Origin of the sequence: Buttiauxella gaviniae ATCC 51604 (assembly GCF_001654835.1) — a bacterium.
GTDB classification, from domain to species: domain Bacteria; phylum Pseudomonadota; class Gammaproteobacteria; order Enterobacterales; family Enterobacteriaceae; genus Buttiauxella; species Buttiauxella gaviniae.
Map to the genome: position 1 here is coordinate 115343 of NZ_LXEP01000044.1, position 57671 is coordinate 173013.

The 57671-nt window shown below is 44.8% G+C and carries 60 protein-coding genes and 2 pseudogenes (2 of these 62 running past the window's edge); 41 read left to right on the forward strand and 21 right to left on the reverse strand.

Features of this window, described 5'->3' with window-relative positions:
• From urtC to M977_RS21520, 4 genes are all read left to right on the forward strand, one after another.
• Positions 1–162, forward strand: partial view of an urea ABC transporter permease subunit UrtC gene (gene urtC, locus M977_RS21505; protein ID WP_064518786.1) — the final stretch only. Its footprint begins 912 nt before the window's first position; only the last 162 of its 1074 coding nucleotides appear in the window; its start codon lies beyond the left edge, outside the window; the stop codon is at positions 160–162.
• Entirely contained in the window at positions 162–959 is a 798-nt protein-coding gene (gene urtD, locus M977_RS21510) for an urea ABC transporter ATP-binding protein UrtD (protein WP_064518787.1), read from the forward strand. Before urtC ends, urtD begins: the two co-directional genes overlap by 1 nt.
• A gap of 1 nt (position 960) precedes the next feature.
• Complete coding sequence (urtE, locus tag M977_RS21515; RefSeq protein ID WP_064518788.1) at positions 961–1659, forward strand: urea ABC transporter ATP-binding subunit UrtE; 699 nt, start codon at positions 961–963, stop codon at positions 1657–1659.
• A 103-nt stretch (positions 1660–1762) separates the two neighbouring features.
• The gene (locus tag M977_RS21520) at positions 1763–2932 is read left to right on the forward strand and encodes a GNAT family N-acetyltransferase (RefSeq protein WP_245163526.1); all 1170 of its coding nucleotides are present in this window, start codon (positions 1763–1765) and stop codon (positions 2930–2932) included.
• A gap of 40 nt (positions 2933–2972) precedes the next feature.
• Here M977_RS21520 and ydeE read toward each other — a convergent pair whose 3' ends face one another.
• Entirely contained in the window at positions 2973–4175 is a 1203-nt protein-coding gene (gene ydeE / locus M977_RS21525; RefSeq protein WP_064518894.1) for an efflux MFS transporter YdeE, read from the reverse strand.
• Between the two features lie 188 nt (positions 4176–4363).
• Here ydeE and eamA point away from each other — a divergent pair, with 188 nt between their 5' ends.
• Positions 4364–5257, forward strand: coding sequence for an O-acetylserine/cysteine exporter (gene eamA / locus M977_RS21530; RefSeq protein WP_064518790.1), 894 nt, complete (start codon positions 4364–4366; stop codon positions 5255–5257).
• Between the two features lie 45 nt (positions 5258–5302).
• Here the strand turns inward: eamA and marB are convergent, their stop codons facing one another.
• Genes marB through marR form a run of 3 tightly spaced genes read right to left on the reverse strand, consistent with a single transcriptional unit; the run spans position 5303 to position 6401 of the window.
• Positions 5303–5518, reverse strand: a complete 216-nt coding sequence (gene marB / locus M977_RS21535; protein ID WP_064518791.1) for a multiple antibiotic resistance regulatory protein MarB — start codon at positions 5516–5518, stop codon at positions 5303–5305.
• A gap of 52 nt (positions 5519–5570) precedes the next feature.
• Positions 5571–5945 (reverse strand): MDR efflux pump AcrAB transcriptional activator MarA, encoded by a 375-nt coding sequence (marA, locus tag M977_RS21540; RefSeq protein WP_064518792.1) that lies wholly within the window; start codon positions 5943–5945, stop codon positions 5571–5573.
• A gap of 21 nt (positions 5946–5966) precedes the next feature.
• On the reverse strand, positions 5967–6401 hold the full coding sequence (marR, locus tag M977_RS21545) for a multiple antibiotic resistance transcriptional regulator MarR (protein WP_064518793.1): 435 nt from the start codon (positions 6399–6401) through the stop codon (positions 5967–5969).
• Positions 6402–6601: 200 nt separating this feature from the next.
• Between marR and M977_RS24670 the strand changes: the two are divergent.
• Positions 6602–6694: pseudogene (locus M977_RS24670) on the forward strand (stress protection protein MarC); the annotation flags it as partial.
• A gap of 204 nt (positions 6695–6898) precedes the next feature.
• Positions 6899–7201 (forward strand): hypothetical protein, encoded by a 303-nt coding sequence (locus M977_RS21550; RefSeq protein WP_064518794.1) that lies wholly within the window; start codon positions 6899–6901, stop codon positions 7199–7201.
• On the opposite strand, the gene M977_RS21555 is transcribed toward M977_RS21550, so the two are convergent.
• A complete protein-coding gene (locus tag M977_RS21555; protein ID WP_064518795.1) occupies positions 7171–8094 on the reverse strand; it encodes a DUF2971 domain-containing protein in 924 nt (307 codons plus the stop codon). The two genes, M977_RS21550 and M977_RS21555, sit on opposite strands and share 31 nt — an antisense overlap.
• Before the next feature lie 371 nt (positions 8095–8465).
• Between M977_RS21555 and M977_RS21560 the strand changes: the two genes are divergently transcribed.
• Positions 8466–9104 (forward strand): hypothetical protein, encoded by a 639-nt coding sequence (locus M977_RS21560; RefSeq protein ID WP_064518796.1) that lies wholly within the window; start codon positions 8466–8468, stop codon positions 9102–9104.
• Positions 9105–9159: 55 nt separating this feature from the next.
• Here M977_RS21560 and M977_RS21565 read toward each other — a convergent pair whose 3' ends face one another.
• The 5 genes from M977_RS21565 to M977_RS25345 form a co-directional block, all read right to left on the reverse strand.
• Positions 9160–9366 (reverse strand): hypothetical protein, encoded by a 207-nt coding sequence (locus M977_RS21565; RefSeq protein WP_064518797.1) that lies wholly within the window; start codon positions 9364–9366, stop codon positions 9160–9162.
• 65 nt (positions 9367–9431) lie between these two features.
• Complete coding sequence (locus tag M977_RS21570) at positions 9432–10037, reverse strand: hypothetical protein (RefSeq protein WP_064518798.1); 606 nt, start codon at positions 10035–10037, stop codon at positions 9432–9434.
• Entirely contained in the window at positions 10034–10771 is a 738-nt protein-coding gene (locus tag M977_RS21575) for a hypothetical protein (RefSeq protein ID WP_157092106.1), read from the reverse strand. Before M977_RS21575 ends, M977_RS21570 begins: the two co-directional genes overlap by 4 nt.
• 352 nt (positions 10772–11123) lie before the next feature.
• Positions 11124–12032, reverse strand: coding sequence for a phage antirepressor KilAC domain-containing protein (locus M977_RS21580; RefSeq protein WP_064518800.1), 909 nt, complete (start codon positions 12030–12032; stop codon positions 11124–11126).
• Between the two features lie 12 nt (positions 12033–12044).
• Positions 12045–12215, reverse strand: coding sequence for a hypothetical protein (locus tag M977_RS25345; protein WP_157092107.1), 171 nt, complete (start codon positions 12213–12215; stop codon positions 12045–12047).
• A 1350-nt stretch (positions 12216–13565) separates the two neighbouring features.
• Between M977_RS25345 and M977_RS21585 the strand changes: the two genes are divergently transcribed.
• The 23 genes from M977_RS21585 to M977_RS21690 all read left to right on the forward strand — a co-directional run bounded on the left by M977_RS21585 (position 13566) and on the right by M977_RS21690 (position 36566).
• Entirely contained in the window at positions 13566–14024 is a 459-nt protein-coding gene (locus tag M977_RS21585; RefSeq protein WP_064518801.1) for an endonuclease domain-containing protein, read from the forward strand.
• Positions 14025–14399: 375 nt separating this feature from the next.
• Positions 14400–16175 (forward strand): terminase gpA endonuclease subunit, encoded by a 1776-nt coding sequence (locus M977_RS21590; protein ID WP_245163527.1) that lies wholly within the window; start codon positions 14400–14402, stop codon positions 16173–16175.
• Positions 16176–16219: 44 nt separating this feature from the next.
• Complete coding sequence (locus tag M977_RS21595; protein WP_064518803.1) at positions 16220–16726, forward strand: hypothetical protein; 507 nt, start codon at positions 16220–16222, stop codon at positions 16724–16726.
• Between the two features lies 1 nt (position 16727).
• Complete coding sequence (locus M977_RS21600) at positions 16728–18221, forward strand: phage portal protein (RefSeq protein WP_064518804.1); 1494 nt, start codon at positions 16728–16730, stop codon at positions 18219–18221.
• 10 nt (positions 18222–18231) lie between these two features.
• The gene (locus M977_RS21605) at positions 18232–20118 is read left to right on the forward strand and encodes a phage major capsid family protein (RefSeq protein WP_064518805.1); all 1887 of its coding nucleotides are present in this window, start codon (positions 18232–18234) and stop codon (positions 20116–20118) included.
• A gap of 84 nt (positions 20119–20202) precedes the next feature.
• Positions 20203–20496, forward strand: a complete 294-nt coding sequence (locus M977_RS21610; RefSeq protein WP_064518806.1) for a hypothetical protein — start codon at positions 20203–20205, stop codon at positions 20494–20496.
• The gene (locus tag M977_RS21615; RefSeq protein ID WP_064518807.1) at positions 20480–20899 is read left to right on the forward strand and encodes a hypothetical protein; all 420 of its coding nucleotides are present in this window, start codon (positions 20480–20482) and stop codon (positions 20897–20899) included. The genes M977_RS21610 and M977_RS21615 overlap by 17 nt, the downstream gene beginning before the upstream one ends.
• 2 nt (positions 20900–20901) lie before the next feature.
• Positions 20902–22308 (forward strand): hypothetical protein, encoded by a 1407-nt coding sequence (locus M977_RS21620; RefSeq protein ID WP_064518808.1) that lies wholly within the window; start codon positions 20902–20904, stop codon positions 22306–22308.
• A gap of 40 nt (positions 22309–22348) precedes the next feature.
• Entirely contained in the window at positions 22349–25237 is a 2889-nt protein-coding gene (locus M977_RS21625; protein ID WP_064518809.1) for a phage tail fiber protein, read from the forward strand.
• A gap of 2 nt (positions 25238–25239) precedes the next feature.
• Entirely contained in the window at positions 25240–25656 is a 417-nt protein-coding gene (locus M977_RS21630) for a hypothetical protein (RefSeq protein WP_064518810.1), read from the forward strand.
• A gap of 86 nt (positions 25657–25742) precedes the next feature.
• Positions 25743–26228 (forward strand): phage tail protein, encoded by a 486-nt coding sequence (locus M977_RS21635; protein ID WP_064518811.1) that lies wholly within the window; start codon positions 25743–25745, stop codon positions 26226–26228.
• Positions 26229–26424: 196 nt separating this feature from the next.
• Positions 26425–26727 carry a hypothetical protein gene (locus M977_RS21640; RefSeq protein ID WP_064518812.1) on the forward strand — a complete coding sequence of 101 codons (303 nt, stop codon included), beginning with the start codon at positions 26425–26427 and terminating at the stop codon, positions 26725–26727.
• A 38-nt stretch (positions 26728–26765) separates the two neighbouring features.
• Positions 26766–27134: a phage tail assembly protein T gene (locus M977_RS21645; protein WP_064518813.1), complete on the forward strand. Its 369-nt coding sequence runs from the start codon at positions 26766–26768 to the stop codon at positions 27132–27134.
• Positions 27118–29310, forward strand: coding sequence for an SHOCT domain-containing protein (locus M977_RS21650; protein ID WP_064518814.1), 2193 nt, complete (start codon positions 27118–27120; stop codon positions 29308–29310). Before M977_RS21645 ends, M977_RS21650 begins: the two co-directional genes overlap by 17 nt.
• A gap of 38 nt (positions 29311–29348) precedes the next feature.
• On the forward strand, positions 29349–29915 hold the full coding sequence (locus M977_RS21655) for a hypothetical protein (RefSeq protein WP_064518815.1): 567 nt from the start codon (positions 29349–29351) through the stop codon (positions 29913–29915).
• Positions 29915–30568, forward strand: a complete 654-nt coding sequence (locus tag M977_RS21660) for a hypothetical protein (protein WP_245163528.1) — start codon at positions 29915–29917, stop codon at positions 30566–30568. Before M977_RS21655 ends, M977_RS21660 begins: the two co-directional genes overlap by 1 nt.
• Before the next feature lie 38 nt (positions 30569–30606).
• The gene (locus tag M977_RS21665; RefSeq protein ID WP_064518816.1) at positions 30607–31029 is read left to right on the forward strand and encodes a DUF6950 family protein; all 423 of its coding nucleotides are present in this window, start codon (positions 30607–30609) and stop codon (positions 31027–31029) included.
• Positions 31020–34763 carry a phage tail tip fiber protein gene (locus tag M977_RS21670; protein WP_064518817.1) on the forward strand — a complete coding sequence of 1248 codons (3744 nt, stop codon included), beginning with the start codon at positions 31020–31022 and terminating at the stop codon, positions 34761–34763. The genes M977_RS21665 and M977_RS21670 overlap by 10 nt, the downstream gene beginning before the upstream one ends.
• A gap of 55 nt (positions 34764–34818) precedes the next feature.
• On the forward strand, positions 34819–35124 hold the full coding sequence (locus tag M977_RS21675; RefSeq protein WP_064518818.1) for a hypothetical protein: 306 nt from the start codon (positions 34819–34821) through the stop codon (positions 35122–35124).
• Positions 35096–35269 carry a hypothetical protein gene (locus M977_RS25350; protein WP_157092108.1) on the forward strand — a complete coding sequence of 58 codons (174 nt, stop codon included), beginning with the start codon at positions 35096–35098 and terminating at the stop codon, positions 35267–35269. Before M977_RS21675 ends, M977_RS25350 begins: the two co-directional genes overlap by 29 nt.
• Complete coding sequence (locus M977_RS21680) at positions 35269–35817, forward strand: hypothetical protein (protein WP_064518819.1); 549 nt, start codon at positions 35269–35271, stop codon at positions 35815–35817. The genes M977_RS25350 and M977_RS21680 overlap by 1 nt, the downstream gene beginning before the upstream one ends.
• Entirely contained in the window at positions 35817–36140 is a 324-nt protein-coding gene (locus M977_RS21685; protein WP_064518820.1) for a hypothetical protein, read from the forward strand. The genes M977_RS21680 and M977_RS21685 overlap by 1 nt, the downstream gene beginning before the upstream one ends.
• Before the next feature lie 42 nt (positions 36141–36182).
• A complete protein-coding gene (locus M977_RS21690) occupies positions 36183–36566 on the forward strand; it encodes a M15 family metallopeptidase (protein ID WP_064518821.1) in 384 nt (127 codons plus the stop codon).
• Positions 36567–36674: 108 nt separating this feature from the next.
• Here M977_RS21690 and M977_RS21695 read toward each other — a convergent pair whose 3' ends face one another.
• From M977_RS21695 to M977_RS25890, 7 genes are all read right to left on the reverse strand, one after another.
• Positions 36675–37292, reverse strand: a complete 618-nt coding sequence (locus M977_RS21695) for a hypothetical protein (protein WP_064518822.1) — start codon at positions 37290–37292, stop codon at positions 36675–36677.
• 77 nt (positions 37293–37369) lie between these two features.
• On the reverse strand, positions 37370–39322 hold the full coding sequence (locus M977_RS21700; protein WP_064518823.1) for a recombinase family protein: 1953 nt from the start codon (positions 39320–39322) through the stop codon (positions 37370–37372).
• Between the two features lie 12 nt (positions 39323–39334).
• A complete protein-coding gene (locus M977_RS21705; protein WP_064518824.1) occupies positions 39335–39676 on the reverse strand; it encodes a hypothetical protein in 342 nt (113 codons plus the stop codon).
• Between the two features lie 61 nt (positions 39677–39737).
• Positions 39738–40229 carry a hypothetical protein gene (locus tag M977_RS21710; RefSeq protein ID WP_064518825.1) on the reverse strand — a complete coding sequence of 164 codons (492 nt, stop codon included), beginning with the start codon at positions 40227–40229 and terminating at the stop codon, positions 39738–39740.
• A 63-nt stretch (positions 40230–40292) separates the two neighbouring features.
• Complete coding sequence (locus M977_RS21715; RefSeq protein WP_064518826.1) at positions 40293–42242, reverse strand: YadA-like family protein; 1950 nt, start codon at positions 42240–42242, stop codon at positions 40293–40295.
• A gap of 198 nt (positions 42243–42440) precedes the next feature.
• On the reverse strand, positions 42441–43217 hold the full coding sequence (locus M977_RS21720) for a TM2 domain-containing protein (RefSeq protein ID WP_064518827.1): 777 nt from the start codon (positions 43215–43217) through the stop codon (positions 42441–42443).
• Positions 43218–43507: 290 nt separating this feature from the next.
• Positions 43508–44590 carry an LPD25 domain-containing protein gene (locus M977_RS25890; protein WP_064518828.1) on the reverse strand — a complete coding sequence of 361 codons (1083 nt, stop codon included), beginning with the start codon at positions 44588–44590 and terminating at the stop codon, positions 43508–43510.
• Positions 44591–44601: 11 nt separating this feature from the next.
• On the opposite strand from M977_RS25890, the gene M977_RS21730 reads away from it, so the two are divergent.
• Complete coding sequence (locus tag M977_RS21730) at positions 44602–45240, forward strand: MarC family NAAT transporter (protein WP_064518829.1); 639 nt, start codon at positions 44602–44604, stop codon at positions 45238–45240.
• Positions 45241–45283: 43 nt separating this feature from the next.
• On the opposite strand, the gene M977_RS21735 is transcribed toward M977_RS21730, so the two are convergent.
• Positions 45284–46477: a sugar transporter gene (locus M977_RS21735; RefSeq protein ID WP_064518830.1), complete on the reverse strand. Its 1194-nt coding sequence runs from the start codon at positions 46475–46477 to the stop codon at positions 45284–45286.
• A gap of 166 nt (positions 46478–46643) precedes the next feature.
• Between M977_RS21735 and M977_RS21740 the strand changes: the two genes are divergently transcribed.
• The 6 genes and pseudogenes from M977_RS21740 to M977_RS21765 all read left to right on the forward strand — a co-directional run bounded on the left by M977_RS21740 (position 46644) and on the right by M977_RS21765 (position 53591).
• The gene (locus M977_RS21740; protein WP_064518831.1) at positions 46644–47459 is read left to right on the forward strand and encodes a PhzF family phenazine biosynthesis protein; all 816 of its coding nucleotides are present in this window, start codon (positions 46644–46646) and stop codon (positions 47457–47459) included.
• A 76-nt stretch (positions 47460–47535) separates the two neighbouring features.
• Positions 47536–48329, forward strand: a pseudogene (locus tag M977_RS21745) (PhzF family phenazine biosynthesis protein).
• A gap of 118 nt (positions 48330–48447) precedes the next feature.
• Positions 48448–49374, forward strand: coding sequence for a glutaminase B (glsB, locus tag M977_RS21750; RefSeq protein WP_064518832.1), 927 nt, complete (start codon positions 48448–48450; stop codon positions 49372–49374).
• A 171-nt stretch (positions 49375–49545) separates the two neighbouring features.
• A complete protein-coding gene (locus M977_RS21755; RefSeq protein WP_064518833.1) occupies positions 49546–50985 on the forward strand; it encodes a GGDEF domain-containing protein in 1440 nt (479 codons plus the stop codon).
• 155 nt (positions 50986–51140) lie between these two features.
• Entirely contained in the window at positions 51141–52592 is a 1452-nt protein-coding gene (locus tag M977_RS21760; protein ID WP_064518834.1) for a tagaturonate reductase, read from the forward strand.
• A 63-nt stretch (positions 52593–52655) separates the two neighbouring features.
• Entirely contained in the window at positions 52656–53591 is a 936-nt protein-coding gene (locus M977_RS21765; RefSeq protein WP_064518835.1) for a zinc-dependent alcohol dehydrogenase family protein, read from the forward strand.
• Positions 53592–53615: 24 nt separating this feature from the next.
• On the opposite strand, the gene dsbG is transcribed toward M977_RS21765, so the two are convergent.
• On the reverse strand, positions 53616–54380 hold the full coding sequence (gene dsbG / locus M977_RS21770) for a thiol:disulfide interchange protein DsbG (RefSeq protein ID WP_064518836.1): 765 nt from the start codon (positions 54378–54380) through the stop codon (positions 53616–53618).
• Between the two features lie 145 nt (positions 54381–54525).
• Between dsbG and M977_RS21775 the strand changes: the two genes are divergently transcribed.
• On the forward strand, positions 54526–54816 hold the full coding sequence (locus tag M977_RS21775) for a VF530 family protein (protein ID WP_064518837.1): 291 nt from the start codon (positions 54526–54528) through the stop codon (positions 54814–54816).
• Between the two features lie 22 nt (positions 54817–54838).
• Complete coding sequence (locus M977_RS21780) at positions 54839–55627, forward strand: phosphotransferase family protein (protein ID WP_083962982.1); 789 nt, start codon at positions 54839–54841, stop codon at positions 55625–55627.
• On the opposite strand, the gene M977_RS21785 is transcribed toward M977_RS21780, so the two are convergent.
• Positions 55624–56823 carry an NAD(P)/FAD-dependent oxidoreductase gene (locus M977_RS21785; protein WP_064518839.1) on the reverse strand — a complete coding sequence of 400 codons (1200 nt, stop codon included), beginning with the start codon at positions 56821–56823 and terminating at the stop codon, positions 55624–55626. The genes M977_RS21780 and M977_RS21785 overlap by 4 nt on opposite strands.
• A 224-nt stretch (positions 56824–57047) precedes the next feature.
• On the opposite strand from M977_RS21785, the gene M977_RS21790 reads away from it, so the two are divergent.
• Complete coding sequence (locus tag M977_RS21790) at positions 57048–57557, forward strand: RrF2 family transcriptional regulator (RefSeq protein ID WP_034455602.1); 510 nt, start codon at positions 57048–57050, stop codon at positions 57555–57557.
• A gap of 3 nt (positions 57558–57560) precedes the next feature.
• Here M977_RS21790 and M977_RS21795 read toward each other — a convergent pair whose 3' ends face one another.
• Positions 57561–57671 carry the end of a FecCD family ABC transporter permease gene (locus M977_RS21795; RefSeq protein WP_064518840.1) on the reverse strand. Its footprint extends 894 nt past the window's final position, so only the last 111 of its 1005 coding nucleotides appear in the window; its start codon lies off the right edge, out of view; its stop codon occupies positions 57561–57563.

A 57671-nucleotide genomic window follows, 5' to 3' on the forward strand; every position in this document is an offset into this window, starting at 1 on the left:
ATTGGCCCAATCCTTGGCGCAGGGCTGGTTAACGGGGCGAAAAGCTATTTCACCATGGCGGTGCCGGAATACTGGCAACTGTTCCTTGGGCTGATTTTTATCGTCGTAACCCTGTTTTTACCGCGTGGCGTGATCGGCTTGCTGCGTAAGGGAGAAAAATAATGCTACCAGGAGAACCGCTATTTACTCGGCAGTACGAGGCAGACCGATTCCGCGATCAAACCGATCCGGTGCTGATGCTGGAAAACATTAATGTCAGTTTTGACGGTTTTAAGGCACTGACCGATCTTTCACTCAATATTGGCGTTGGCGAATTGCGCTGCGTGATTGGCCCTAATGGTGCCGGGAAAACGACATTGATGGATGTGATTACCGGGAAAACCAAACCGCAAAGCGGGCGAGCTTTTTACGATCAATCGACCGATTTACTGCGTTTAGAACCGGCGGATATCGCGCAACGTGGTATCGGACGTAAATTCCAGAAGCCGACGGTTTTCGAGGCCCTGACGGTGTTTGAAAACCTGGAGATTGCGCAGAAAACAGATAAATCGGTGTGGGCGAGCCTGCGGGCGAAACTCAACTCTGAACAACGGGATCGCATTGACGAAATGCTGGTGACGCTGCGACTTGGCGCGGAACGCCATCGTAAAGCCGGGCTGCTTTCCCACGGGCAAAAACAGTTTCTCGAAATCGGCATGCTACTCGTGCAGGAGCCGCATTTGCTGCTGCTTGATGAACCCGCAGCAGGCATGACGGATGCCGAAACCGAGTATACCGCCGAGCTTTTTCGCGGGCTGGCAGGTAAGCATTCGCTGATGGTGGTGGAACATGATATGGGCTTTGTGGAAACCATTGCCGATCACGTTACGGTACTGCATCAGGGCCAGGTGCTGGCAGAAGGATCGCTTCGTGAAGTGCAGGCCAACGAGCAAGTGATTGAAGTGTATCTGGGGAGATGAAATGTTACAGGTCAACGATCTAAACCAATACTACGGTGGCAGTCATATTTTGCGCGGCGTCTCGTTTGAAGCAAAAATTGGTGAAGTCACCTGCCTGCTGGGGCGCAATGGGGTGGGGAAAAGTACGCTGTTGAAATGCCTGATGGGGCTGATCCCGGCAAAATCCGGCAGCGTGAACTGGCAGCAGAACAACATCACCAGCCGTAAACCGCACCAGCGTGTGCAGGCGGGAATTGCCTATGTGCCGCAAGGGCGCGAAATATTTCCGCGTCTGACGGTGGAGGAAAACCTGCTGATGGGGCTTTCACGCTTTGCAGGGCGAGATGCAAAGCAGGTACCGGAAGAAATTTACCAGCTTTTCCCTGTGCTTAAAGAGATGAAACAACGGCGCGGTGGCGATCTCTCTGGTGGCCAACAGCAGCAGCTGGCAATAGGTCGTGCGCTGGCATGTAAACCACAGTTATTGATTCTGGACGAACCAACAGAGGGGATACAGCCATCGGTAATTAAGGAGATCGGTCAGGTTATTGGTAGCCTTGCCGCCAAAGGTGATATGGCTATTTTGCTGGTGGAACAGTTTTATGATTTTGCCGCGCAGCTTGCCGATAACTATTTGGTGATGTCGCGTGGCTCGATTATCCAGCGTGGTAAGGGTACCGATATGGAAACCGATGGGGTCCGGGGGTTGGTGGCGATTTAGACATTATGGTCTGGTTTATCACAAAAATTATGGCTCTGTTTGTTATGCCATCACTTGTTTATATTCAGGTAACTTATCGTTATTGCGCCCGTGGAGGCCTGAATTGACTATAAATGAACATCAACAACCGGTTGGCCATGCACTTCCGGATTGGCAGCCTTGCCCGCGCCCACAGCGTGTGGTACTGGAAGGGCGTTATTGCCGGCTCGAGCCGCTGGCACCTACTCATACCGCTTCACTTTGGGCGGCGTGGAATACGGCAAAAGACAACAGCGGCTGGACGTATTTGAGTGTTGGCCCCTTTGCGGGCCTTCAGCAATTTGCCGATTTCATAGCGACTGCGGCGCAAAGCCATGATCCCATGCATTACGCAGTAGTTGATACCCAAAGCGGCGACGCGCTGGGCACTCTGTCTCTAATGCGCATCGACCCGGCAAATGGTGTGATAGAAGTCGGTTTCGTTATGTACTCTCCATTATTACAGCGTACCGTTCAGGCAACCGAAGCTCATTACCTGTTAATGAAGTACGCCTTTGAGCTGGGTTACCGTCGTTATGAGTGGAAGTGTGACAGCCTGAATGGCCCATCGCGCCATGCGGCTATTCGCCTGGGCTTCCGTTATGAAGGTCTATTCCGCCAGGCCGTAGTGTATAAACAGCGCACTCGAGATACTGCGTGGTTTTCAATTCTCGATAGCGAATGGCCGCAAATTCAGCAGGCGTTTGAAGTGTGGCTAAGTGTTGAAAATATGGCTGGCGGTGTGCAGAAGCAGGGGCTGGCAAGGATTCGTGCAAATCTGATGAGCAATCGCCCAATCCATGCCACGCATGCGGTGCAGGTGCGCGCTCTGGTTCAAAGCGATTACACACACTGGGCTGCGTTATGGCAGGGATATCTCACGTTTTACAACTCACAAATTAGTGACGTTGTCACGAAATTAACATGGCAGCGAATGCTTGATGCCGCCGAGCCTATGTATGCGCTCGGCGCGTTCGATGAGCAGGGTAAAATGGTTGGTATTGTGCATATGGTTTATCACCGTGGCACCTGGTCGGCTGAGGATCATTGCTATCTTGAAGATCTGTTTACCGCGCCAGATTCGCGTGGCAAAGGGGTTGGCCGGGCACTGATAGAAGGTGTTTATCAGCATGCGCAATCGAAAGGTTGCGGGCGAGTGTATTGGCATACCCATGAAACCAATGCGGCAGGCCAGGCGTTATACGACAAGTTGGCGGATAAGCCTGGGTTTATTCAGTATCGCAAAAATTTATAGCCAGTTATTTCGGGTGGATTAGCGAAGCGACATCCACCATTTAATTGAGAGCCAACTGCGGTTTCACCGCCATTCCTTTCACAATCATCAGATAGGCCAGTGCAATTGCCACCATCAGCGCTACGAATAACATTGATGGCGGGAACCAGGTCAGCATCAAGCCGGTGAACAGTGGAGTACATGCACCGCCTAACCAACCTAACTGCTGCGCCGAAAAGTAGCTCGCTTTAAGCCCTTCAGGTGCAATGTTATCAACCAACATATATTCACCTGGCGCAAATATTAGCTCACCGAGTGTAAACACTGCCGCAGAAACTCCCCATAACAGCAGGTTATCGCCTGAAATCATAAAACCTGCCAGACCGACTATGAAAAACAGCGTACCGTAGCCCATCAGTTTTTTGATGTTGTCCGGGCGAATGCGTTTGCCGACCATATACTGGAAAACTACCACCACAAAAGCATTCACCGGCAGTACCACTCCCACCACTTTTTGCGCCAAATCTGAATCAGAGATCGCAATCGCGTATTGCGATAAACAGGCAGCAAAAGAGCCAAACACCAGCGAACCAAGAAATGCGGACAAGGTGAAATACATCAATGCCTTGTCTTTAAGCATCTGACGCGGGGAAAGTACTACCCCATCGGTAGAACGTGAAGGGGCAACCGGTACACTGTGCACATAGCGGCTAATCACGATAAACGGGATTATTGCAGTTAGGGCTGAAAGCCAAAATGGCAGGTTGGTGCTGTAGAGCACCGCCAGCGTGCCGATTGGTGGGCCGACCGTCCAGCCGATATTGGCGAAGGTGTAATTAAGCGAGAATATTTTCGGCTTTTGATGAATTTCTAACGTGTCAGAAAAATACCCTTTCAGCACCGTGGCAAATACCGAATACGCGCAGTTTATGAGCGAATAGAACACCACCACCAGAACGGCACTATTTACCAACGGAATAGCGATAAAGCCGCCGAGGAAAATCACTATCGAAAACAGCATGTATATTTTCTTGTCGAATTTATCCGCGAGAATGCCAAACCACAGGCTAAATACCACACCCGCCGTTAGCGCGATAGTCAGCGCCATACCAATTTCGCTTAACGGCATACCGTACTGCCGGGAAAGATAAATGGTCATAAATGGCAGTGTCAGACCGCGCCCTACGGTCAGTAGTAGCGAAGAGAGCAGTAAAACGCTGATGGAGAGTTGCTTACCAGAAAAACGCGCCGCTAAAGAAACCATTTTGTTGTGTGTTTTTAGTATGTTCACGAAGATGTGTTTCAGATTTAGCATGAAGAATCGGCAAAGTATAGATGGCGTTTATCATGGAATGCTTTCTGTGCTTATGCTTAAAAGTGCGATCTGTATCTGTTTTCAGATTGGATATAGCCTTAAATTTTAACAAAATTGCAATAAAACGAGGGCAGGGTATGACGCGTAAAGATGGGCTACTGGCGATGCTGGTGGTTGTCGTGTGGGGGCTTAATTTTGTAGTCATTAAGATGGGATTACACAATATGCCGCCGCTGTTACTGGCTGGTTTGCGCTTTCTGCTGGTTGCCTTTCCCGCGTTGCTGTTTGTCGCGCGTCCTAAAATTCCCTTTCGCCTGCTTGCCGCTTACGGGCTGACTATCAGTTTTGGGCAGTTTGCGTTCCTGTTTAGCGCTATCAAGTTTGGTATGCCCGCTGGACTTGCTTCACTGGTGCTGCAGGCGCAGGCATTTTTCACCATTATCCTTGGTGCGTTTGTGTTTCAGGAGCGCCTACAAGGTAAACAGTTGGCGGGAATAACGCTCGCGGTGATCGGGGTGCTGGTGTTGATTGAGGGCAGTCTCGGTGGGCAGCATGTTGCTTTGCTCGGTTTTATGTTGACGTTAGCGGCGGCACTTAGCTGGGCATGTGGGAATATCTTCAATAAGAAAATCATGCAGCTTGAACCTCGTCCACCCATTATGTCTTTGGTGGTGTGGAGCGCATTAATACCAGTACTGCCGTTCTTTGCCGCCAGTTACTTGCTTGATGGCCCAAACGTGATGTGGCAAAGCCTGATTGCCATTGATATGACGACGATTTTGTCGCTGGTATATCTGGCCTTTGTGGCGACGATAGTCGGTTATGGCATTTGGGGAAGTTTATTGGGGCGCTATGAAACCTGGCGAGTTGCGCCATTGTCATTGCTGGTGCCCGTTGTGGGGATGGCGAGTGCCGCGTGGTTACTGGATGAAACACTGTCGTTCACGCAGTTGGCAGGGGCGTTACTGATTATGGGCGGCTTGTATATTAACGTCTTTGGCTTGCGGATTAGACGAGCGATAGTGAGTTAATTTCATCTGGCGGGCTAGCGTAAGTGCGCCCGCCAGATGCGGAAATTAGCGCGTGCTTTCGTGGTAGTAAGGCGTACCCAATAACTCTGATTTATCACCAATCGTTTCGTGGGAACTGCAATTGGTATGGCTGTCAGAAGGAGGGAGAATCATCCCGCCGTGATTGCTTTGGGTGGCGTTAAAACTGCCGGGCTGCTCCGCCAGAGCGTTAGCGGAAGCCAGAATCAGTACCAGGCTTACAGCGCCGATAAAACGTTTCATAAATCCTCGGTGTCTGTTTTAACCAGACGGTTGCATAGCGTTTGTTAATTTTTTAATGATTTAGCGGGTGAATAAACTTTCCTTCGCCACCTGAACACGCAACGCGGTATCTGTGAGGTGGCACAGAGAAGTAATTCTTGAACGTGCGGGTGAGTGTCTGTTGTGACTCAAACCCATAACGCTCTGCTAAATAGAGAATCGGCTCGTTGCTTTCTTTAAGCATGAGGGCGATCTCGGTCAATTTGCGATTACGGATGTATTGGCCTAATGAATGACCAGTCTCTTTTTTAAACATCCTTTGCAGGTGCCACTTCGAGTAACCAGAACGCTGTGAAACCTTCTCAAGTGACAGAGGGTTTTCCAGATTCTCTTCTATCCAGTCCAAAATGCTTTGAATTGTTATGGCATCATTGTTCCGTCTGGACATCGTTTCACCTCTTTTCAGGTTTTACGGTAATACTTTTGTCAGCAGTTGATAAAGTGTGTTCACTTCGTCATCTGTCAGGTTTTTAGTTAGCTCTTGATGCAGGTTTTGCCCCACAAGCTGGTGGCATTTTTCGCACAACGTTTTCCCTTCTGGAGTCAGTCGTACCAGCACACCGCGTTTGTCGTTTGGGTTGGGCAAGCGTTCGATCCATCCTTTGGACAGTAGGCGATCTAACATGCGCGTGAGCGCACCGAGGTCTACCGACAACGCTTTCTTCAATTCCACCGGTTGCAAACACCCTTCGCAATAAATGCTGCAAAGCACCTTAAATTGCGTAGCGGTGATATCGAGAGGGGAAAGGTGATCGTTTAGCAGGCGATCCTTATGCTGGTTAACCATATGGATAAGGCGCCCCAAAGGAATGACTTCGTTAAACAGATCGTTGGTGCTTTTCACTATGATTGCCCAGGCAAGTATATTTAATCACGGCAGATATTATTGCTCAGGCAACCATAAGTCAACGTGATGGTTCTGCGATGACACGAATAGCTAAAACCGTTCAGTTTTTAACATTGATACAAATCCGATAACGTAAACGCAGAAGGTTGGCTGCTATACTCAGCAGCGCATAAAGCAACCGAATGAAAGGGTAAAAGATGATGGAATTGGTTAAGGCCATAGGGTTTGGATTAGTGGTGCTACTGCCGCTGGCTAACCCATTGACCACTGTGGCATTGTTCCTCGGCCTTCCCAACATGCAAGTATAAACACTGTGATTATTTGATCTAAATCACACAATACACCCGCTTTCTTTCTTATCTGCTCACATCATAAACAATCGGTTAGGTTTTTACGGTGTACTGTATAAATGCACAGTATAGGATAGGCACATCTATATAAAGGGATAAATAGAAGGAGAAGGGCAGAACGCCCACAACAACAGAGATAACACCATGAACCTAGTATTCGAATTGATGAAAGCAGAAGAACACATACATCAGCAAGATGAACGCATAGCCTACCTGGAAGCACTCACCCGCCAGCAACGCGCATCTATCCAGGGTATTAACGCTAGATTGTTTAAGCTGGAACAACGCCCCGTAACGGTACACAACACGGTGAACACTGTTGTTAACCTCCCACGCAGTGTACGAAAAGAAGCGCTAACCTTTGCTGAATCAATGGAACAGTTTATTGATGGTAAGGCAGAACGCGAACGCCGATATCAAGCCCGTTTAGAGTCCAACCATTCTTGATAGTCCATGATCTCAATGGTGCTTAGTCCGGGGTAGGCTTGATTAAATTTAGTGTTTGGTGGCATATGCTCGATGATGTAATTTTTAATTTCAACTGGCATTCTCCAACCTAATATAATCGATTCAATACAATCAGGATCATAGCTAAGTTGGCAGTATTTTTTATTTCCTTGAAATGGGTATGCAATATCATTACTAGGTTGATAACGATATTCATCTTCATATTGCCATTCAATAAGTTTTGTTCGTAATGCTTTCCAGATTAGATCGCCTAGATAGTGACCTAGATATGCACCTGTATTTTCGTCACCGTCAAGGCCAAAATATAACCGACACCAATCTATCAAATTCATTTTCGGTATAAATTCTTTATATTCAACCTTATCGGCTTGTACTCCATCAGCCTTGAACTCTATACAGAAACCTTTGTGTGAATCAGCATAATGCGACCACATTAAGTTACTTTTTTTGTTACTCGAAAAGCATATAAAAGGATAACAGTCAATTTGTCTGGTGAGGGTCTTTTTTTGACTTTCTAAAAATTGAATACCTTTATCCGTAAACTTTCCGTTATGTACACACCCGGTTACTATTTCAACGCGTTCAGCTTGTAATAGGGCAGAAAATGATAAATTTTCTTCTGTGCTGCTTTCTACTTTGTCTAATATCAATGGTATCAATGCTTCAAATTCTTCCGGTGTTGGAGGAATAATATCAATTTTTGAATCAAACAAATCATTGAAAACTAATCGGCTCGAGAAGGTAGATTCATTGTTCAACAGATTCTTAATTGAATAATCATTTTTTAAACGTTCTTCTACAGATAAAGCCGCATCATCGATAAAGTTGATAGATCGATACTTATAAAAATGAGTTGGTCTTTCGTCGCTCACACGCTGTACCTGTATGTGTAGGTTTAAAAGGCAGCGAATGTTAAATAATATCGCTAAGTAATTGAAGTTAATGATATCCCGAATGAAAAATCACATCAAAGGGTTCTGAAAATTTTGATTTAGGTTCCTTCCAAATCATTGATTTTTGGGAAGTTTCGAAAGCCCGTTCTTTGCGTCATATATGAATTTTTAAAGCTGGTTCAGTTCAAAAGCCTACGCCTATCAATCCCGCGAAATTCCCCTACAATTTTTCAAATGTTGTAACATCCATGTTACTGATTTCTTTACAAATGATCGTATTTTCAGCAGGCGTTTCTCTCACCATAAATACATAAAAATATGCAGCGTTATAACCAGAGAGAATATTACGCATGAAACCAGAAAATTTTATCACCGTTTCGGAAGTTGGCAGACGGTACGACTACACACCACAAGCCGTGAAGAAATGGATTCTGCGCGGTCTACCGTACAACACCAACAATAGAAAGATTCCAGAAAAAGAGGGTACAGAATGGATTATCAAAAACATCCTGAACAACCTCAAGACGCTTGATACATCGGAAGAATTGAAACAGGCAAAGTTACGCCGTGAGAATGCGCTTGCGTCAATGGCTGAAATGGATGAAGCAACACAAGCTGGTGATCTGATCCCGGTATCGCTCGTACAAGCTGCCGTTAACAAGCATTCATCTACGGTGCGTTCATCAATGCTGCAAATTGCCAACGTGGATACACAACGTATCCTGGAAGCTGCTACCAGTATCAAAGAGCTAAAGCAGGTATTGACCGCAATCATTACCGAACGGTTAACCGATATCGGGCAAGCGATGCAATCCGATGATTATCTAATTGACGAAGAATTAACCGAACTTTCAGGAGATACCCAAAATGGAAACGATACTGATACTGATATTCCTGTTCAAGATGATAACGGTGATGATGGTAGCGATTCTGATACTGGATGTGATTCAGACGATAACGAGCAAGCTGATTACGATTTTGACGACTAGCCCAACGGATACCACAAAAGACAAAACCCCGATCATGTGATCGGGGTTTCTTTTATTATGCGGGTACTGCTTCCGGTTGTACTGGCTGCAATGCCTGGATCTGCTTTTCCATTTCCTGAATTTTAGCGGCGTACTGTTCACAATAACTTTTTAATACTTGCTTGTTGTTATTGGCATCAGAAAGCATACGCACCAAAATAGCGTTGTCGTTTTCCAGGGTTACAATTACTTGTTGCATCTGTTGAATTTGTTGATCGTTCATTTGATTTCTCTGTTTAATAGCGGGGAACCGTTTCCCCTTGTACGCTATTATTTATAGAAACCATTTCACCACTGAATTGAACTAATCGCCGCTTGTGTGTGCTGCTGTACTTTAACAGGTGGGGCTTTTCGCTGTTCCCGCTCCTTTACCATCTGTATTGTATTTTCTGCCTTGCTTATCCACATACAGTTGTTTTTACAATACCGCTTCGTTTGCCCAGGGTTGCGAATATCTTTATCAAGACTCAAATCCTTTTCCGTCATGAACCGTTCATAGCCGGGCAGGGTGATAACATCATGTACAAATTCCGCGAAACAATACCAACGGGGATCAACACCAACGTTGGCATATGTCGGAAAGTTCACGTTGTCGGTTAGTCTTATAAGCATGTTGCGCCACACCATGTACAATTTCCGACGTTCATCACCCTTGACCAATACACCTTCACCCACGTAACCTACGCCGCAAATGGTGGGCTTGTGTTTATCCTTTACCTGGCGATTCCTGATATTAACCATCGTCGTTACGGTTGAATAACCAGACACGACAAAACGCACCAGAACCCGCTTATTCCCGTTGTAGCTGATTACCTCGATCATGCCGTCATTCACTTCGAAGAACGCGCCCACTAATGATTGAGCGCGTTCAGCTTTGATTTTGTCGTTACTCATGCGGCGTACCTTTGGCGCTGGTAGTAATCGTGTTCACGCGCATAGAAATCAACTATCCGTAGATTTTCCCGATCCCGCTCCTTTCGTTCCTCGTCGGTCAATCCCATATGAACGGGCTTTTTCTTCATACCTGCTAACATGGCCTGAACTACCGGATCTGGTTCGGGCTTGTACTGCTGCTGCTTCATGTTGTGTTCATGAATACGGCGCTTGAAAGACTTGTTGAACTGGTAAACGTTATCGCTAATTTTAACAAACATCGGTTCTTCTTCTGGTTCATCTTCTAACCAGTATGCATACGGCGCTGGCGGTGCTTCATGGTCGAAATCTTCGGGCGCGTAGTCTTGCATCAGATCATCAATGGTGGTGATCACAGTTGCTACTGGTTGCGCTTCTGGGGCTGCTTTAGGCTTACCGCGAAATGAAACAGGCTTTTCACTGATACGCTTAGACATATTCACCCATACGTAAGATTTGCCATTCTTGCTTGTTTCGTTGCTCCATTCACCCACGTAGAAATCACAGCGATCACCAAAGGCGTGATGGTCTGATTCAATGACGGCTTTCACCGATGAACAGATAACACGCTTTTCACCTGATTGTGATTGCATACAAATAATGATCGCTGGCTTGGTCATTACGTTATTTGATTGGTGGAACACGTAGCAGATTTTTTCACCTGGTAACATCATTTCGGAAACTTTATCTGATACGGTTTTAATACGTTTGCGCATGGCTCCGGTATACAATTTCACTTTTTTAAGTGAATCTTTTAATTCGTCGAAGTCGCCCCCCCAATATGTAACGGGTTGCAGTTCTGCGGTTTTATCTTTGATGCTGTAATATCCGGTGCATTCGTCGATATATGGACGGGGGAATAAATTAGTGTTAAAATTTAGCATATAAATACCTATGTAGTTTGGTGTTTTGATTTGGGTGTTAAGTTGTTCCGCATCGTGGATGATGCAAATTCATGTTAAAGATTAGGTAAAGCCCCGTTGACTACGAATCGACGGGGTTTTTTTTCGTCTGTACTAATCATTATTTATTCTTCACAACAGGGGGGTATTAACCCCCGTTCATTTCTTACGCTGCTTTAAAAGCCGCTTCTAGTGCTACATCCAGATCATCGGAATATTTGGCTTTGATATTGTCGTAACACATATCTTTTTTGCTTGTAGAAATCAGATTATCTTTTGCCATTCGGGTAAGTAACCATTTCGCGCTAGTGCATTTAAGCAATGGCGTACTGAACTGACCACGAATAACAAAATGATGCATGTATTTCTGATACGGTTCGTTACGTGATGCCATCATTACGCCAGAGTCACGCAAGTATGCAAACATCCGCTTTTGACCTAACACGCCTGTAATCTTCGCAAAGGTTCCGATGCTGATCGTTGAACTTTCATCAAAGAAGTTATCAACAAACATTTCATGTTCTGCTTCTTGCTTAACCAGCAACGCTTCCTTTTCTTTGTTCTCAAGCGCTAATTGAACCCGTTCGGCTTCGAGTTTACCCGCCAAAAATAAAGCCTCTGCGAACGTTTCAGGCACTTTGAACGCTGGTTCTTGCGGCACATCGAAGTAATTGCTTTTCAGTAGACTCCACACAAACGAGCGCGGATCAACTAGTCGACACATCACATCAACACCAGAACGGGTGAACAGGTTTAATTGATTCGTTTTGTTCAAATTTTGATAGGGCCAATTTGGCTCCAACAAATCACCGTTGATTTCATTGAATTTTTTCTTGATGTGATTTAATTCATCACCTTTCATATGGTGAAAATCTTCACCCTGAATCAGACATTTACCATCACGTTTAAGATGATGCTTAAATGCATCTTCGGTACAGTCCAGAATCTGAATAAGATCACGCGCTGTCATTACTGGTTCACCGTTCAGGTACTTGCTTAAAAATGCCTTACCGCCGATCTCGATTACTTCATCAGTGGTGAAAAACTCGGTTGTTACTAATGTTAAATTGTTCATTTTCGTATTCTCTTAGTGGATGATTTTTTTAAACTCGATGCCGTAACGCTTCATGGTTCGGTAAAGAGTGGGTTTGGCAATGTCGTACTTCTTCAACAGTTCTTTCTTTCCTTCGGTATCAGCTTGCAGCCATTCAACGGCTAAACGGTTGATATCGGTTTCAGTCAGTTTTCTCAGTCTCATAGGTATCTCAGTAACAATTAGGTAATTTAAAAACGATTCAGTGAATCGCTTACGTGTATTTAGTGCATTGTTTTTCGGGCATAGGGAAACCACACCACGGGTTATACGTGGATATTTCACAGGCACGAAAAAGGGGGTTTTTGAATAATCATTCATCGAAAAAATCGAAAAAATACAGCGGGCGTAAATTTGAATTTTGCATCAGATAAGGTTATGAAAAATCACAACATTTTCAGAAATGCGAAAACGCAAAAATCGGATCGACTTTTAGAATGATTATGCAAATAAAGTGCATTGGTAACGGTCTATCATTAACCGCTCAGTAATCAGATCGGGGGGTAGTGCTTGATCTCGCCTTACTGGTATCAAATTGTTTGTAGCTGGCAACTGGTCGGGGGGACTGTTGCGGGTTAGGTCGTACAGTAAAATGGTCTGGTTCGTAGTGTCTCTTTTCTTAACTGGTGGTCAGTATCCCGGATATCATTAACGAAGTCAAATCCCAGGGAATCAATGATCTAGATCAATATTTGAAAATGTCAATAACTCATTGGTAGTATCACCTAATCTATATGGGTATGACTCAATAACTTTTCAAGTACCGTTGAACTAGCCTTTCGCTATCGCTAAAGGCCAGCCAGCGGCACCAGAAGCGATTTAAAATGGAAAGTAATCAAATCTGTATTGGTTAGAGCATAGAACCCCGTAGAGTGGGTTTTAGGCAGCTTAAAACAGATAGTAATTATTATTACCAGATCGCGAGGCCGTAGGCCGAGTACCAACAAGCGAAGCGCAGTTGGTTAACTGGTACAATCAGTGGTTAATAATCATACCAAAAAGGGTAGTTTCTTCTATATATAAACATATATTATATCTATACCCCTTACCCTACGTAATGATAAGAAGGATAGATCTGGAGGCCGTAGGCCGACATTCACAAGCCGAAGGCGCAGTGAACAGGTAAAGACTATTACGATCTGATCATTACTATTCTTAGTGTCGGTTGCTGTTCATCTTCGCTACGCTCGATGAAACTCGCTTCGCTCGCGATCTAGTTTTTTGTATTTGCTTTGCTGTTAATTAGCTACGAATGGTAATGAATTACTTATTATATTATCCGGCTGAGATCCGCGCTGGATCTGGTCTGCCAGCTATCTAGAGTAACGGACACCAACGGTAGAATGCGGGTTCCCAGCTATCTAGGGTAACAAAAAGTTTTGTAAATTTATATCTAGAGTAACGGAAGCAGTTGCGTTAACCCCCTCCACGAGAGCAAGCCAACCCATAACAGAAGGGGCAACGCGCCCCAATCGTACCCCGCTAAATACAGTCATATCAACTTAGGTACACGGTATGACGATTCTCACAAAGAAAACGCTGGAAGCGTGGAAGCAAACCCAATTTCAGAAGCAGGGCGGCAAGTGTCAGATCTGCGGCGACAAACTCGAATCCTGGAACGCTGCACACGGCGACCATCTTCATAGCTGCGGAAATATGCGCGGGTTGCTCTGTCGTGGATGCAACACCTACATAGAAGGAAAGATTCAGGGGTTGTTCTACCGGGCAGGACACAAAAACAAAAATTGGTCTGATGTGCTCCGATCCCTGGCTGACTATTGGGACACCGATTATTCAGCAAACCCGATACACCCAAACTTTGTACGCGATGAATCGAAGAAGTTCGGCAAGCTGACCAAAGAAAAGATGATCACCGCGCTGGTTAAAGAGGGCGTTGACGTAGACAAGACATACAGCAAAGACGACCTGATCGAAATCTACAAAGCCGAATACCGCAAAATTTTAACTCACTAAATACCCGTACAGAAAGGAAAGCGGCTTCAAGCCCTTTCAAGAATGACCCTCATTAGCAAGGGCATTCAAAAGCACATTACTGGTGTGTTTCTGAATGCTTTTAACTAGACATTTTAGGCATTACCTTAGATTAAGTTTTCGATAAGTTTCATTGGTTTTACTCTGGTTAAAGCCCCGTTCCTTCACTGGTTCGGGGCTTTTTTTTTGGCCTCGATAAATACCTTCACAGAGAGGGTATTCATGAAAAATTTACGGAAACTATCAAACATATTCAAACAGGCATCGGGGCAAATGATCCCGCCACCTATGCTCAACTGTTCCGAATGGTGCGAGCAAAATTTAACAATCGTTGATGGCCCACGCGCAGGGGAAAAAATGCGCCTGTTCAGTTTCCAACGCGAAATGATGGACGCCATACACGAAGGTAAGAAAAAAATCGTGTTCAAGACAAGCGCCCAGGTCGGTAAAACCCAACTGTTAAACGGGGTGCTGTTCTACCAGATGGCGAAAAGTGGTCACAACATTGGTGTATTGCAATCGACGACCAAAGAGCTAGGCCAATGGTTAAGCGGGAAGATTAAACCCGCGATTGCACAGACTCCCGCACTAGCTGAACTCATCACCAACAAATCAGACAAAGACGCCGTAAACAACCAGGCGCAGATTCAGTTACGCAATGGAACGTTTATCTATTGCATGAGTTTAACAAGTCCGTCACATCTTCGCGGCAAGACGTTAGCGACCGCAATACTTGACGAAGTGGACGCAGCACAAGAAAGCGCAGAGGGTGATCCGGTGCTACTGGCTGAACAGCGTGTAACTACTTTTCAGGATGAAGCACTGGTGTTAATCAGCTCCACACCAACCGTGAAGGAAGGGGCGATCAATAAGCAGTTCGACCAATCCGATCAGCGTTACTTCTACGTGCCTTGCCAGCACTGCCAGCACGAACAGATCTTGAAATGGGAAAACGTCAAATTCGATAAGGGGATCAGGCAGGGAAAACAAATCCCGCTACCTGATACAGCCCGTTATGTTTGCCCCCATTGCGAAAAGGCATGGACGGAGGGCGACCGATTACGGGCAGTTGCGAAAGGTAGATTTGTTGCGCACAACCCAGGCGCGGCAAGTATCGGTTTTCACGTATCGAGACTGTACAGCCCGTTAAGTACCATCGTTAGTTGTGTTCAGGATTATGCAGACGCTTTCCAATCGTTCAGCCTCGGCACTTGGTTTAATACCTGCTTAGGGGTGACGTTCGACGACTTAAACGACGACTGCGGCACTGACGAACTCGAGAAGCTGAAAGCGGATATTAGCCTTGATTCAATCCCTGATGATGCTGTTTTCCTGGTATCGGGTATCGACCAACAGAAAGACCGCCTTGAATGTTGCACGTTAGCAGTGGCACCCAATGCGCTTTACCTGGTGGATTACCGGATGTTTTACGATCTGGATTGCGAAAAGCGAGATTCGAAAGCCTATACCCACCTGATTGAATATTTGAAGTCGGATTTCAGAACGGTCAACGGTGACAAGATTCCAATGCATATGGCCTTTTTGGACAGTGGCAACGGTAAGGCAACGCAAGTTGTGTACGCCAACTGTAACCGCCTCGGAAAGCTAAAGGCGATCAAAGGTTCATCCAGCTTTAACGCTCCGGTGATTCCGGTACAGCCTACCAAAACAGGGGGGCAAGAGTTATACGTGTTAGGCGTTAACTCCGGTAAAACGATGGTGCGCGAGCTAATCAACCGCAATTTGAAAGGCGATGCACCAACCACGCTACAGATATCAAATGATGTTCCTGATGATTGGTCAGAACAAATATTATCGGAAGAATTAAAGCGGTCTGGTAATTCAGTTCGTTGGATGCTGAAAAAAGGCTCAACCCGAAATGAAGCACTAGACACAATGGTATATGCGCTGGCAGCGATGCACCAGGTGCTGAAATTATCTAACTGGCAATCCCTACGCAAGATTAAAGCCAAACGTAATGTAATTGCACCAGTTGAAGATATAACGCCACCAAAGGCCGTACATCGCGAAATTGAAGCAATGACAAATCACGATAAAGAACCCGAACCGGAAAAACCGAAAAAGGGGAATAGGGCAAGGCAGAAACCGCGCTCAGGCTGGATGAATTTCTAACACCATAAATAGCCTTATAGGATTCATTTCAATAAGGCTATCAAATGGAACAACCACTAATTACCGTAGTGAAAGGGCAGAATATATTTCTTGACCCTATCCCGAATGCGTACACCGCAATCGTATACAACGATAAAGAATTTCCGGTTGAAGAAGTGCTGTTAATTCCTGATGCAACAATCGGGATTCCGACAACATCGGATAAAATCACAACCGGAAATTACAAAATCGTGATCGTGAATCAAGAATTGCAAATTATCATGATTCAGCCCGTAAAAATTCGCGGCTTATTCGAGAAAGAAAATCGCGCTGATACTTTACGCGAACAAATATCACTACTTGATAAAGTAATTACGGCGAAATTGTCCGACGATCAAGGCGTATTGCAACAACTTTCTATCAACAATAAAACACTTGTTTATTCATCCCTGGCCGATCTTATCGCGCTGGTGGATTCATTACGCGCCCAACTCGGTAATGAAATTGAAAAGGCCAACCGTAAAAAAGGTAAAGCGCCATTTAAACAAATCAAATTAATTCTCAGGGGTTAACATGAAATTCTTACGCAGTATTAAAAGCGTGTTTACCCGTAGCAAAACAACGGTTGTAAATACATACAGAAATCAAACACACCGATTCCGTAAATCACCAGTACAGACGAAACTGAATTATGAAGTTAATGAACGCTCGTTAGGCCTGGTAGATATGAATGATCGACTTGATGCAACGCACAAGCCAAAGTTTCAGGGCAGTATTAACCGACAAATCAGAACGCAACATTCGCGGTTGCTCGATATTTGCCGTGATTTGTCTTTAAACAGTCCTTACGGTGCGCGTTATTGTCAAATGTCAGTTGATAACATTATCGGCACTGGTTTGTATCCTCGTACACAAATGACGTTGCCAAATGGCAAACTTGATAAACGAACGAATCTGATTATCGATAAGATGTTTTATCGTTGGGCTGAAAATAAATCCCGATTCTCTTTAAACGGGCAATTTGATTTTTACCAGTTCTGCCAGATGGTAGAGCGCCAGCGTGAAACAGACGGTGAAGTTTTCGTTATTATCCATAAAGAAGATAGTGACGTTAAACTTGAAATGGTAACGGCTGACCGTTGCGATATTACCCATGAAATGCGCATTGATGAAAATACCGTAATTAAAAATGGTATTACCTACGATGAACGCACAATGAAACCGCTATCGTACTGGTTCAAGAAAATTGACCTGTTCAGCGAATCCGATACAGGCACATTAGAAGAATACGACGCAGACGAAGTAATTCACTATTTCGACGCGAAACAGTGCGATCAACGCCGTGGATTCTCTGATTTTATTCCAGTTATTCAGACGGTTGCACAACTTGATTCATACGTTCAGATCTCGCTTATTCAGGCGCGTGTAACAGCTTCTTCAATGGGCTTTATTACCCAGGCTGATAAATCTAACGGTCTGGATGATGAGGACGACGAAGATCAACCGGATGTAATGGCAGAATTTAGCCCCGGTACAATCAACATGTTGAACCCAGGGCAGGATATTAAATCCATTCAGTCAAATACACAGGCGAATGAATTTGCGTCATGGATGGACAAGATAGAAACCACTATCGCTATGGGATTGGGTTGCTTTAAACAGGCGTTAACGGGTGATATTTCAGGCGTGAATTATTCATCAAGCCGCTTTGGTGATTTGATGCAACAGAACCGTTACCAGGCATTACAACGCCACCTGATTAATACCGTCCTTATCCGTGTATATCGCGAGTTTTTACAAAATCTGGTCGATGAAGAACTTATTGAACTTAACGTAATTCGCGCAATGCATGAAACCGATTGGATTAAACCACAGGCGCGATCTGTAGACCCTGAAAAAGATATTAAAGCCAAAGTGCTTGAAATTGATAACGGGTTGGTAAGTCGCCGCGAAGTAATCGAATCATTAGGGCGTGATCCCGATAAGGTCGAATTGAAAATCAAAGAGGATAATTTCAAAAAAGCCCCTGAAACAAGCGCCATAAATACACCTGTAATGGAAACCTAAGAGGTTCAAAATGATTTTACGCCGTAATTTAACCGTTGCGGCGCGAGATTTATCAGTTCAAACAGACGAACAAGGCGATTATTTCAATATTCGTTTTAGTTCTGAATATCCGGTTAACCGTGAAGTATACGATCAATATGGCGACTTAGCTGTATACGGTGAAGTATTGCTTCATGGTTCTGACAACGCTGATTTAACGCGCCTAAACGATGGCGTAGCGTCTTTATTGTTTAACCACGACCATAACCAACATTTAGGAATAATCATTCCTGGTTCGGCTTATATCGATGTTAACGACAAATCAGGCTACGCAAAAGTACGATTTTCAAAGGTAGGTAATCTGGCTAATGAAATTGCCGAAAAAGTTCAGGAAGGGACTATTTCGAATATCAGTTTCGGCTACAGCTTAGATAATTATTCTTTCGACGACGAAAACAAATTAATTCTGGTTGATCGATGGTCTGTTAATGAAATTTCTTTCGTAACAGTTCCGGCAGATCCGACCGTGGGACTTATTCGCTCTGAAAATGGTTCCCTAAATATTATCAGGAAAGGCGATAACGCCGAATTAAACAAACAAGAGATTAAGACCATGACCAAACGTGCAAAACGCGCTACCGAAGATGAAATTCTTGAACAAGAAGAAGTAATCGAAGAACAAGAAGAAGTTATTGCGGAAGAAGAAGCCGAAGTTGAAGAAGAAGTTTCTGAGGAAGAAGAACGCGATATTTCCGAAGAAGAAGCAGTTGAAGTAACCGCCGCAAGCGTTGCGGAAGAAGTAATTAAAATTCTGGACGAACGCGAAAAACGTTCTATTAAACAAAATAAGGTACGTAATGTAATGACCACTAAAAAAGATACCCTTAAAAATCTGGAACGTTCTTTCGACCTGATTGATGCAATTAAAGCAAAAACCGAAGGCCGTGATCTGAAAGGCGCTAACCTGGAATATCATCAAGAAGCTGAACGCAAATTAGGTTCTCGTGCTGCTGCACGTTCCGGTAATACCGTTCATATTCCAACTTCTGCACTTCGTGCGGCTCCTGCTGGTGCTCAAGCGTCAAGCACTGTTACCGCTGTTCAAGATGATATCCTGTTGCGTGATTCCTTCGTGGATCTGCTGCTGAAAGATTCCATCATCGGTAAAATGAATGTACAGCGCCTGAACGGTCTGACCGAAGCAAAATACATGATTCCACGCGCTACAAGCTCCGCTGCTGATGCGTTCGGATTCATCACCGAAGGTCAGGACGCACCAATCGGTAAATCAGCGTTTGATAACGTTCCATTGACTCCGAAAACCTTCGCGGGTGAAGTTGTTATGAACCGCCGTACTCTGCTGACTACCCCAGGTATTCAGGGCATTTTGTCTAAACAGATTATCGACCGTTCACGCGAAAAACTGGAAGCTGCAATGTTCGGCGCTTCTGATCTGGCGAACGCTCCTAAATCCCTGTTGAGCGTAATCTCTGCTCTGAAAACTGGTACTACCGAATGGGATTATAAAAACTTCCTGGCTACCATCGCGGCATTTACTGACCGTGGCGTAAGCGAAGAAGCGATTATGTTCGCAATGCGTGGCGCTACCCTGGCAAATCTGAAATCTATCCTGAAAGATGATAAGAACGCCGTTTCTTCTTACATCGTTGGTGATGATGGCAAGCTGGCAGGTCGTCCAATCGCTTCTAGCGGTATCTTTGGCGGTGATGAAATGCTGGTAGGTGATTTCTCCGGTGTCATGATTGGCGAGTGGGACGGTCTGACTCTCGACGTTGACCCTTGGACAGAAGCGCGTAACGGTGGTGTGTGTCTGCGTCTGTTCACCGATCTGGATTGGACTTTCGTCGGTCAAGACGACAGCTTGATTCACCTGAAACGTGGTACTACCACGAAATAATTAACAGTCTCTCTGTTGAAACTGGCATCCCTCCGGGGGTGCCTTTTTTTATGTCCTAAATATTCGATATATAAGGGGCTTACTATGCTTAAATTTAATACGAAACAGCGAAAGAAATTACTTTCGTTAGGTGATCTTTATATTCGTGGTGACGGTATTCCAGTTCAAGGAATCTACGACCAGCGAATTATTGAAAATAATGGTCAGGTTTCACAAACCATGATGTTGACCTGTAATCAAGGTGAACTCAAACAAGACGATACAATCAACATTAACGGTTCAAATTATATTGTTGCTTATATCAATGATGATAATAGCGGCATTGTAGATTGTTATTTGAATATCAAAGGGGTGGGCGCACATGGCAAGTTCATTTAATCCATTACCACGCTTGCAAATCAAAAGAAAACTATCTGACATTATCGCGAACACATGGAATTACAAGCTGGTTGATAGTTTTAAAACTGGTGTGAAAACTGATATCCAGGTTTGGATTACGAATATCAGTGAATCTTATGATGCGGTAGGGCTGAACAGCAAGAATTTAAATGCTCGATGCACGATTGATGTAGTGGCATTTTCCGAAATTAACGAGACAGGTATTCACGAAGTTATTTTAAAGCTGCTGAATCTTACACCTGCTGATTTTGACGGGGTTGAAGTAAAAGTTATTCAGGTGCTCCCGCTCAATTCCGATACTTCATATATCAATGATTCAAGCGAAGGGCATGTGATGGCTGATGTTTCATTCGAAGTATCTTATTTTTATAAAAGGGGTTAACAATGGCTATCGAAACAGATATTTTTACAGGGAAAGAAGTTCTTGTTGCAGTAAGTACAGACCTTGCAGAAATTCCAACTTTTCACGCAACGACTTTTGTTAATGCTGAAAACGTCGCAAGTTTTCCAACCATCGGCACTACACGATCTATTCAGGAAGTCGAAACTTTCGATAGTGAATTTACGTCGCGTATGGCTGGCAATTTGACGCTTGACAATACCGAAATCACATTCAATAAAGTTATTGATGATCCGGTTCAAGAATTATTGTCGTCTTGTATTTTATCAAAACAAGAATTGCGATTTCGTAATTTCTACGTAATCGATACGGTACAAAGTAGTGCAAAAACTGGCTTCTTTCAGATCTTTGATGCAATGGTTACGGCTGAAAATATAACTGGTGGTGGTGATACTCCGGTAATGGTTACTTACCGACTTGCACCAACCGCAATGAAGTTATCAGGCGTTACCAAAACAGGCGAGTTACTTTACACAGGTGACTATGGTATCGGGGCTGGTACTGCTGATTATCCAGGGCTTCAAGATTATGATCGCTTGTCTGGAAACCGATTCTTGCAGTTACCCGCAACTACCACGCATAACCCGTTTGGTATTGATACGGCTGTGTTAGCTATGCAAGGTTCGGAAAATAACGGTTGGCAACTGGCGGTAAACAGTACTGGTGAAATGCCAATCATCCGTGTTCGTACCGTTGATGCATCCGGTAAAGTTTCCGCATGGGTGAAGGTCTACAGCGAAATTGAACGACCATCGGCAAATGATATCAGGGCATTGGATTTAAACGGCACCAACGCAATGACAGGCGCTTTAAGAACTCCAGACGTGCAAACGGGCAACTTACGGTTTGTAGAGCCTCTTAATGGCGCTAATGATGTTACGAAGATTCGCAAGATACAAACCACAGACGCGCAAGGTCAACCCGTTGATCTGGCATCTTTCCAAAGTGTATCTAATCGTGTTGTTTTCAAAACACCAATAGTTGACGGCACTTTAGAAGTTCGTGAAGGCGGTATTCGTGTTTATTCACCAAATAACAAGCCAACCCCTGGATATCTTGGGGCGGTTGCTGTTAACGGCGATACTATGACGGGTACATTAGCAGTTAAAGACAAATTGACTGTATATGTTCAGAATGGAACACAACCGGAAATTGGTACAACTCGCGCTGACCATCCTGATGCTGGTGATTTGAAATATCGGACGTTTAAAATTTTGCCGGGTAAAAATGGTGAAACTCTATTTCGTTACTTCGACCCGGCCGGGAATACAACATCAACCACGACGATTAACAACGCTGGTGGTGTTCTGTATAGTACAAATAATCGTCCTTCGGCTGCTGACATTAAAGCGGTCGATATTAATGATGTAATCGATTTGGGTACTTTCTAACTCCATAAATACCCGTATATCAACGTATACGGGTATTTTTATGAACAAAATTCAAATTAAAAGATCATCTGTTTCAGGTAAAAAACCTGTTGCGGCTGATTTGCTTGCGGGTGAACTCGCTGTTAACTTGCAAGATCGCAAAATGTATACCAAAACCGAAGCGGGCGCAGTTATTCAAGTTGGAAATCCCGAAACTGCCGATCAGCTTGCTGTTGTTGGAACAATTACAACAGGTGGTAAGGTAATTTCTGGTGGTAATGTAGACGCAACAAACGCAGTTAATATTTCTGGTGCTGCTGCTGAAATTAATATCGGTACAGGTGGCAACTCATCACCAGTTATTAACATGGCAACTTCACCAACCGCAAAACACACTATCAAGGCAAACGGTACTGATTTAGAATTAACCGCGCCACGGGTAAAGGTTGTTAACGGTGTTTTAAGCCTGAACCCATCAAGTGGGAAAGAAGGTTATATTGCTGGCCCGTTAGGTAACAAAATGCTTACCGATGATGGTAATGGTCATGTAATTCTAGCGGCATCAAGATCAGGCGTTGAAACAGGTGATGTGATATTGGGCGGTAAATTAACAGGCCACTTTACGCGCAATGTCAAACTTGCTTCAAACCTGGTAAATGAATCCGATGAAGTATTGATCGATGCACTGACGGGGAAAATCCGCGCTTCCATGCTCGATACCGTTTTTATAACTTCTTCGGGTGTTTCGGGTTCGTATTATAATAAAACAGAAGCTGATTCGAAGTTTCAAACAATCACGGCTGATGCTTCCCGAAATTATTCTAAAACCGAAGTTGATAATAAACTGTTGTCTTATCCAACATTAACGGCTGCTGGCGCAACATTCCTTAGTAAAGCTGATGCAACAGCCAATCATTATACGAAAGCGCAATCAGACGCTAACTTTTATTCAAAAAGTCAAGCGGATTCACGTTTTTTCGGTGTGGCAAACAACATTGCAACTGATGCTTATGTTTTGAGTCGTACCGTGAATGGGTTGAATACGACAGATACCAAAGTTTTAAGCCACGGCTATTCTGGTTTCTATCGTTGGAACGCCTCACAAAGTCACAAGGCTTTATCCGTTCACGTAGCTCACTCTGACGGGGCCAACGGCGCACATTCGCGAGGCATCACGTTTGATTATGGTTCTGCGACTGATGCGAGCGGTCGTCGTTTGTGGACGTATGGTTATAACGCCAACGGTGAAATGACTGGCTTGTCAAAAATCTACACCGATACTGATAAACCGACTGCGGCTGAATTGGGTGTTCTACCATTAACGGGGGGAACTCTTAACGGCACATTGACCACAGCGGGTGAAATTCGTTCTAACTCTGCTAACGGTTTTCGTATTGCATATGGTAGTTACGGTTTCTTTATTCGAAATGACAGTAGCAATACATATTTCATGTTAACCGCTTCGGGTGATGCTGGCGGTGGTTATAACGCCTTGCGACCTATTACGATCAGTAATACAACAGGTGCGGTAAGCATGGGTAACGGGCTTACTATTGGCGGTGGTCTTAACGTTTCAAGTGGCAACGTAACAACTGCGGGCGCGTTAACGACTGCGGGGAGCATAACGTGTAATGGTGCTGATACTCAGGTAAATAAAATCGGGGTTTCTGCTGCTGCTGGTTCATGGATCTCAATGCGTGATCAAAACGTTCTGTATAACCGTAATGTTTGCTCTACATCTTCGGCACAGGCAATTGTACGGCAAGAACACGCAGATCATCATTTTTATGTTGGCGGTTTGGGTAATTCCTATTTTGGTTTTTTCCGTACTGCTAAAACTCGTACTGATAACGGTGTTGATGGTCAGGCGTATTTGCATGTTGATGGTAGATGGATTACACCGGGTGGTATTAATACCGGTGCTTTAGTTGGTAGTACTGGCGCGTTTTCTGGTGCGGTTACTACTGGTGCTTTGACTGCATCGGGTGCTTTGACTGCTTCGGGTGGTATTTCTACAGTAGGTTTAACCGCTTCTGGTCGTGTAGTAGCTAACGCAGGTATTAGCATTCTTGCAAACCAGGGCATTAGCTCCGGTAGCAATGGTTCTATGATTTTGAACGACCACGGCAACGGGAACGTTACTTTGTGTGCGGCTCGAACTTCATCGACTCAAACCACGGGCGGTGAACTGTACTTAGGCTATAACGCAAGCGCAGGAGCGGCAACGGATCGCGGTTATTACACATCAAAAGTTGGTGTATATGCTCCAATGACCGTTAACAGTACTTTAACAGTAACTGGGGCTGTTAGTGTTCCAACTGGTTCTTCATTCCGAATGAGTGGACAAACAAAAAACTCCTTACTCCATGATGATGCTACTAACTTCTATATCATGATTTCCGATTCAAACGGTGGTGGCTTTAACAGTTTACGACCATTTTATATTGCTAAAGCGTCTGGTTTAGTAACTATGGCTCATGCGGTTAATGTCGGTGGGGTGTTAACAGCGAATGGTTCATTACGTAGTAATACGATAAACAAAACAGATGGTACTGCTTTTATCGCTGCTGATGGCAACATCTATTTGGCTGCTGCAACAAATGGATTCGCTGCTGGTTGGTTGCTTCAACAACTTAACACTCGTTTAAATACAGCACAAACCGCCGCCACTAATGCGCAAACCACAGCAACTAGTGCGCAAACCACAGCGAATACAGCCAACACTTCTGCTACCTCTGTTGCTAACGATGCAGTGCGTTCAGTGCGTTGGGGTGCAACAAAGAACTTTGGATCACTAAACCAAACAACAAACCAACGTTATGTAGATAATGGATGGTTCTTGATTGGTCTTAACGGTACAGGCGGTACACAAAATAACTCAATGAACCTTATCGGTGGTCGTATTCAAGTCTATCGTAATAATGGTGGTTGGGTGGATGCATGGGTATAAATATGAAAGTAACAAAAGCAATTAAGAATATTAAATTTGACCGCGCTGAAAATGGCGCGGCATTTTACAAAGACGAAACTGATACTTGTTGGTATAAAAGACGTTCAGAAATGAAAGACAATGTTCCTTCTATTCAGGTCGATGCGGAAACTAATCAGGTATTGACATTCTTCAATGATTTACCCGCTGATCGAATGTCAATTTTTATTAGTCCATCTAATCCTGATTTGGTGGTTCATGTATATCAGTTCGATGATTTTCCCGCTACTGATTTTAATGATGCGGTGTTGGATAAATGTTATTATTTTGATGGCGTTAATTTAACATCGAAGAAAGAAAAACAATTAACTACCGCTCGAACAAAAGAAGAAATTCTTGCTGATCTGGAAGCATTGAAAGAAGAACTACTCACCATTTAATAAACGGGGTGTTGCCCCGTTTTAAGTTTCATAAATATAACAAAGGGGGAATGTTTATTCCCTTTCTCAATTAAAAGGTTTATAAAATGGCTAATGACATTTTTGCAGGTCTATATGTCGATGTATTCTTGTCTGATAAAACAGATAATACCTCGGTACAAGGGACAGATTTTGTTCTGATTCCCGAACTTTCCGCATTCCCTGAAACTGGTATTGAACGTACTGTTATTGACGTTCCAAACTTTTCCAGTGATACCAACCGTAAATTAGTTGGTCGTGCGTCCATTCCAGATATTGCGCTATCACTGAATTATATTCCGGGTGATTTGATGCATGAAAAAATCCGCGCTCTTGGTGATTCTGGCACTAAATCACAGTTTAAAATCGTGTATTACACCGACGCAACCAAAACAATAGGTTTAGCAAGTGTGTACAACGGTTTTATTTCTAGTGCGAATCTTTCGGGTGGTGCTGATGCGGTAGTAACGCAAAATTTCACGCTTGCAATTGATAAGCGCGTTATTTCTCAGGTTGTGGATACTTCTATGAGTGGTGGATCGGGAAACCCGTAACCCCTCCGGGAACGGGGGGGAATCCAGATCCCGACTACGTAGCAACTGAACCACCTACCGATGAAATTGATCTACCTGATGTAGATTTAGACGATATCATTAATGGTGCTGGAACTTGATAATTTTAACCCCTTCCGAAAGGTTGGGGTTTTTTTATGCCCTAAATAAGTTCATCTAACAAATAAGGGTATTAAAAATGAATTTTGAAAAAATGATGCAAGACCTAGCTCCGAAGCGTGAACCTATTCAGATCGGTGAATACACCTTTTATGCGCGTCCAATGACTGTTAAAGAATATCTTGAACATTTGTACAATCCAGATAAATCAGACCGCGATGAACTGACTATTTTTAGGTGTATTCAAGATGAAGATGGTAAACCAGTATTCGAAACTATTGACCAGGTTAAAAAGTTATTCAGCAATGTGAAAAGTATTTTGATTGGTGCTGTTGCTGATGCAAGTATTCGTATTGATCCGGTAGAAGTCGAAAAAAAGTAAAAAGCAATTCATATCTAGGATTTTATTATCGTCAACAAATGCGCAAGGGTTTATCAAAACAAGAAATGATGGATTTACCCTTGCCTGAATTTTGTGAATTGCAATTATTCGATGAATACCTTGAACCACAATCCCCACAACTTGACGATATCAGGCATTCAATAACTCAGGCCAATCTTTATCGTTCGTCCGGTAATTTATCAAAAGACGGATTGAAAAGAATGAAAGCAGAAGATTTCAGAATGTTCAGTGATGAAGCTATTTTCAAAACCCCTGAGCAACTCGAGGAAATTAAGCGCAAACAGGAACAGCAACGCATTCAGGCGGTTAATCAAATGCTTACTCCTGCACAGTTAAAACAATTAAAAGAAATGCAAAGGGGCGCAAGTAATGGCAAAGAAAAATAATCATGAAATAGAATTAACAGGTAATACGGCTGGACTAGTTCGGGCAACTGGTCAAGCCGAAAGAATGCTTGATGGTTTATCTAATCAAGCTGTGTCGTTAAACGGCATCCTTGGCAGTCTCGGCAACTCGCTTAAAGGGGCAGGTGGTTTATCACCTGCATTCGTTGCGCTTGGTGGTGTGGCTTCTGTGGCGGCTGCTGGCATAACGGCGGTTATGGCATCGGCTGCGAAAGCTAATGCGCTGGATCAGCTCGCGCAATCTAGCTTGATGAACGTTGAATATCTTCAACAGTTAGCACATGCCTTTGGTGATGCGGGTGTTAAAGCCGAAGAATTTGGGGCAATCAACAAAGATGCTTTGAAGAACTTGGGCGAAGGTGTTGCTACTGGTGGCGGCATTGCCGAAGATCTCAAAAAGTACGGTATGAACATCAAGGATTTCACAAAACACATTGGTGAAGCAAACGGCGGGGTTAAAGCGTCGATAAGTCTGTTCTATCAGATGCGTGATGCGGGTGCTACCACGGCAGAAACAACCTCTGCAATGGAAAAACTCGCGGGTGGCAGTTCCAAACTGATTACTACCTTGACCGAAGCCGGTTCCGAACAAGCCGCCTTGAACATGATCCAGGATCAGAACGTCGATATTACCGAAGATGCGATTGTTTCCTACCGTGAATTTAGTCGGCGTATGGGTGATTTCGAGGAAAAAGCCAAAGGTGCAATTGCAAACGGGTTAGCGCCATTGGTTGATAAAATGGTCGTTCTGTACGATTGGTGGGATAAGGATTGGAAAAACACATCGTTTTATAAAACCCTTTCTGATATGGGTGAAGCGGCTTCAAAAGCAAAAGAGAATGGTGCTTTTAGTCCTGTTGGTATGACACAAGCCCAACTTAATAACGTTGGTGCTACTTACACGAAAGCAGAACTTGCGGAAATCAAGTATCAAGAGGCTATGAAAGCCGCGCAGATTCAGGCCGATAAGAACATGGCCATCGTTGATAAGAACATAGCCGAACGCAAAAAGGCAGATGCAGAAAAAGCCGCTGCTGATCGAATCATCAAGGATCGTGAAGATAAAGACGCTGCGGAAAAAGCCCTGAAAGCTAAAGAACAGGCAGACAAGGAAGCGGAACGATTAGGTAAGGAAGCACAACGTAAACGTGATGCAGAAGCAAAAGAGGCGCAACGGTTAGCAGACCAGCAAGCCAAAGATGCGGAAACCCTACGTAAAACACAACTCGATACCCTGAACCGTATCAACATTGAAGGGTATTCCCGTGAAGCTGCAAGCATGGCAAGTGCTCAAGTCAAGTTGGGTAACAGCTTTACTGACCTCAAGACGCTTTACGATCAAGGGATCATTGATGCAGAACAGTACCAACAAAAGAAACAGGAACTGTTAGCCGCCAACGGTGAAAACTTCTACCAATCGTTAATCGGTGCTGATCCTGAAAAAGCAGAAGAAATGATTCAGGCTAGTCAAGAATTGTACAATCGCGAACTTGAAAACCTGCAATTGTCACTTGAAAACAAGCTGATTATGCAAGAGGAATATCAAGCCAAATTAGATGCGCTTGATCAAGGTAGAGTTACCCGTGAAGAAGCCATTCAAAAAGCCTCAATGGAAATACAAGCAAAATCCACCAATGCGCAGTTAGCCACTTACGAGGGTATGACTGATGCGATGGGTTCCGTGCTTACTGCATTCGGTGGTCAGAACTCCAAAGCGGCAAAAGCGGCGTTTGCTGTATCGAAAGGGCTTGCGATTGCACAGGCTATGATTGCGGCACCTGCTGCGGCATCTAAGGCGATGGAATCCAACCCGTACCCGTATTCAATCGCACTGGCTGCGGCTGCTTATGGTCAGGTTCTAACTCAAGTCGCCAGTATCAAAAGCGTGAAAGGCCAGTTCCATGATGGTATAGACAACGTTCCTTCTACTGGTACTTACCTGCTGGAAAAAGGGGAAAGGGTGGTAGATAAGCGCCTGAACGACGATTTGAAAGGCTTCATCAACCATGAGTCAGGCGGTCAACCTATATCGGTAAATGCTCCGCTGAACATTTCCGGTAACGTGAACAGTTCTGATCAAATGGTAATGAACGCGATTAAGAATCATCCTCAGATGGTAGCGCGAGCGGTGGAGGATGCACAACGGCGCAGATTGTAACAGCTAAATACAGAATATAACTGTAAGAGGCTTTAATAATGGCTGTTGACATTTTCAATAATAATGATTTGAAAATTGGCGTGACATTGAAAAGTGTTGCGCCTTTTTTCAATAACCGTACTGCAAGCGGCAAATTCTCGCGTAGATATTCAGGTATCCAATATTTCGAAATGGATATCAACTTGCAATTTCAAGGCGAAAAACAATACATCTTTGATCAATGGTTAAGTGAATACCGTTACGGTAAACCCTTTTATTTTCCAATGGCAAAATCAATTAACTTGAAGTATCGGGGGGCGCAAAACTCTATTTGTGTCGTTACAGATCCGGCAATGGCTGGCGGTCGTCAGATTAAAACTATCGTGCCGTTAGAAGCTGGAACCCGTTTCACCTTTACGAATCAAGCTAAAGTTTATGAAGTCGTATCCTACGATGCACAAAACCAAACAATGAATATTTTCCCGAACTTGCGTGAACAAGTTACGGCGGGCGAAATCATGAATTACCAAAACCCACAAATGAAACTGGTAATGACTAATGGAACTATTGAAACCGATCTTGAACAAATTGTTAGATTAAAAATTACAACAACTGAGGCGATCTAATGGATATTCAACAGGCTTTTGATAACCTATGTACAGATCGTGATTTCCTGGATTTATACGGCGAACATACCGGGGATTTTTTAACACGCTTAACCATTGCGCAATTATTCAGTACCGGATCGCTTTATCATGTAGTGAATATTAAATTCGCTGATGGTTCGGGTGAGTTGCGTTTGTGCGATGGTTATCATGATATTACTTTCAACAATCAATTGTATATTGCAAGTGGTGATTTTCTCGATATTCAGAATCCTACGCGCTCGAAAGAATTAAATAATACTGGTATGAGTGTTCGAGTTTCAAACGTGCGCCCTGAATACGTCACCATGATCAAGAACAAACAATTCGATAAAGCCGTAGTAACTATCAGAATGGTATTTTTAAACCCAATGAGCGGGGCAGTGATGCAAGATTTCGGGGTGTTTCAAGGTGAAATCGATTCATCAAGTATTAGCCTTGATTTTTCCAATGATGAGGAATGGAAGTCTGAAACCGATATCAAGATAAATTCATTTTGGGCGGTACTTGAAAAGAATGCACGTTCGCACTGTACCGATGGTGTTCACCGTTCTTATGCTGGTAATGAAAATGATGGATTCTTTGCCAAAATTGGTATGTGGAATAGTGAGGCTGTGTGGAAAACGAAACAATAAAATAACCCTAAATACGGGAAACCATAAAGGAATCCCGTATGTTTCAGAAACAAGCAAAAATAACAGATTACATTAATGAGCAAATCGGACAGCCTATTGTTTACGGTGAAAATGATTGCAACTTGCTCTGTTTAAAAATGGTCGATATCGAAACAGGTTCAGACCATTTCAATAAGTTGGTTAATCAATACACATCGGTAAAAGAAGGGTTGACCAAAGCCAAAAAAATCATTGGCTATTCTAATGCACTTGAAATCATCAAAGATAATTATGAACAAACTGATGATTTTTCAGATGGTTGTTTATTGGTAAAAGAACATAAAGAAGGTGCGCGGAAAGTATTTCATGTTTCCGTTGTGTATTCCGGTTGGGCTTTAACGATGGATAACGGCTTTTATAAAAATATCCCGGCTGTTCAAGCCGATTACGATTCTATTTGGAGAATTAAAAAATGCCTATGATCGCAATCGTAGCCGTGATTGCGGCTGCTTCTATGTCTGCTGCTATGATTGCGGCGGGTGTCGCTGTTGTAACTGCTATCGCGATTGGTGTCGCTGTAGCTGCTACTATGGCATTAATGAGTTCGGCTATGAGTCCATCCGTCCCGAAATTTAATAGTGGGGATCAGGGAACATCACTCGGAACAGCGTCAGACCCAAAAACGGTATTGCCGATTATCTACGGTGAATCCAGAACGGGTACGGTTTGTGTTTATAAAGATGTTGCTACACAAGGTAAACGCGCTGATACACATTTAGTACAAATATTCGCAGTTGCAGAGGGTGAAATTGATAATTTCCGAAATCTGTATATGGATAATAAAAAGATTTTGGTAGATGGTACTTACCGTGATGGTATTGTTCCTGAAAACAATTTCAACCCACTTTATAAAGGTTACGTGCAAATTGAATTTTCAACGGGTAAAAATCCAGGGCGTCACCTTTCATTAGCGCATCAATATCTTGGTGATAAATGGCCTGTACAAAATACGGGTAATGGTGTTGCCACTATTTGTATTGTGATGCAGAAAACCGTAAATGCGTTGAATAATGGCGTTGATGTTTTGCAACCCAATTCACAAGTTGCAGTAGATATTCAGGGGCGATTAATCACAGATCTGGTTACTGGTCAACGTACAGCCTCAAGAAATGGCCCGTCGCAAATTATCGATTATTTGACAAATACAAAATATGGTTTGGGTGTTCCACTTGAGCAAATCGATCTTGATAGCTTTAAAACTGCTGCTGTTCAATCCGCAAGTTATTTTTCAGATGGTGCTACCGATCCAAACGCAACATTTAAGAAAAACTTAGTAAATATTTGCGCTGCGTTTGGTGGTGTTATTTTTGACAACTTCGGAAAGATTACTTGCAAGCTCGATTCACCGGACGTAATCAAATATACATTCAATGAAAATAACATGACAAACGGTCAAATATCTTTCAAGGATGGTGAAACAGCAGAATATTACAACACACTGAATGTTTCATATTTTGACCCGGCAATTGACTACGCAACAAATATTTTACGCTATCCATCGAACCCGAACACTGATCCGCTAATCGCTAAAGATAAGCGAATTATTTCGAAAGATCTTGAATTGCGATTTGTTAAGGATGCAAATCAAGTTGATAAACTGGCAAGTGTTGAACGCAACAAATGTAAATTATCACAGCAAATGAGTTTTATTACTGCTGATGCTTACACGTTGCAAGTTTGGGATGTTATCAAAGTTAGTCTTGACGAATTGCAATTAAAAGATTCTCTATGGCGCGTAACAGGTATTACACCTAGTTTGCAAGGCGGTATGGCTGGAAATATTACAGTTCAATGCGTTGAATATAACAGTGCGGTTTATACCGATATGGATTTTGCAGCGAAACCAGATAACACACCATCATCAATAAGTGCTGATATTGGTCAACCATTTAATCTTGTTGCTGCTGCTGTTGGTGAAACCGTCTACGGTAAATCCATTCTGTTAACCTGGGATGCGAAAGAAGATTTTAACCGTTATCGCTTCTTCATCCAGTACAAACAAGCTGGTTCAACGGATTGGTTAGACGCTGGCGCAACTGGTCAATTCCAGTTCACGATCACCGGACTGAAATCAGGCGTTAATTATGATTACCGTGTGTGTGCTGCGGGCCTGTTCTACCAATCACCGTGGACAGAACTTATGAACCAGAACCCGGCGATTTCTTACGACTTGCCAGCTCCGGTTGTACGACTGCGTAACGCTAAAGTTGTTGGTGGTTTGGAAACTGAACACGATGAATTTTTCTTTGAATGGGATGATCAACAACAAACTGATGTAACCATTAACGGAAAGATGCAGAAGTTTTCCGACCTGTTTGATTACTACCAGGTGAACGTTACAACCAATAGCAAAACGGTACAGTACCGCACTTACGATCTTCATTGGGCGTACACCTACGCAATGAACGTACAAAACGGCCTGAGTCGCAATGTGCGCGTTGGTGTTACTGCGGTGGGTTACGGTGGCATGAAATCGGTTGAAACCGTCCTGAACTGCTTTAATGCGCAATGCGCAGGGCTTAAAGGTTTTACCGCAACGGCAGGATTCAACACCATCTTTACCCAATGGCTTGACCCAACTGAACTTGATTTCGCTGGCGTGATTGTTCAGGTTGCTACTGATGCAGGATTCACCCAAAACCTGAAAGTGTTTCAAGCTCCGAACGCCTACGAGATTCATCAACTGGTGATCGAGGATGGTAAATATTATGTTCGTGCGGGTGCCTATGACGTGTTCGGCATCGATGGGGTGATTTATACCGCTCCGGTTTATGTTGACCTGCAATCAAAAGTTAACTGGACTAACCAGGATCAACAAGCGTTAGAAGATTTTATTAACCTTGAAACCCGTTTAGATGGTGCAATCGAACAGGCGTTCGAGCGTTCGAAAGATGCTTTGCAAGTCGAGTTGTCCAACCTGAACACCAACATCAAAAATGATTACGGTAAGGCTATCAGTGCTGCTGTAACCGATTTGAAAACCATCGTTAAAGATGGTGATGCTTTGGTTAGTACCCGACTTGACCAGGTAAAAACGCAGGTTGATAAAGATATTGCGGCAACAGTAACGAATATGAATCAGGCTATTGCTTCTGGTGATGCTGCTCAGGCTTCGGCAATTCAGGTAGTGAAATCAGAACTGAAAGGGAATATTGCGCAAGTCAGTACCGAAGCACAAACGAAAGTTGACGCTTTGAAAAATACGATTAACGCAAGCTATACCGTGAAAGTGAATGCGGGTGGTGTTGTAACTGGTATGCAGTTGTTGGCAGATCCAGCAAACAACAAATCAGCGATTTACTTTAATGCTAATGAATTTTTCATCATTTCTGATGCAACGAATACGGCAAGCCCTGTAATCCCGTTTGCGGTACAAAATAACCGTGTATTCATCAACTCTGCAATGATTGCTGATGCTTCTATCGGTTCGGCAAAAATCACTGATGCTTCTATCGGTTCTGCAAAGATTGTTGATGGTGCAATTACCAACGCGAAGATCCAGAACGCCGCAATCACCAACGGTAAAATTTCAGGAACTTTATCATCACAAAACGCTGCTGGTTGGGCGCTTTATCAGGATGGTTCTTTTACCGCAACGAAAGCGAACATTACAGGCACGATTAACGCTAACGGTGGTGTGTTTAACAACGTAACGATAGCAAGTAACTGTGATATTCAGGGGACGTTAACCGCTAATAAAATTGTTGGTGATATCGCCGCACAAGGCATTTTACCCGCTTGCGCATATCTCAGAACTGATAGCGGCGTCTGGACTACGGTTAGCCGCCAGGTTTACAACGGGCAAGGCAATAACATTATTGTTTCAGTTCCTAACGTAAATTGTTATGCGATAGGCGGTTCAGGTAGTACCACAGGCGGTAGTTTTAGTTTTCGAGTTCTTGTTGGTGGCAATGTTATCTGTTCCGAAACTATTACAGGCGGTACTGGTTTAGGTAACGGTGTCTATTTTGGTGAAGGTAGCAGAAGCGCTAAAACAACAATGGGCGGTTGTATCCAACTTAATAACGTTGGTGCGGTTGCGATTGAAGTTCAAATTCAGGGCGGCGGTTATGTCGGTTCTTTTCCTTCCGCTAAGGTTGATGCGGCACCAGTTATTGTAAGTGCTATCTATCGTAATAATATCTTTACAGGCTAAAAATAAACCCCATTAAATAAAGGTGACAATTTAACTTTAATTTAATGGGGGCTTTATGCCTATTCTCGAAATCTCCGTAGCTGCTGCAACTGCTGGCGCTGCAATAATTGGCACAATCTGGAAGGTACATTCTGGTGTTGTCAAAAAAACCACTGATCATGAAAAACGTTTAGCGAATATTGAACACACAAACAATATTCAAGAAATCAAGATTAATAACATCGAAAAGAATCACGGCTCGTTAGATCAACGAATGGCAAATATTGAATCTACTGTTGTCGAGCTAAAAATACAAAATGCCGAAATTCTGCAAATCTTAAAAGGTGGATTCTATGGCAAAAATAAAAACATGGTTAACTAAAACCAAAGCACGAAAAATTATGATTGGGTTGATTCTTACCGCTTCACTGTATAACGGCGTTGCTCATGTATTCGACCAACCTGTTTTACCAGAATCATTCTTATCTTTCGTGAAATCTGCTGCGTTAGTGATCGGAGGCTTGTAATGGCCTCTGACAAGAATAAAGAGAATCTACGGAAAACAATGGAGCGCTTGAAACGCTTTCGCATACAGGAAGGGGATTCATTTCAGGAACGTATGTATAAAGCTGCTGGCCTTGCCAGTGTCCATCTACAGAAGGAAATCACCCGCGCCATTGATTCACCTGTACCGTTCTCACAAAAGTCTATCTGGTACAAAACCCAAAAGGTAGGGCAATACAAAAAACTTTACCGAATGGGGATCATGGATAACCAGGATGTTTATTTGTCTGCAATTATCGACCGTAAGAAACCTACTGATAAGTTAATTCCGGTTGATAAGAAATTTACCGATAAATACGGGAACATTAAAGGACTTGCCAAAAACCTGAAAAATGGCAAGTACAAAAAAGTTGAACAGACAAATCAAACCATCTTGATTAATACCGCTGCTAAAAAACGTAACAATCGAATGATTGCAATTCGTAAGGTATCGAAGCGCAAACACAAAATCGATTGGGATCAAATGGTGGTGAATATTACCAAAATGATAAACCAGAGAGTGAAAACATAATGCAACCGAATCAATTCCCGACATATCCACCAGAACAACTTTCCGCAATTTACCTTAATGGTATCAGCCCCGAATCAATGAATTATGATTTTGGGTGTAAGCACATTAAACAAAAACGGTTTAAAGAAATGTTGGCTAACGATAAAGATGTTTTCTTTGCGTCAACTCGTTTATCTAATCCAGTGTTCCGTTTTCGTGCTGGTCAAGAAATAGATATTGAAAACCCGTTTGCTTTTGGCAAACGTGGTAAATGCATTGGTCACATGGATTATCTTTATCGTGGTTTCCGTATGCGCGGATTTTTAATTCAGTACATCGATTGATTCTAAATACCTGTATACAAAATAACGAATACAGGTATTACCATGAACAATTTCAAATTCAGTACACGCAGTAAAAATAATCTTTCCGGTATCCATCCCGATTTAATTCGACTTGCTGAATTGGCACTTGAATTAACACCACGCGATTTCATCATCACGGAAGGTCTACGCACTGTTGAGCGGCAACGCCAGCTAGTGAAAGAAGGTAAGAGCAAGACTATGAACAGTGCCCACATTTCAGGCCACGCGCTTGATATGGTGCCTTGTTCCCCTGTTAGCTGGAACCGTAAGGATTTTGAACCCGTGGTTGATGCGTTTCAACGTGCGGCTAACCATTTGGGAATCCTGATTGAATGCGGTCACAACTGGTCAAGTTTTCCCGATTCACCACACATTCAGTTACACCGGAAAGAGTATGGTTATTAACGAGATCTGTAAAAGCTAACTAAGGCGAGATATGAAATAGATCTCACTGCATAGTTAGCTTTCAAAGCAATTATTCTTGCTAATCATGATTACATGTTAAACGGCACATTAGGATTTTGGATTATCTCTTAACTTTTTTATTTTAGGCATTACTTCTTCGTAGAATTTTGCAGTCGATTTAGCGCAATAGTCCTGCAAGAACTTATAATTTTCATCGAACTTGGGTAGATCCTTTCCAAAAATTAACTTTTTAGGAAGTCGTCCTGTAGCATCACTAACAACTTCAAAAGTTATAGCGTTATGTTTTTGATCTTCTTCGGTCAATTTCAATGTCGCCACTACAGGGCTTTTATCCATAGCACCGTTTATAAGTTGACGAACTTCAAAAGTTCTAGCGAATACAAAGTTTTTAAGGGAGGGGCTATCGCTATTCATGGTGATGTTCCAGGTTAAAGGCATATCATCACATAACGTTTCAGAAATGATTTCACCATTGATAGAACCATCTTTATCAACAATTAACTGAACTGTTACAATTGGTTGCGATATGTCTAATCCAAGATCTCCACTGTTAATTACATATTCTGCATCTGTAGACCATTTTCCGGTAAGAAATTCTTTTTGATAAAGATAATCGTTTAATTCATTTCTGTACGGAAGATAAAGCCCTACGGTTGCGATTGCCACACCTAATACAGTACACAACGTTGTGATGCGTCCACTCATGAGTTTCCCTTCATTTTATCAAATGATATGCAGCTCTAAATAAAAAAGCCTCTGAGTTGATTTCAGAGGCTTCGATTTTAACCTAACATACCGTTTTCTTTAAGCAATTCTTCAAAATGTTCAGTTGAATGAATCTCATGTTTCACACCGTCGATGGTTGCGTATGCCTTGCCAGAGTCGGTACTTGAAACCTGTATCGGCGCTGGTGGTATTCGCGGCCCTGGATCACGTTCATCATCTTCAAGGTCTGAAAGTATGGTTCGATTGTTGCGTGAAAATTCGTGCATTGCTTCAATCTTACGGGCGAAACCTTCGGGATCTATCAGCACATCAATGAAGCTGTGAAGGATAAGCCCCCAATGCTCCATAAACTGTTTATCGTTGATGGTGGTTGCATCCACATAGACACAACCAGGTTTCTGATAACGGTTGTGTTGAATTACTATGCGCTGCGTTTTATCGTCCATATAGGTGATGATAAACAGCCCTAACATTTTGTTGATGGCGCTAAAATCAATCCGCTTAACTGCCTGTTTGATTCTGATCCTGATTTGCATTCGTTCGGGGTTGGTGTCGTCGGTAATGTCAAATTTCCTGAACTCATCCCAACCAGAACTAATAACACTGTGCTGATTCATCTTGTACGATGTGAACTCAGTTTCAAGATCACGGCGGTTACGCTTAACCGTGTTTATCTCTTGGGCGATTTCGTCGATATCATCATCGGTCAGTGTTGCAAATCTAACCAACTTTTTGATTTGCTGATCAGCCTTGTCTAGCTCTGCTTTGTACCATTCGGTTTTATCCTCCTGGTCATTGTTCCAGATATGATCCGCGATAAGCTGCAACAAGGTATGTTCGAACTGATAAGCCGTAAAGCCAGTGTTACCGCATGGTTTGCCGTGAACGTTGGCAGACGCACAAACATAGCGGTATTTTACCGTTTTGTTCCTGAATGTTGCCTTGCTCATGAACGTACCGCAAACACCACAAAACAGAACACCGATACCAGAAAGTAAAGGGATCTGCGGGTTCGGGTTTCCCTCGGGGTGTTTGTTGGTTTTGCGGGTAACTGCTTTGCGCTTATCAACTGAAAGCAAAGTGTAGTAATCGGCCTCGGTCATTAAAGCGGGGTAGTAATCGTGAATTACTAACGTTTCTTTTTCCGGTTCGTAATACTCGTTACCTTCATCATCTAAGCATGATTGATATATAACCATCCCTGCGGAATCGCGCTTATCAATCACAAATTCTTTTCTGCCGTAGACGGTAGGATTCAAGAATTTTCGAATCAGGTTTATACCCCATTGAATACGGGTATCACCTTTGTTTGAGCGTTTTGGTGGGGTAGGGTAATGATCATTAAGATAACGTTGAATGTTACCCGGAGTTTCACCAGACCATTTTAATTCGATGATCTTTTGAGCAACAACGTAGTAAACCGGATGCGGTTCAACAATTCCGTTTTTGGTGCAACTCCACCAGGTGTTACCCCCAACGGCCTCGATAGATCTCGCTGGTGTTCCTGGCTCCCTGTTTTGGTTGAACAGTATCGAGGATCTTACTTGCGCCTCTACACGGTTCTTTTTTGTAACCGATTCTTCATGAGCGCGGGTAAACAACATAACGGACATAATCAAATCCATCATGTTGTTTTTGATTGACGCATTGGTATAAATCTTATCATCCATACCAGTAACGACTGTGATCCCTTTGCGCAAGATATCACGAAGAATATCAAGGGCGGTTAACGCATCATCACGACTAAGGCGATCAAGGTTTTCAACTACCAACCATGAACCAACCGGAACCCGCTTACCGATCTGATTGATGAAAACTTTCAAATTCCCTTCGGTGGCGTTCTTGCCACGGAAAGCCGAAACACCCAAATCATGAAATGATAAGGTGTCCAACTCCAGATCGTACCTTGCTGCGATTCTTTCGGCTGTTGCCTGTTGTCGCTCCAGGCTGTTACCGTCCATCTGTTTAGCCGAACTGAAACGAATATAGCTAAACAAACGCTTTTTCATTTGTCAGCCCTCCTATGTACTCTTGATTAAATAACCATCGCTTGAAAGGGCGCTGATTCCTTTACACGGTAAATGGATATTACCAACAATCTGTTTTCTATCGTTGTATATTACCCCCTCGTTATCCAGATAACCTACGACTGTTTCGGATGATGATATTTCCAGCGTTTTCTTGTTTCGGAAATTGCGTATAATAGGATGGTGTTTTTTCTTCTTGACAACTGCAAATTCAATTTTCGAATTAAACTTGCCCATATTTAAATTTTGAATCCTGTTCATTTCTTTAATCAGGAAGCGGGATTGATCCAATATAATTGGAAACTTATCAAAGGTTGATTGTACTAAAACTATCATTTGTTAACCCTTCAACTTGACTTATTCGAAGGGGCTATTTTCTAGCCCCTTCTGATAAATCTTATTGAGTCACTTCTTCGGCTGCTACCTGGCTTTTGAAGTCAGCAACCATTTTTTCATGCTCTGCCTTTTCTGCCTGTGCTTCTTCTGCGGTCGCATGGCTTGAAAACACCTTCGTTTCAGTAACCCCGTTGCGTACCATAGTAATAAGCACTTCATTTTTTTCATTTACAGCGGCTGTTGAATTAGCGAATGCAATCGCATTTTCAAGAGTCATACCAATTTTTACTTTTTCGTTAATGTTCATTTCGGTTTCCTGGGTTGTCATAGTTTCACGGTACATTTTAAAAGCTGCTTCATATACGCCTTTTGCGGTGTTTGCATCGGCTGCGTTTTCGTGGACTGAAATTACAGTTGCTGCGGTTAATTCGTCGTTATCACTAACCATCATTACAACTGCGTTTGTATCGTTTACGGTAAATTCTACGGTTGAAGTAGGTTTGGTAAACATATGGAAGAAATTCAAGATTTGTTCTGGTTTCATGTAATGCATGGTATGTACCTTATTTTATTGCCCCCGTTATTGGGGGCTTGAATTAAATTGATTGGGTATTAATTAAAATCCGAACGCCACGCCAGCACCGTAAGTAACCTCTGTACTGCTGGTGGTTGCTACGTTCATTTTGAGAGCTACACGGTTATTAACGTTGTAACTTGCGCCAACTGCTACCGCGCTTGCACCTTCGAACCCGCCGAAACCTGCACCGATTGAAAGTTTTTCACCTGCAATTGTTGGGATTGAAGCCATTGCAGCAACTCCAGCAATACCGCCTTTGGCTTGCTTGTGGTTCTTATCAACCTGGTTTTTCAGGTTAGCGAATGATTTGTTCATGCTCTTAACATCGGATTCAACACTGGTGATTCGATTATCAAACCCGCTTACAACCTGGTTGGTTTGTTCAATGCGTTCATGTGCTGAGTAAGCAATGTTTGAAGCGTTCAGGGCTTGCGTGTTCGCTTGCTGTGCTGTTTGGTGCGCTACGTCTGCCTTGTTGCTTGCGTTGCTTGCTGTGCTCTGTGCGTCGGTCGCTTTGGCATGTGCGGTAGTCGCTTTTGTATCTGCGTCAGTAGCTTTGGCATGTGCGGTAGTCGCTTTAACGTCTACTGCATCAACCTTGCTTACTGCGGCTGCTGCCTGGTTCGCTGCGTCGTTAACTGAATCAACGATGTTTACAACCTGGTTTGATACAACCGCAATATCAGTAGCGTGCTTATCGACTTGTGCAATCAGACCGATATCACCAGTGGAACCCGTCGCAAGGGTAGACGGTGAACCGTGAAGAATCTGATTGATCAGGTCTGCTTTTGAGTGAGCATTATCAACATGCTCTTTATCCGCTTTACCTGCTACAGCGTCTGAAATAGTGCTAACTGCTGCGGTTGCTGCGTCTGCTTTAGCGTCTGCGGCTGCTGCTGTTTGGTTTGCAGTAGTCGCCAGACCGTGCGCCTCTGTTGCTGTGCCTTGCGCTGCATCTACTTTACCCGCCGTGATTAAACCTGCGTTGATCGCCTGATCCGCTTTTGTTGTTGCGTCTGCGGCTGCTGCTGCGTTCGCTTCAATCCCTGCGTTAACATCGGTCAGATCAACACCTGCAAGAGAAATGCTATCTAAGCGGTTGTTAATGTCTGCAATGTTGGATTCAGTTACACGAACCCGATCACCTAACATACCCGTTTGATGCAGGGCAGAATCTGCGGTGTTCTGTGCGGCTTCTGCTTTCGTATCTGCGGCGCTGGCCTGACTCAATGCGGTATCCGCTTTGGTGTCTGCTGCGGCTGCTGCTGTGCTTGCTGCATTCCCGATAGTGATAGCTTGATCAGCTTTGCTATTCGCTGTGCTCGCATCGTTGACGGCTGTTTGTGCTGCGGCAAGGGCTGCATCTGCTTTGCTATCGGTATTAGCAAGATTTACTTCAACAGTGTTCACACGGTCGCTTACCAACCCTTGTTGATGAACTACTTGATCAACTTTGGTATCAACTGCGGTTGCTGCTGCACTTGCGGCATTTGCTACTGTTAAAGCGTTATCCGCTTTGGTGTCTGCTGTAGCTGCTGCACTTGCTGCGATACCTGCTAACTCGTTTGCTGCATCTGCTACGGCTGCGGCGTTAATAGCGTTGGTTTTTGCTGCGTCAACGTCTGCGGCTACTGCTGCGGCTGCGTTCTTCGCATCTTGCGCCATATCAACAGCACTTGATGCATCGGCTTTAGCTGAATTTGCTGTGTCCTGTGCGGTTGTAACGTTAGCGTTCACACCATCAAACCCGCTGTTGATATCACCAACCAGCTTGCCTAAATCAAAATCAGACGGGTATTTGTTATTGGTTGAACCGATAACGGCAGTTTCACCCTTGATAATAAATGACATATCAGGATTGCCCCCAGTTGCATAATCAAAATCTTCCTGGCCCTGTGTAGTCAAATAATCACCAACGTTAATAGCGTTAGCTTGCGCAGAGAAAGAAGAAATAACAGCTACAGCAACCAGAGATTTAACAGCTTTCATTTAAAAAAATCCTTTTGATACAAAATTTAAAGTGAGTTTGGTTAGCCCCCAATCCTGGGGGATTTAATTGCTACATGGTTAATTCAATAAAGCAGGGTGAAACAGTTAACCAATAATTGCCGCTAAAATTCCGAAGATAACACCAGAGATAACGACAATATAAAAATCAGACATTGGGTAAGAACGCATTATTCAGCCTTACTTCATGTTCATGAATTGAACTTGAACATCATCAACGTTGTTTTTGATTTCGGATGAATCGACAACAACCCAACTAGAATATTTTTTTGCAAAATCTTCTTTGTTTGCCATGAACATCATTACCGCATCGATCAACATCCAGATAATCGGGATGAAGAACAGGCCAAAGAACATACAAACGAAAGTTACAATCATCATCAGGAAACCTAACCCGATTTGACCTAAGTAGAAGCGGTGAATCCCTAAGCCACCGAACAGCAACGCCAGTACGCCCGCTGTTACGTTAGATTTGCCCGATGGGGTGAGCTTGTATTTCTTACCCTCCAGGACACGAATAGAATCGTCGTTGAGTTCTGCCAGTTCGCGATGTTCAGCGATGTGATCCGCAACCATTCCGGTAAGTAGATTCATCACGGAATCATCAAGTTTTACCGTTTGGGTAATAATTTCTTTATTAGCCAGATATTCTAATAAAGATTCTTCTTTAACTTCGGCTGCGTATTGATCAAAAATTTCTTCGGCAATTTGGTATTCAGTCGGGTAATTATCATTACGCCATTCAGAAAACGCCTCTGAATAATCAGCGAATGCTTTTTCAGCTTCTTTTTCATTTTTGTTCTTGAACAGAACAATTTCATTTCCCGTAAGTGGTGATTTAATACAGATGGTGAAATCACTAGTTACGAAATCATAGGTCGATTCGATGCGGGAAACAGAATCAAACTTTTCGGTTAATGCTTGTACAAATAGATTTTTGACTTTGGTAGATAACATTTTTAAATTTTCCATATTGTTTGTTGTAAATTACCAAACGAATTTAATTACGTTTGGAAATTAATTGTTACTCATCCGATGAGGACGCAAAGTATAGATTCTGAATTTTTTGAAACAGTGTTTTTGATCACATAAATCGATCTGTACGATTCATGATTTTAATGGTTAGACTTATAAATAATCACATCTAACAACTATTTTACTTCATTTATACAATTTCGATACAGCAGATGATTACCAGCAGGATAAAAATCATCCAGTGGTAGCGGGGTAAGCCCCCGCCGTTCCGTTTAGCTTGCATGGTTCGCGCCTCGATGCAGTTTGATAGCACCCAACAAGAACCCCCCTGATTTCTCTAACATCAGTTCGGCAACCTTCGGATCTTGGCCTGTTACGTCGCAGAACAAGCGTAGTTTCATCAAGTAGCTTGATTCCTCTACCGTCTGCATCAAGTCGGCGTACTGGGTGTGAAACTCGTCTTGCTTCGTAGGCTCACGCTGAATGTTGAAATCGATGGTTTCCAGAAACGCTACGCAATCCATCAACCCAACTTGGGTGTAATATGCCGCGCCTTTCTCGGTCTTTGAGTAGGCGATCATTTGCTGTGCGTGAACCTGGAAAGATTGGGTATCGTCTGCGGCAAGGTCTAAACGACAACCATATTCAGCACCGTTGTTAAAAATTACGGTGATCTTGGTCTTGTCGTATCCCATGCCTGAACCTGCAAGCGCTGCGGCGTTCTTTGCCTTACGTTCAAATTCTTCAAAGGTGTAGTGGACTTCCTCGCCTTTGAACTCGCCAGATTCAGACCAGTGAACCAGAACTGACACCGGAAAAATCGGGGCAGGGGTAACAGGGGTAACAGGGGTGTTGATAGCCTCAATACCTTTAACCAGGGCATCAAGAGCGCTTTCAAGACTTGTTTTGATGTGGTCGTTAGGCATACCAACAAGTTTTGCTTTCCAGAGTTCAACCACTTTGTTGATCTGCTGCTCAACATCACCAGGGCAAGCGGCAACGGCTGCTTTCAGAACTTCGGAAGAAACCATTACTTCAACGTTAGGCAAATCGTTAATTGCTACTGCGAGGGTAGTTACTGCATCAGGGGTTACGGTTTCAACTTCAACCACTTCTTCAACCTGCTGCATATTGAAACGAACAATCCATTTGTTCATTTTTTCGCACAGGTCAGCCGCTGCTTTTGGTTCGCGGTGGAAAGAAACACGTTTGAATTTACCGCTGGTTTCTTCAACTACGATACACAGATCGGTGTTGCCAGCGAAGTAGGTTACAACCTCTGCTTTAGCACCGTTGGTGTTGAAGCCGTTAGCAACCATTTTAGCGAGGATAGAGAAGAATTTAGTCTTAGTCATTTTGTAACCCCTTGATTTATTTCGTTTCGGCTTGCTGCCGTCTCAGTGGTTACAAATGTACTCTAGGGCTTGCCGGAGATATGAACAAAAAAGCGCGTGATAAAACCGCGTTGATGGCGTCAGTCAACGTCTTCATCATCATGATGGTTGCGTATTACGCTGGGCAAGTTGTGATGAATACGTTCGGTATTTCGATACCCGGTCTGCGTATTGCGGGTGGTTTGATTGTTGCGTTTATTGGCTTCAGGATGCTATTTCCGCAACAAAAAGCACATGAGTCCCCCGAAGCACACTCGAAAGCTGAGGAACTGGAACAAGAGCCGGATACCAATATCGCGTTTGTGCCACTTGCGATGCCAAGCACTGCGGGCCCAGGTACCATTGCGATGATTATCAGCTCATCGTCAACGATTGAACACGGCGTCAATTTCTCTAATTGGGTTGTGTTGGTGGCGCCGCCGATAATTTTTGCACTGGTGGGCGTGATCTTATGGGGAAGTTTGCGCAGTTCTGGCGCGATTATGCGTCTGGTCGGCAAAAGCGGTATTGAGGCAATTTCCCGTCTGATGGGCTTCTTGCTGGTCTGTATGGGTGTGCAATTTATTATTAACGGCGTGCTGGAAATTATTACCCACTTCCCGGCGCAGTAAGTTTAATAAGGGCCGCGGTAGCAGACCGTTGCCCTTAACTCACTTAGTGGCTTTGCTGTTCTTCCAGCGACACGGGCCAGCGACGGAATATCAACACCGACCAGATAAGTGCTGCCAGGGCTGGAACCGCACCGACCAACCCGATACTCGACATATCAAAATGCAGGCTGACCTGGTTTCCAACCAACGCGCCCGCACCAATCCCAAGATTAAAAATCCCTGAGAAGAGCGCCATCGAGACGTCTGTTGCATCCGGGGCCAGCGCCAGTACTTTCACCTGCATACCCAGCGTGATAATCATAATAGCGATGCCCCAGAACAGGCTTAATATCGTCAGGTTCACTGTGCTTTGTGCTGCGGGTAAGAGCAATGCAAGGCAAAGTACTAACAAGCCGATTGAGCCGCTAACCAGCATTGATGAATGGCGGTTGCCCAACTTGCCAAACATCACACTACCAATAATCCCGGCACCACCAAGAACCAGCAACAAGAAGGTGGCCACGTTGGCGCTAAGGCCTGCCACGGTTTGTACAAACGGCTCAATGTAGCTATAGGCGGTGTAATGCGCGGTTACGACTACGGCTACCAGCACATACAGACTCATTAACGCCGGGCGTTTGAACAGCAGTGGCAAACTTTTCAGTGAGCCAGAATGTTCGCTTGGTAATTTAGGCAGCAGCTTGATAACGCAAAATAGTGTCAGGGCGGCTATCACGCCAATGGCGAAGAAGGTGGTGCGCCAGCCGAAATACTGGCCGACTACGCGCCCAAGCGGCAAACCTAGAACCATCGCCAGCGCAGTACCTGTTGCAATCAAACTCAGAGCCTGGGCTTTTTTACCCGCTGGTGCCATGCGTATCGCCAGAGATGCGGTTATCGACCAGAAAATAGCGTGAGCAAACGCGATACCAATGCGGCTTATTACCAGCACGGTGAAGTTCCAGGCCACGAAAGACAGCACATGACTTGCGATAAACAAGGTAAAGATGCCAATCAGTAGCCGTTTACGCTCAACCTGGCTGGTCAATAACATAAATGGCAGTGACATGAGCGCAACGACCCATGCGTAGATAGTCAGCATGATCCCGACTTCAGCAGTTTGCATACCAAAACTACTGGCGATATCGGAAAGCAAACCGACGGGAACAAATTCAGTGGTGTTAAAAATGAAGGCCGCAACCGCGAGTGTTACGACGCGTAACCATGCCGTTTTGCGTGAGACATTACTTATTGTCATAGATTGGTTTCGCGCTGATAAATGAACTGTTAGGAGAGGCGGTGATCATAAAACCATCGATCCAGCCATACAACCCATTTTGTGATTTAAGTCTCATTTAATTGTGCTGTTAAACCTGACTCTCATGGCATGGTATGTAATTGGGATAGGTGGTGGAGTGAAAGCGATGCAGCAAATTGATTTTTATATGGTAGATGCCTTTACCGATACCACTTTTGGTGGCAACGCGGCAGCAGTATGCCCGCTTACGGAGTGGCTGCCTGATGAAACCCTGCTGGCAATGGCTCGCCAGCATAACCAGTCAGAAACAGCTTTTTTTATTACTACAGATGATGGCTTTGAATTGCGCTGGTTCACCACGCAGGGGGAAATTAATCTCTGTGGCCACGCAACGCTTGCAACGGCGCATGTGATTTTTGAGTCTCTCAATTACCCTGAGGCCACAATCCACTTTACTACCCGTTTCGTTGGCCCACTTACGGTTATCCGCAATGGTGACTGGTTAACGCTGGATTTCCCGGCAACCAGCAGCGAGCCTGTTGAGCCGCCACAATTACTGCTCGATTGCCTGGGGATTAGTGATTACCAGGAAGTCAGACTTGGACGCACATATACCGTGCTGCTTGAGAATCAACGGCAGGTTGAAGCGGTAAATCCTGATATTCAATTGATGCTCAAGCTCAACCAAAAGGTCTGCATCACGGCACCTGCCGAAATTGAAGGTTACGATTTTGTCAGCCGTTTCTTCTCACCTGCTGCGGCAATTACCGAAGATCCGGTTACCGGGTCAACTCACACCATGTTGATTCCTTACTGGGCGGCCCGCTTAGGCAAAACACAGATGTTGGCTCGTCAGGTTTCCAGCCGTGGAGGTGATATTCGCTGCCAACTGGTCGGTGATAGGGTGTTGATGTCGGGCAAGGCGGTGACTTATCTGGTCGGCAAAGTATTACTGCGCAGCCCAGCCCAACTTGTGATTTAACGCCCATTTAACTGTACTGGTCGTCATTGTTCTTATGGCATGGTCCATGCCATTGAGTTATCCGGGAGAAGACGCTATGCAACAAATTGATTTTTATATGGTAGATGCGTTTAGCGATACCACTTTTGGTGGCAACGCAGCGGCGGTGTGTCCGCTTACTGAGTGGTTACCTGATGAAACTCTGCTGGCAATGTCTCGCCAGCATAATCAATCCGAAACGGCCTTTTTTATTACTACCGATAGCGGCTACGAGTTACGTTGGTTCACTACCCAAGGGGAAATTAACCTGTGTGGCCATGCAACCCTTGCAGCGGCACATGTGATTTTTGAATATCTCAATCACCCGGAAACCACGATTCACTTCGATACACGCTTTGTTGGCCCGTTGTCCGTAACACGTAACGGGGATTGGTTGACGCTTGATTTCCCGGCCTGGGAATCTGAACCCGTTATGCCGCTTCCGTTGCTACTGGAAACGTTAGGTATTACGCAATGCCAGGAAGTGCGTGTCGCGCGGGACTACATGGTTGTGCTGGAAAATCAGCAGCAGGTAGAGGCTGTTTGCCCAAACATCAATGCGATGATACCGCTTGAAAAAATGGTCTGTATTACTGCACCGGGTGATGGCGAATATGATTTTGTCAGCCGCTTTTCTGCCCAGGTGAATCGGTACAGGAAGATCCGGTTACAGGGTCAACACATAGCATGCTCATCCCATATTGGGCGGACCGCTTGGGTAAAACGCAGATGCTCGCTCGCCAGGTTTCCCAACGTGGTGGTGATTTGCGCTGTCAACTCGTTGGCGACAGAGTGCTTATAGCAGGTAAAGCAGCAACTTATTTGATTGGGAAGGTATTCCAGCGTAGCTGAGTTGTTTTCACTTGAATCGCATCGGCTGGAAAGCGCTGCTGCGCGTTTTCATCTGCCTGACGTGGCGGCGGTCTGATATAATGGCGGGCGTAAAATACCCGCCAATCAGGAGTTTGCAGTGCCAGGTCTGTTAGATAATCAATTGCTGGAAGATATTCTCACGCAGGTTCGGCCATTAATCGGTCGCGGTAAAGTGGCGGATTACATTCCTGCACTGGCGGAAATTCCTGGAGATAAGCTCGGGATTGCAGTTTGCACCGTAGAAGGTGAGGTATTTAGCGCAGGGGATGCGACTGAGCGATTCTCCATTCAGTCGATCTCTAAAGTGCTGAGTCTGGCGTTGGCAATGGCGCGCTATGATGAGCACGAAATCTGGCAACGCGTGGGTAAAGAGCCATCAGGGCAACCGTTCAATTCCTTACTCCAGTTGGAGCTTGAACAAGGTAAACCCCGAAATCCGTTTATTAATGCCGGCGCGTTAGTAGTATGCGATATGTTGCAGACTCGCTTGAGTGCGCCGAAGCAACGTATGCTGGAAGTGGTGCGGGTGCTTGCGGAGCAACCTGACCTGGCTTATGACGCACGCGTAGCGAAATCTGAGTTTGAACATTCGGCCCGTAATGCGGCGATTGCCTGGCTTATGAAATCATTCGGCAATTTCGACAATGACGTCATTACCGTCCTGCAAAATTACTTCCACTACTGTGCGTTGAAAATGAGCTGTGCTGAATTGGCGAAAACCTTCCTGTTTTTGGCAAACCAGGGGCGCGCATTGCATCTTGCTGATCCCGTTATTACGGCTCAACAAGCTCGGCAGATTAATGCATTGATGGTTACCAGCGGGATGTATGATGGTGCCGGTGAGTTTGCCTATCGCGTCGGGATGCCGGGGAAGTCGGGTGTCGGCGGGGGAATCATTGCCGTTGTGCCGCATGAGATGTCGATTGCTGTCTGGTGCCCGGAATTAGATGCTTCGGGGAACTCACTTGCGGGAACGGCAGCACTTGAAATTCTGGCGCAGCGAATTGGCCGTTCAATCTTCTAAGATTTTCGTAAGCTATGCATATTAGAGCCTGAGGGATCAGGCTTATAAGCTTTATCTCGTTGACAACAGGTTGTACCAGATAAAATATGCTAAGCTAAAATTCATTTTTTGCACTCATCTCGTTGTATTATTTTATTAAGCAGTGCATGCATAAATATGAGTTAAAATAGCATGTCTAATCAAAATAAATTTAAGATCTTTTCGCCTGAAAAATGGCTGGCTAACGCCATCAGTATATTTGTTATTACTACATTGTTTTACTTCTTCGGGGCTTCACTTCGCCTGATTGATGAGCTGTCTCTGTTCTGGCCGCTGAATGCCGTGCTGGCCGCCGTGTTTGTTCGCAACCCGTTCCTGAATCGCCCTGTATATTATTTCCTCTGTTATAGCGCGATGGTGGTTTACGACGCCTTTACCACGCATTGGGGGTGGCAATCAGCGATAATAAATCTCTCCAATATGGTGTTTGTTATCATTGTAGCCCTGCTATTACTCCGTTATTCCCGTGATGAAGATGAAAATAATTGGGCCATTAATGCCTTTAAACTTTTCTATTTTTGCCTTATTGGTTCGCTGCTCAGTTCTTTATTAGGATCTTTGGGTTCCCTTGGCCTTTCATCAGACTATCGTCAGTTTCTTCCGTTGTTTGGCGATTGGTTTAGTGAGCAATTCTCTACTGGGGTCCTGATGATGCCATTTCTGCTTATGGCTAAATGGCCGCAGTGGGGGAAGATGCCCGCTTTTCATTTTTCGAAACTCTACCCGCTGCTGGGCGTTATCATTTCGGTGATTGCCTCAGTAGTGATTGGCGGTGCAGGGAGTCTTGCGTTCCCGCTGCCAGCCCTTATCTGGTGTGCGATCCGCTACCCATTGCCGATTACTGCGTTGGTTACGTTTTTAACGGGCGGTATGGAGATTGTTCTGGTTGCCAACTCAATAGTGGTCTTTCACCATAGCCAGCCGCTGCTGGTGAATGAGATGTTCTCTGCACGTCTGGGTATTGCCACTATGGCGATTTGCCCGCTGATTGTGTCGGTGAGCGTAGATGCCATTAACCGCCTGATTAAACAGACCTCGCTGCGTGCCGATTATGATTATCTTACCGGTGTGCATTCTCGTTCAGGTCTTTATGAAGCGCTGAAAATCACCGCGCCGTTAATGCATAAACCCGGGCAAAAATTGTCTGTGATGCTGCTGGATATCGATTATTTCAAACGTATTAATGACAACTATGGTCATGAATGTGGAGATGTCGTATTAAGCGCGTTTGCCGGGCAATTAAGAAAGGTTGTGGGTGAAGAGGGGCTGGTGGCCCGTCTGGGCGGTGAGGAGTTTGTGGTGGCTTGTAGCACTAATTCTGAAGATGAAGGGTATCAGATTGCGGAGAAGATTCGCCAGAGCGTAGAACTCACGGCGTTTCGTTATCAGCAACAAACGCTGTTTATTACTGTCAGTATTGGCCTTGCTGTCGCAACACCTAAAAATGAGCCGCTGCTTGATGTGTTTAACTCGCTGTTGGCAGAGGCAGATAAATACCTCTATTTATCCAAGCGCAATGGCCGCAACCAAACAAGCACCGCCACCTTTAAAGAACTGGCAATCAATAGTTAGTCACAGATAGAGAGTTGTTCTACCAAAAATGGGTGTAAAAATAATTGGTATAACAACTCTAACTTGATCAAAACGGGGTTTCACTTCGTTGAGTTCTGGTAATTTGGACAGGATTTTTATGGTCGCTCATCCTGTACACACCAAGGAACAACATAGTGAAAACACTTAATCGTCAAGACTTCCCTGGCGCCCAATACCCTGAACGTATTATCCAGTTTGGTGAAGGCAACTTCCTGCGTGCTTTCATCGACTGGCAAGTCGATCTTCTTAATGAACACACGGACTTAAATGCGGGCGTTGTTATCGTACGTCCTATCGACAGCGCATTCCCGCCGTCGTTATCTACCCAGGATGGGCTATATACTACGGTTATCCGTGGTCTGAACGAGCAGGGCGAAGCGGTAAGTGACTCGCGTCTGATTCGCTCCGTTACCCGTGAAATCAACGTCTATCAAGAATATGAAACTTACCTGAAACTGGCACATAACCCAGACATGCGTTTCGTATTCTCTAACACCACCGAAGCGGGCATTAGCTACCACGCAGGCGATAAGTTTGAAGATGCGCCAGCGGTAAGCTACCCGGCTAAACTGACCCGTTTGCTGTTCGAACGCTTTACCCACTTCAACGGTGCTGCGGATAAAGGTTGGGTTATCATTCCTTGCGAATTGATCGACTACAACGGTGACGCACTGCAAGAACTGGTTCTGCGTTATGCACAAGAGTGGGAGCTGCCTGCAGCATTCATCCAATGGCTGAACGACGCTAACACATTCTGTTCTACGCTGGTGGACCGTATCGTTACTGGTTATCCGCGTGACGAAGCTGCCGACATTGAAAAATCTTTGGGCTACAAAGATAGCTTCCTGGCCGCTGCCGAGCACTTCTACCTGTTTGTTATTCAGGGGCCTGCGTCACTGGCACAAGAACTGCGTCTGGATAAATATCCGCTTAACGTGCTGATCGTTGATGACATCAAACCTTATAAAGAACGTAAGGTTGCAATCCTGAACGGTGCTCACACTGCGTTAGTTCCGGTTGCTTATCTGGCTGGTTTGAACACTGTTGGCGAGTCGATGAACGATGCCGAAGTTTGTGGCTTCGTAGAAAAGACCATCGCTGAAGAAATCATCCCAGTACTGGATCTGCCACGTGACGAATTACAGTCATTCGCACAAGCGGTAACCAGCCGTTTCCAGAACCCGTATATTCAGCACCAACTGCTGTCTATCGCGTTGAACGGCATGACCAAGTTCCGTACCCGTATTTTGCCGCAATTGCTGGCAGGCCAGCAGGCTAACGGTACTTTACCTGCGCGTCTGACTTTCGCACTGGCAGCACTGATTGCCTTCTACAAAGGCGAGCGTAACAACGAAAGCTATCCGTTACAGGATGACGAGCATTGGTTGGTACGTTATCAGCAACTGTGGACTTCACTTGGCGACAAACAGATCACCGAGCAGCAGTTGGTTGAAGCGGTACTGTGCGATAGCGACCATTGGGGCCAGGATTTGACTCAGGTTCCAGGTCTGGTTGCTAAAGTTAGCGAAGATTTGCAGGTTATTCTGACTCAGGGTATGCGTGCCGCAGTAGCTCGTTACTGCTAAGTGCCAAACCGGTAGAAAACCTTGATATAGTGCCTCCAGGCTTAGCTTAGAGGCACTTTTTTTATGCACAATTCTGCACTCTGGTTCCGCCAGTTTGGCCAACCAGAACACGTCATTACTCTTGAACAGGCAGAACTTACTCCGCGCCCTTGCGCAATGCTGCGCGTACAAATGCGTTATGCCCCCGTCAATCCTTCCGACCTTATCCCGATAACAGGCGCTTATCGTCATCGAGTGATGCCACCGCGAATAGTGGGCTACGAAGGAGTTGGTGTAGTTATCGATGCGGATAACCCCGGGTGGATTGGTAAACGCATTTTGCCGTTACGCGGTGACGGCACCTGGCAGCAATGGGTTGATTGCCCCCAGCAATGGGCTGTACCTGTCCCTGATAACACTCCCGATCTTTTAGCCGCCCGAGGATACATCAACCCGCTTGCGGCATTCGTGATGCTAAAACAATGGCCGGTGCAGGGGAAGCGTGTGTTACTCACCGCGGCAAACTCCTCATGTGCGGCATTGCTTGCTCAGTGGGCCACTATTCAGGGGGCGACTGAAGTCGTTGGGGTATGCCGTAATGAAGATCAAAAAGCGATGTTGCTTCAGAACGGCATTAGGCCGCTTACCATGGATGACCATGAAGCGCTGCGGATTACCACGCAGTATGCCGATGTAGTGTTTGATGCAGTGGGCGGGAGCCTTGCGACTTTGCTGCTATCTCATCTTCAGGCCGATGCAAATTTTGTTTCCTACGGCCTACTGAGTGGTGAACCCTATCAAGCCAAAAATTATGCAACAAGGCCTCAGAGATTTCATCTGCGCGATACCCTGGCTGTGACTGACTCAAGAGAATGGCAGCAGTGGTTCATCGAGCTTTGGCCGCTACTTGCGAACAGCCAATTACCGGACGTGAAGCTATTTGCACTGGCGAAGTGGCGCGATGCACTTCGGGAATTTGCTGTTTCAGGGCGACGTTGCAAGCCAGTTTTGGCGATGTAACGTGACAACGTCACCCGTGAATGGTTACTTATCGCCGCCCATGATCGTTTTCATGGTCTCTTCATCCGGCAGGCCCTGATGTTGTTGCAGACGCCCATCTTTATTGAGGTAGTAAATAGATGGGGTGGCCGTGCCGCCCAGTTCATCCATTAACGCCAGGTTATCTTCCAGCGCTTTCGTGATTTCGGGCTTGATAGTTGTCGGGATTTTTAATGCCAATTTCCCTTTGCTACTCTCATATTCCGCCAGTGTTTTAGCCGGATCGTCAGCCATCATGATGGCTGCGGCTTTTTGCCCACTGTCCGGGCGTAACATCCCAACCATTAGGACACGCAGTTGTACCTTTCCTGAATTCAGCCAGGGTTGCGCATTCTGCCAAAATTGAGTGCAGTACGGGCAGTATGGGTCGGCAAACGCGTAGACAATTTGCGGGGCATCCGCTTTTCCTGCCGCTATCCAGTGATTTTTCTCAAGTTTCTGCCACATCTCTTTGGCCATGGGCGCATAAACCCATTTCTCGACTTGCGCATCGCTGAGGTTTTTCCCGGTGGCATCAACCAGATTACCCATAATTGCATGCTGTTTATCCGGGGTCAGGAACACTGTTGTGCCTTGCCCCTGGAATTGCATCACGTAGCCTGGCAGGTCGCCAGGGCCTTTAAATTCACCTTTGAGTTCAAATCCTTGCTGCTGTAAGGCGGTAATTGGGGCTGGGAGTTTAGCCTCAGTTGCCAGCGCGGAAGTGCTGGTTAGCAGGGCAAGCGACAGGGTCCATACTGCATGTTTCATTACTTATTCCTTATCATTCTCTTGATGAATGTATGCCCGGGTAGGCTACATGTCGTACGCTTGTAAGGAAAGTTCTCGTTTAGAAAGATGAGGCCGCGTTATTTTGTTATCTTATGCGCAATTATTTAGATCTACTGGACGCATTATGACCCACTCATCAAAAGACCCTCTGCACGGCGTGACGCTTGAAGCTATTGTGAATGCGTTAGTTGCACATTTCGGCTGGGAAAAACTAGCAAAACTTATCAATATCAATTGTTTCAAAAGCGACCCAAGCGTGAAGTCCAGCCTCAAATTTTTGCGCCGCACGCCATGGGCGCGTAAAGAAGTCGAAGATCTGTATATCGATATGGTAGAGACAACAAACGAGGCGTCACAAGACCTTCCAGCTGATAGCCCGTGGGCCAACTGGCAGAGCAAGAAAGACCAGGAGTAGTAACCAATAGCGGGGTGAAGTGATGAGTGATTGTCTGGCAAAAATGGGGGCTGCCCGTGTTCGTCGAACGTCATTCCATGGTATCGAATGCATTGAAAAAAGCCCGAGCAGTATAGTCGAGTTTCAATTCTATCAATATGTTGCTCCGGCATTTCGCACCGCTGGTATCGCTATCCCCGAGTTGTTAGCGTGTGATGCCGAAACCCAGACATTAACGCTGGAATATATTCCCCACGCTATGAGTCAACATGAGTTAGCGGAGCGCCGCGACGTGTTGACGACAATTACACGTATTCATCAATATCCCGTCGATAAGCAATGGGCTTTTAAAAACCACCATTGGATGCAGAACAAAACTACAAACGCGCTTGATCTACTGAAGTTACCGAGTGAGTCTGTTGCGATTGTTCTCGATATTGAAAAATATGGCTCATGCCTGTTTAGCCCGCAAACGCTTATCTCTGGTGATACCAATGCAGGTAATTGGGGAATAAGAGAACAGGGAGATGTGGTGTTATATGACTGGGAGCGATTCAGTACCGGCAGCCCGGCAATTGACCTCGCCCCCTTAATTAAAGGGATGGGAAACATCTCTGATTACATTCATATCGCAAAACGATATCAGGAAGTTTCACCATCCACTGATGCCGCAGCGCTGGCTCAGGAGATTGCTATCTGCAAATTATGGATAGTCACCGAAGTCCTCGATATTCTTTCTCGCAACCATAAGGCCGATCTCAGCAAATATATCGATTGGTATCGCAGCCATTTGCCAACATGGCTAACTCAGCTACGGCAATTCTTAGGTTAAACAAACGGCGCTAACGGGTCGGCTGCCGCAAAGGCGATTTCTTTCTCCGGTTTAGGCGGATAAATCAGTTCGCTAGTGATAGCGATTTTAATTTTCTTGCCATCCGCGCGGGTAGATTTCACCACCTGATCCCATCCCTCGGTGTAAACCGCACCCCATGCACCTAAATCCAGGCAGGTGACGTAGTTGACCTGGCTATAAGGATGGGGAGCCACGCCGATGATGTCTGCTGCAACGTTGTTACCCACGAAACGTCCGAGCATGATCGCGTGCTGGCAGGTCATCAGGGCGGTGTTGCCTTTATCATCGGTACGGGCATAAGCCACATCACCGGTCGCATAAATGTCTTCATGACCAACGACTTTCAGGTTTTGATCAACATGCAGGCGACCTTGTGAATCGCGCGTGGCTGGAATTTGCGCGGTAAGTGGGCTGGCCTGTACGCCCATGGTCATAATCACCGTGTTGGAAGCAATAAAATCGCCGTTCTTAAACTTAACGCCATGTTCATTGATAGCAGCAATTTCTGCTTCAAGCTGCCATTCAACACCAAGTTCGTCGCTTGCTTGTTTGATAACCTGACACAACTCTTCGCTGTAACGGCCGCCAATTACCGGGCTTCGGTCTGCAACAATCACTCGCACCTGAGTTTCATTTCCCAAAATCGCACGTAAACGAGCAGGGAGTTCGGTTGCCAGTTCAATACCTGTGAAACCGCCGCCACAAACCACTACGGTATTACGCGCATGGCTATCGGGTTGCTCCGCTAACTGGTGAAGGTGTTTTTCAAGATGAGCCGCGCTTTCAAGTTTATCGACATCAAAAGCATGCTCATTTGCGCCAGGGAAAATTGGGTTGATTTGACTGCCGGTGGCTAATACCAGGCGGTCATAGTGAAGCGCCGCCAACTGGTCTTGCGCGGTGTGATACCACACTTGTTTGCTCGCGACGTCAATCTCACTGGCGGACCCGGCAATAAACTTCACTCCTGTAGCAGCAAATAGCGGTAATAGAGGCGCTGCAAAATTTTCAACTCCCGCCTCATAAAAGCGTGGGCGAATACGGAGCTCTGGTTGCGGTGCGAGGACTGTTATCTCAATATCGTTGCGATCGTGAAGATCGGTTAAACGTGCAGCGCTCAACGCTGCCCACATTCCGGCAAACCCTGCGCCTAAAATAAGAATTTGTTGTTTCATAATTTATCCCTGGTTTTTCTGAGGTCATTGAAAATCTTAACTACGATCATATTTGTCGTAGTTAAGATTTTCAAGGGCTTTAGGGTGGTCAGAAATGATTTACGTCTTAATCATTTGAAATTAATTGATATTTAAAAACAAATTAATCATGGTAACTGACAGGAATTGCTTCAAAACAAGGAAGGATTTATTATTTAACTCAGAATAAACGGAGCGGAGCATTTATGGCATTTTACAGTTCTGGCGTGGAGTACGGTATCCATAGCCTGATGTGTCTGGTTGATAGCAAAGGTGATGGCCGCGAGATGAGCGTGCGGGAAATTGCTGAGCTACAAAACGTTCCGTACGACTATCTGGCGAAGATTTTTACCAAGCTCTCCAAAGCTCAGTTGGTTGAAAGTACCGAAGGAAAAGGTGGGGGATTTCGCCTGGCGAAACCTGCCGATCAGATAACAGTGCTGGATATAGTCGCGGCTATCGATGGTGAAAAATCGATTTTTGACTGTAAAGAAATTCGCCAGCGCATGGCTATCTTCGATGAACCCGCTCCCGCATGGGCGTGCGAAGGCGTGTGTGGTGTGCGCCATGTGATGCAGGTTGCGCAGCAACGCATGGAAGAAGCTCTTGCTCAGCACACCGTGCTGGATTTGGCGCGCAGAATGTTTAGAAAAGCGCCGGAAGCGCTGCCTATCCAAATTGAAGAGTGGATAGGCCGTCGCCGTAGCGACGCTTAGTATTTAGCTGACGCGGCGTAGCAGTATCACCAGAACAAACACGCCGCCCACACCGGCTGTGATAATCCCAATTGGCAGCTCCTGAGGGGCGGTGAGTGTTCTACTAAGAATGTC

Coding starts and splice junctions, on each gene's coding strand:
- M977_RS21610 (WP_064518806.1), top strand. CDS start 20,203: ATGCTTAAATTTAATACGAAACAGCGAAAGAAATTACTTTCGTTAGGT.
- M977_RS21595 (WP_064518803.1), top strand. CDS start 16,220: ATGGAACAACCACTAATTACCGTAGTGAAAGGGCAGAATATATTTCTT.
- M977_RS21670 (WP_064518817.1), top strand. CDS start 31,020: ATGCCTATGATCGCAATCGTAGCCGTGATTGCGGCTGCTTCTATGTCT.
- M977_RS21710 (WP_064518825.1), bottom strand. CDS start 40,229: ATGCATTACATGAAACCAGAACAAATCTTGAATTTCTTCCATATGTTT.
- M977_RS21675 (WP_064518818.1), top strand. CDS start 34,819: ATGCCTATTCTCGAAATCTCCGTAGCTGCTGCAACTGCTGGCGCTGCA.
- marA (WP_064518792.1), bottom strand. CDS start 5,945: ATGTCCAGACGGAACAATGATGCCATAACAATTCAAAGCATTTTGGAC.
- M977_RS21620 (WP_064518808.1), top strand. CDS start 20,902: ATGGCTATCGAAACAGATATTTTTACAGGGAAAGAAGTTCTTGTTGCA.
- M977_RS21655 (WP_064518815.1), top strand. CDS start 29,349: ATGGCTGTTGACATTTTCAATAATAATGATTTGAAAATTGGCGTGACA.
- M977_RS21660 (WP_245163528.1), top strand. CDS start 29,915: ATGGATATTCAACAGGCTTTTGATAACCTATGTACAGATCGTGATTTC.
- M977_RS25890 (WP_064518828.1), bottom strand. CDS start 44,590: ATGACTAAGACTAAATTCTTCTCTATCCTCGCTAAAATGGTTGCTAAC.
- M977_RS21640 (WP_064518812.1), top strand. CDS start 26,425: ATGAATTTTGAAAAAATGATGCAAGACCTAGCTCCGAAGCGTGAACCT.
- M977_RS21740 (WP_064518831.1), top strand. CDS start 46,644: ATGCAGCAAATTGATTTTTATATGGTAGATGCCTTTACCGATACCACT.
- M977_RS21615 (WP_064518807.1), top strand. CDS start 20,480: ATGGCAAGTTCATTTAATCCATTACCACGCTTGCAAATCAAAAGAAAA.
- eamA (WP_064518790.1), top strand. CDS start 4,364: ATGACGCGTAAAGATGGGCTACTGGCGATGCTGGTGGTTGTCGTGTGG.
- M977_RS21565 (WP_064518797.1), bottom strand. CDS start 9,366: ATGAACGATCAACAAATTCAACAGATGCAACAAGTAATTGTAACCCTG.
- M977_RS21680 (WP_064518819.1), top strand. CDS start 35,269: ATGGCCTCTGACAAGAATAAAGAGAATCTACGGAAAACAATGGAGCGC.
- M977_RS21635 (WP_064518811.1), top strand. CDS start 25,743: ATGGCTAATGACATTTTTGCAGGTCTATATGTCGATGTATTCTTGTCT.
- M977_RS21645 (WP_064518813.1), top strand. CDS start 26,766: ATGCGCAAGGGTTTATCAAAACAAGAAATGATGGATTTACCCTTGCCT.
- M977_RS21650 (WP_064518814.1), top strand. CDS start 27,118: ATGGCAAAGAAAAATAATCATGAAATAGAATTAACAGGTAATACGGCT.
- urtD (WP_064518787.1), top strand. CDS start 162: ATGCTACCAGGAGAACCGCTATTTACTCGGCAGTACGAGGCAGACCGA.
- M977_RS21625 (WP_064518809.1), top strand. CDS start 22,349: ATGAACAAAATTCAAATTAAAAGATCATCTGTTTCAGGTAAAAAACCT.
- urtE (WP_064518788.1), top strand. CDS start 961: ATGTTACAGGTCAACGATCTAAACCAATACTACGGTGGCAGTCATATT.
- M977_RS21585 (WP_064518801.1), top strand. CDS start 13,566: ATGACGATTCTCACAAAGAAAACGCTGGAAGCGTGGAAGCAAACCCAA.
- M977_RS21695 (WP_064518822.1), bottom strand. CDS start 37,292: ATGAGTGGACGCATCACAACGTTGTGTACTGTATTAGGTGTGGCAATC.
- M977_RS25345 (WP_157092107.1), bottom strand. CDS start 12,215: ATGAGACTGAGAAAACTGACTGAAACCGATATCAACCGTTTAGCCGTT.
- ydeE (WP_064518894.1), bottom strand. CDS start 4,175: ATGGTTTCTTTAGCGGCGCGTTTTTCTGGTAAGCAACTCTCCATCAGC.
- M977_RS21780 (WP_083962982.1), top strand. CDS start 54,839: ATGAGTGATTGTCTGGCAAAAATGGGGGCTGCCCGTGTTCGTCGAACG.
- M977_RS21550 (WP_064518794.1), top strand. CDS start 6,899: ATGAACCTAGTATTCGAATTGATGAAAGCAGAAGAACACATACATCAG.
- M977_RS21715 (WP_064518826.1), bottom strand. CDS start 42,242: ATGAAAGCTGTTAAATCTCTGGTTGCTGTAGCTGTTATTTCTTCTTTC.
- M977_RS21580 (WP_064518800.1), bottom strand. CDS start 12,032: ATGAACAATTTAACATTAGTAACAACCGAGTTTTTCACCACTGATGAA.
- M977_RS21605 (WP_064518805.1), top strand. CDS start 18,232: ATGATTTTACGCCGTAATTTAACCGTTGCGGCGCGAGATTTATCAGTT.
- M977_RS21700 (WP_064518823.1), bottom strand. CDS start 39,322: ATGAAAAAGCGTTTGTTTAGCTATATTCGTTTCAGTTCGGCTAAACAG.
- M977_RS21575 (WP_157092106.1), bottom strand. CDS start 10,771: ATGCGCAAACGTATTAAAACCGTATCAGATAAAGTTTCCGAAATGATG.
- M977_RS21765 (WP_064518835.1), top strand. CDS start 52,656: ATGCACAATTCTGCACTCTGGTTCCGCCAGTTTGGCCAACCAGAACAC.
- M977_RS21685 (WP_064518820.1), top strand. CDS start 35,817: ATGCAACCGAATCAATTCCCGACATATCCACCAGAACAACTTTCCGCA.
- dsbG (WP_064518836.1), bottom strand. CDS start 54,380: ATGAAACATGCAGTATGGACCCTGTCGCTTGCCCTGCTAACCAGCACT.
- M977_RS21735 (WP_064518830.1), bottom strand. CDS start 46,477: ATGACAATAAGTAATGTCTCACGCAAAACGGCATGGTTACGCGTCGTA.
- M977_RS21665 (WP_064518816.1), top strand. CDS start 30,607: ATGTTTCAGAAACAAGCAAAAATAACAGATTACATTAATGAGCAAATC.
- M977_RS21720 (WP_064518827.1), bottom strand. CDS start 43,217: ATGTTATCTACCAAAGTCAAAAATCTATTTGTACAAGCATTAACCGAA.
- M977_RS21755 (WP_064518833.1), top strand. CDS start 49,546: ATGTCTAATCAAAATAAATTTAAGATCTTTTCGCCTGAAAAATGGCTG.
- M977_RS21560 (WP_064518796.1), top strand. CDS start 8,466: ATGAAACCAGAAAATTTTATCACCGTTTCGGAAGTTGGCAGACGGTAC.
- M977_RS21630 (WP_064518810.1), top strand. CDS start 25,240: ATGAAAGTAACAAAAGCAATTAAGAATATTAAATTTGACCGCGCTGAA.
- M977_RS21785 (WP_064518839.1), bottom strand. CDS start 56,823: ATGAAACAACAAATTCTTATTTTAGGCGCAGGGTTTGCCGGAATGTGG.
- marB (WP_064518791.1), bottom strand. CDS start 5,518: ATGAAACGTTTTATCGGCGCTGTAAGCCTGGTACTGATTCTGGCTTCC.
- M977_RS25350 (WP_157092108.1), top strand. CDS start 35,096: ATGGCAAAAATAAAAACATGGTTAACTAAAACCAAAGCACGAAAAATT.
- M977_RS21790 (WP_034455602.1), top strand. CDS start 57,048: ATGGCATTTTACAGTTCTGGCGTGGAGTACGGTATCCATAGCCTGATG.
- M977_RS21775 (WP_064518837.1), top strand. CDS start 54,526: ATGACCCACTCATCAAAAGACCCTCTGCACGGCGTGACGCTTGAAGCT.
- M977_RS21600 (WP_064518804.1), top strand. CDS start 16,728: ATGAAATTCTTACGCAGTATTAAAAGCGTGTTTACCCGTAGCAAAACA.
- M977_RS21705 (WP_064518824.1), bottom strand. CDS start 39,676: ATGATAGTTTTAGTACAATCAACCTTTGATAAGTTTCCAATTATATTG.
- M977_RS21570 (WP_064518798.1), bottom strand. CDS start 10,037: ATGAGTAACGACAAAATCAAAGCTGAACGCGCTCAATCATTAGTGGGC.
- M977_RS21690 (WP_064518821.1), top strand. CDS start 36,183: ATGAACAATTTCAAATTCAGTACACGCAGTAAAAATAATCTTTCCGGT.
- M977_RS21590 (WP_245163527.1), top strand. CDS start 14,400: ATGCGCCTGTTCAGTTTCCAACGCGAAATGATGGACGCCATACACGAA.